The organism is Flavobacterium daemonense (assembly GCF_007341385.1).
Taxonomy (GTDB): domain Bacteria; phylum Bacteroidota; class Bacteroidia; order Flavobacteriales; family Flavobacteriaceae; genus Flavobacterium; species Flavobacterium daemonense.
On record NZ_VJYD01000002.1, the window covers coordinates 57,672 to 115,342 of the forward strand.

The 57,671-nt window shown below is 34.5% G+C and carries 50 protein-coding genes and 1 tRNA gene (2 of these 51 cut by a window edge); 26 read left to right on the top strand and 25 right to left on the bottom strand.

The features are described from left to right. A protein-coding gene (locus tag FND99_RS02580) for a Gfo/Idh/MocA family protein (protein ID WP_144336439.1) crosses the window boundary here: on the top strand, nt 1-551 show its 3' portion. The gene continues 445 nt to the left of window position 1, outside the view; 551 of the gene's 996 nt are visible here — the last part of the coding sequence; its start codon lies beyond the left edge, outside the window; it ends in the stop codon at nt 549-551. Nucleotides 552-733: 182 nt separating this feature from the next. Here the strand turns inward: FND99_RS02580 and FND99_RS02585 are convergent, their stop codons facing one another. Then, nucleotides 734-1,699, bottom strand: a complete 966-nt coding sequence (locus FND99_RS02585; protein ID WP_144336440.1) for an outer membrane beta-barrel protein — start codon at nt 1,697-1,699, stop codon at nt 734-736. A 177-nt stretch (nt 1,700-1,876) separates the two neighbouring features. Beyond that, nucleotides 1,877-6,415, bottom strand: coding sequence for a DNA polymerase III subunit alpha (gene dnaE, locus FND99_RS02590; RefSeq protein WP_144336441.1), 4,539 nt, complete (start codon nt 6,413-6,415; stop codon nt 1,877-1,879). 485 nt (nt 6,416-6,900) lie between these two features. On the opposite strand from dnaE, the gene FND99_RS02595 reads away from it, so the two are divergent. The 8 genes from FND99_RS02595 (at nt 6,901) to leuB (ending at nt 15,753) form a co-directional block, all read left to right on the top strand. Then, nucleotides 6,901-7,704: an SDR family oxidoreductase gene (locus tag FND99_RS02595; RefSeq protein ID WP_144336442.1), complete on the top strand. Its 804-nt coding sequence runs from the start codon at nt 6,901-6,903 to the stop codon at nt 7,702-7,704. A gap of 77 nt (nt 7,705-7,781) precedes the next feature. After that, nucleotides 7,782-8,702, top strand: a complete 921-nt coding sequence (locus FND99_RS02600) for a helix-turn-helix domain-containing protein (protein WP_144336443.1) — start codon at nt 7,782-7,784, stop codon at nt 8,700-8,702. A 174-nt stretch (nt 8,703-8,876) separates the two neighbouring features. Further along, the gene (locus FND99_RS02605) at nt 8,877-9,347 is read left to right on the top strand and encodes a hypothetical protein (protein WP_144336444.1); all 471 of its coding nucleotides are present in this window, start codon (nt 8,877-8,879) and stop codon (nt 9,345-9,347) included. 31 nt (nt 9,348-9,378) lie between these two features. After that, nucleotides 9,379-10,158, top strand: coding sequence for a hypothetical protein (locus tag FND99_RS02610; protein ID WP_144336445.1), 780 nt, complete (start codon nt 9,379-9,381; stop codon nt 10,156-10,158). Between the two features lie 530 nt (nt 10,159-10,688). Next, a complete protein-coding gene (leuC, locus tag FND99_RS02615; RefSeq protein ID WP_144336446.1) occupies nt 10,689-12,083 on the top strand; it encodes a 3-isopropylmalate dehydratase large subunit in 1,395 nt (464 codons plus the stop codon). Nucleotides 12,084-12,194: 111 nt separating this feature from the next. Then, the gene (gene leuD, locus FND99_RS02620) at nt 12,195-12,791 is read left to right on the top strand and encodes a 3-isopropylmalate dehydratase small subunit (RefSeq protein WP_144336447.1); all 597 of its coding nucleotides are present in this window, start codon (nt 12,195-12,197) and stop codon (nt 12,789-12,791) included. A gap of 227 nt (nt 12,792-13,018) precedes the next feature. After that, nucleotides 13,019-14,539, top strand: a complete 1,521-nt coding sequence (locus tag FND99_RS02625; protein WP_144336448.1) for an alpha-isopropylmalate synthase regulatory domain-containing protein — start codon at nt 13,019-13,021, stop codon at nt 14,537-14,539. A 158-nt stretch (nt 14,540-14,697) separates the two neighbouring features. Next, a complete protein-coding gene (gene leuB / locus FND99_RS02630) occupies nt 14,698-15,753 on the top strand; it encodes a 3-isopropylmalate dehydrogenase (RefSeq protein WP_144336449.1) in 1,056 nt (351 codons plus the stop codon). 123 nt (nt 15,754-15,876) lie between these two features. Here the strand turns inward: leuB and FND99_RS02635 are convergent, their stop codons facing one another. Continuing rightward, nucleotides 15,877-16,224 (bottom strand): RNA recognition motif domain-containing protein, encoded by a 348-nt coding sequence (locus FND99_RS02635; protein WP_144336450.1) that lies wholly within the window; start codon nt 16,222-16,224, stop codon nt 15,877-15,879. A gap of 133 nt (nt 16,225-16,357) precedes the next feature. Next, the gene (locus tag FND99_RS02640) at nt 16,358-16,843 is read right to left on the bottom strand and encodes a DUF6252 family protein (protein ID WP_144336451.1); all 486 of its coding nucleotides are present in this window, start codon (nt 16,841-16,843) and stop codon (nt 16,358-16,360) included. 195 nt (nt 16,844-17,038) lie between these two features. Here FND99_RS02640 and FND99_RS02645 point away from each other — a divergent pair, with 195 nt between their 5' ends. From FND99_RS02645 to FND99_RS02655, 3 genes are all read left to right on the top strand, one after another. Next, nucleotides 17,039-17,608 carry a 30S ribosomal protein S16 gene (locus tag FND99_RS02645; RefSeq protein ID WP_144336452.1) on the top strand — a complete coding sequence of 190 codons (570 nt, stop codon included), beginning with the start codon at nt 17,039-17,041 and terminating at the stop codon, nt 17,606-17,608. Nucleotides 17,609-17,623: 15 nt separating this feature from the next. Further along, a complete protein-coding gene (gene rimM, locus FND99_RS02650) occupies nt 17,624-18,148 on the top strand; it encodes a ribosome maturation factor RimM (protein WP_144336453.1) in 525 nt (174 codons plus the stop codon). Nucleotides 18,149-18,231: 83 nt separating this feature from the next. Then, nucleotides 18,232-18,939 carry a tRNA1(Val) (adenine(37)-N6)-methyltransferase gene (locus FND99_RS02655; RefSeq protein WP_144336454.1) on the top strand — a complete coding sequence of 236 codons (708 nt, stop codon included), beginning with the start codon at nt 18,232-18,234 and terminating at the stop codon, nt 18,937-18,939. A 50-nt stretch (nt 18,940-18,989) separates the two neighbouring features. Here FND99_RS02655 and FND99_RS02660 read toward each other — a convergent pair whose 3' ends face one another. From FND99_RS02660 to FND99_RS02685, 6 genes are all read right to left on the bottom strand, one after another. Continuing rightward, entirely contained in the window at nt 18,990-20,642 is a 1,653-nt protein-coding gene (locus tag FND99_RS02660; RefSeq protein ID WP_144336455.1) for a S41 family peptidase, read from the bottom strand. Nucleotides 20,643-20,685: 43 nt separating this feature from the next. Continuing rightward, the gene (locus FND99_RS02665) at nt 20,686-21,981 is read right to left on the bottom strand and encodes an HlyD family secretion protein (protein WP_144336456.1); all 1,296 of its coding nucleotides are present in this window, start codon (nt 21,979-21,981) and stop codon (nt 20,686-20,688) included. Nucleotides 21,982-21,983: 2 nt separating this feature from the next. After that, nucleotides 21,984-24,176 carry a peptidase domain-containing ABC transporter gene (locus tag FND99_RS02670; protein WP_144336457.1) on the bottom strand — a complete coding sequence of 731 codons (2,193 nt, stop codon included), beginning with the start codon at nt 24,174-24,176 and terminating at the stop codon, nt 21,984-21,986. 317 nt (nt 24,177-24,493) lie between these two features. Then, nucleotides 24,494-24,685, bottom strand: a complete 192-nt coding sequence (locus tag FND99_RS02675; protein WP_144336458.1) for a hypothetical protein — start codon at nt 24,683-24,685, stop codon at nt 24,494-24,496. Between the two features lie 55 nt (nt 24,686-24,740). Further along, the gene (locus FND99_RS02680; protein WP_144336459.1) at nt 24,741-24,938 is read right to left on the bottom strand and encodes a hypothetical protein; all 198 of its coding nucleotides are present in this window, start codon (nt 24,936-24,938) and stop codon (nt 24,741-24,743) included. A gap of 66 nt (nt 24,939-25,004) precedes the next feature. Further along, complete coding sequence (locus FND99_RS02685) at nt 25,005-26,564, bottom strand: vitamin K epoxide reductase family protein (protein ID WP_144336460.1); 1,560 nt, start codon at nt 26,562-26,564, stop codon at nt 25,005-25,007. A 260-nt stretch (nt 26,565-26,824) separates the two neighbouring features. On the opposite strand from FND99_RS02685, the gene FND99_RS02690 reads away from it, so the two are divergent. Genes FND99_RS02690 through FND99_RS02700 form a run of 3 tightly spaced genes read left to right on the top strand, consistent with a single transcriptional unit; the run spans nt 26,825 to nt 27,354 of the window. After that, nucleotides 26,825-27,010 (top strand): hypothetical protein, encoded by a 186-nt coding sequence (locus tag FND99_RS02690; RefSeq protein ID WP_144336461.1) that lies wholly within the window; start codon nt 26,825-26,827, stop codon nt 27,008-27,010. 16 nt (nt 27,011-27,026) lie between these two features. Next, nucleotides 27,027-27,173: an rSAM-modified peptide gene (locus FND99_RS02695; RefSeq protein WP_144336462.1), complete on the top strand. Its 147-nt coding sequence runs from the start codon at nt 27,027-27,029 to the stop codon at nt 27,171-27,173. Nucleotides 27,174-27,216: 43 nt separating this feature from the next. Continuing rightward, on the top strand, nt 27,217-27,354 hold the full coding sequence (locus FND99_RS02700) for an rSAM-modified peptide (RefSeq protein ID WP_144336463.1): 138 nt from the start codon (nt 27,217-27,219) through the stop codon (nt 27,352-27,354). A 101-nt stretch (nt 27,355-27,455) separates the two neighbouring features. Here the strand turns inward: FND99_RS02700 and FND99_RS20365 are convergent, their stop codons facing one another. Next, the gene (locus FND99_RS20365) at nt 27,456-27,713 is read right to left on the bottom strand and encodes a helix-turn-helix domain-containing protein (protein ID WP_371199621.1); all 258 of its coding nucleotides are present in this window, start codon (nt 27,711-27,713) and stop codon (nt 27,456-27,458) included. Nucleotides 27,714-29,369: 1,656 nt separating this feature from the next. Between FND99_RS20365 and FND99_RS02710 the strand changes: the two genes are divergently transcribed. The 5 genes from FND99_RS02710 to FND99_RS20340 all read left to right on the top strand — a co-directional run bounded on the left by FND99_RS02710 (nt 29,370) and on the right by FND99_RS20340 (nt 33,417). After that, nucleotides 29,370-30,551, top strand: coding sequence for an acyl-CoA dehydrogenase family protein (locus FND99_RS02710; RefSeq protein ID WP_144336465.1), 1,182 nt, complete (start codon nt 29,370-29,372; stop codon nt 30,549-30,551). A gap of 84 nt (nt 30,552-30,635) precedes the next feature. Then, nucleotides 30,636-31,418, top strand: a complete 783-nt coding sequence (locus tag FND99_RS02715; protein ID WP_144336466.1) for a DUF3050 domain-containing protein — start codon at nt 30,636-30,638, stop codon at nt 31,416-31,418. A 66-nt stretch (nt 31,419-31,484) separates the two neighbouring features. After that, a complete protein-coding gene (locus FND99_RS02720; protein ID WP_144336467.1) occupies nt 31,485-32,249 on the top strand; it encodes an SGNH/GDSL hydrolase family protein in 765 nt (254 codons plus the stop codon). Nucleotides 32,250-32,571: 322 nt separating this feature from the next. Then, nucleotides 32,572-33,198, top strand: coding sequence for a DNA damage-inducible protein D (dinD, locus tag FND99_RS02725; RefSeq protein ID WP_342777757.1), 627 nt, complete (start codon nt 32,572-32,574; stop codon nt 33,196-33,198). 30 nt (nt 33,199-33,228) lie between these two features. Next, nucleotides 33,229-33,417: a hypothetical protein gene (locus FND99_RS20340; protein ID WP_342777758.1), complete on the top strand. Its 189-nt coding sequence runs from the start codon at nt 33,229-33,231 to the stop codon at nt 33,415-33,417. A gap of 79 nt (nt 33,418-33,496) precedes the next feature. Here the strand turns inward: FND99_RS20340 and FND99_RS02730 are convergent. Beyond that, nucleotides 33,497-33,583: transfer RNA gene (locus FND99_RS02730), tRNA-Ser, on the bottom strand. A 60-nt stretch (nt 33,584-33,643) separates the two neighbouring features. Continuing rightward, on the bottom strand, nt 33,644-34,513 hold the full coding sequence (locus FND99_RS02735; protein WP_144336468.1) for a LysR substrate-binding domain-containing protein: 870 nt from the start codon (nt 34,511-34,513) through the stop codon (nt 33,644-33,646). A 90-nt stretch (nt 34,514-34,603) separates the two neighbouring features. Between FND99_RS02735 and FND99_RS02740 the strand changes: the two genes are divergently transcribed. Next, complete coding sequence (locus FND99_RS02740) at nt 34,604-35,845, top strand: MFS transporter (RefSeq protein ID WP_144336469.1); 1,242 nt, start codon at nt 34,604-34,606, stop codon at nt 35,843-35,845. A 163-nt stretch (nt 35,846-36,008) separates the two neighbouring features. On the opposite strand, the gene FND99_RS02745 is transcribed toward FND99_RS02740, so the two are convergent. The 5 genes from FND99_RS02745 to FND99_RS20250 all read right to left on the bottom strand — a co-directional run bounded on the left by FND99_RS02745 (nt 36,009) and on the right by FND99_RS20250 (nt 42,309). Continuing rightward, nucleotides 36,009-37,040 (bottom strand): asparaginase, encoded by a 1,032-nt coding sequence (locus FND99_RS02745; protein WP_144336470.1) that lies wholly within the window; start codon nt 37,038-37,040, stop codon nt 36,009-36,011. Beyond that, nucleotides 37,030-38,166, bottom strand: a complete 1,137-nt coding sequence (locus FND99_RS02750) for a 1-acyl-sn-glycerol-3-phosphate acyltransferase (protein WP_144336471.1) — start codon at nt 38,164-38,166, stop codon at nt 37,030-37,032. Before FND99_RS02750 ends, FND99_RS02745 begins: the two co-directional genes overlap by 11 nt. Nucleotides 38,167-38,229: 63 nt before the next feature. Continuing rightward, entirely contained in the window at nt 38,230-39,009 is a 780-nt protein-coding gene (locus FND99_RS02755) for a TatD family hydrolase (RefSeq protein WP_144336472.1), read from the bottom strand. Nucleotides 39,010-39,558: 549 nt separating this feature from the next. Beyond that, entirely contained in the window at nt 39,559-41,220 is a 1,662-nt protein-coding gene (locus FND99_RS02760) for a S41 family peptidase (protein ID WP_144336473.1), read from the bottom strand. Between the two features lie 129 nt (nt 41,221-41,349). Then, nucleotides 41,350-42,309, bottom strand: coding sequence for a sigma-70 RNA polymerase sigma factor region 4 domain-containing protein (locus FND99_RS20250; RefSeq protein WP_211356615.1), 960 nt, complete (start codon nt 42,307-42,309; stop codon nt 41,350-41,352). A 164-nt stretch (nt 42,310-42,473) separates the two neighbouring features. Here FND99_RS20250 and FND99_RS02770 point away from each other — a divergent pair, with 164 nt between their 5' ends. After that, nucleotides 42,474-42,911, top strand: a complete 438-nt coding sequence (locus FND99_RS02770) for a retropepsin-like aspartic protease (RefSeq protein WP_144336474.1) — start codon at nt 42,474-42,476, stop codon at nt 42,909-42,911. A 68-nt stretch (nt 42,912-42,979) separates the two neighbouring features. On the opposite strand, the gene FND99_RS02775 is transcribed toward FND99_RS02770, so the two are convergent. The 6 genes from FND99_RS02775 to FND99_RS02800 all read right to left on the bottom strand — a co-directional run bounded on the left by FND99_RS02775 (nt 42,980) and on the right by FND99_RS02800 (nt 51,436). After that, nucleotides 42,980-44,227 carry a TCR/Tet family MFS transporter gene (locus FND99_RS02775; protein WP_144336475.1) on the bottom strand — a complete coding sequence of 416 codons (1,248 nt, stop codon included), beginning with the start codon at nt 44,225-44,227 and terminating at the stop codon, nt 42,980-42,982. A 233-nt stretch (nt 44,228-44,460) separates the two neighbouring features. Further along, complete coding sequence (locus tag FND99_RS02780) at nt 44,461-47,637, bottom strand: efflux RND transporter permease subunit (protein WP_144336476.1); 3,177 nt, start codon at nt 47,635-47,637, stop codon at nt 44,461-44,463. Between the two features lie 143 nt (nt 47,638-47,780). Then, the gene (locus FND99_RS02785; protein ID WP_144336477.1) at nt 47,781-48,848 is read right to left on the bottom strand and encodes an efflux RND transporter periplasmic adaptor subunit; all 1,068 of its coding nucleotides are present in this window, start codon (nt 48,846-48,848) and stop codon (nt 47,781-47,783) included. A gap of 9 nt (nt 48,849-48,857) precedes the next feature. Further along, nucleotides 48,858-50,189 (bottom strand): TolC family protein, encoded by a 1,332-nt coding sequence (locus FND99_RS02790; RefSeq protein WP_144336478.1) that lies wholly within the window; start codon nt 50,187-50,189, stop codon nt 48,858-48,860. Between the two features lie 19 nt (nt 50,190-50,208). After that, nucleotides 50,209-50,808, bottom strand: a complete 600-nt coding sequence (locus tag FND99_RS02795; RefSeq protein WP_144336479.1) for a TetR/AcrR family transcriptional regulator — start codon at nt 50,806-50,808, stop codon at nt 50,209-50,211. Nucleotides 50,809-50,914: 106 nt separating this feature from the next. Beyond that, complete coding sequence (locus tag FND99_RS02800) at nt 50,915-51,436, bottom strand: YceI family protein (RefSeq protein WP_144336480.1); 522 nt, start codon at nt 51,434-51,436, stop codon at nt 50,915-50,917. A gap of 266 nt (nt 51,437-51,702) precedes the next feature. Here FND99_RS02800 and FND99_RS02805 point away from each other — a divergent pair, with 266 nt between their 5' ends. Continuing rightward, nucleotides 51,703-52,677, top strand: a complete 975-nt coding sequence (locus tag FND99_RS02805; RefSeq protein ID WP_144336481.1) for a polyprenyl synthetase family protein — start codon at nt 51,703-51,705, stop codon at nt 52,675-52,677. Nucleotides 52,678-52,731: 54 nt separating this feature from the next. Further along, a complete protein-coding gene (locus FND99_RS02810; protein WP_144336482.1) occupies nt 52,732-53,085 on the top strand; it encodes a hypothetical protein in 354 nt (117 codons plus the stop codon). A gap of 103 nt (nt 53,086-53,188) precedes the next feature. Here the strand turns inward: FND99_RS02810 and FND99_RS02815 are convergent, their stop codons facing one another. Continuing rightward, the gene (locus FND99_RS02815; protein ID WP_144336483.1) at nt 53,189-53,740 is read right to left on the bottom strand and encodes a hypothetical protein; all 552 of its coding nucleotides are present in this window, start codon (nt 53,738-53,740) and stop codon (nt 53,189-53,191) included. A gap of 116 nt (nt 53,741-53,856) precedes the next feature. Here FND99_RS02815 and FND99_RS02820 point away from each other — a divergent pair, with 116 nt between their 5' ends. Together FND99_RS02820 and odhB are read left to right on the top strand one after the other, a co-directional pair. Beyond that, nucleotides 53,857-56,631, top strand: coding sequence for a 2-oxoglutarate dehydrogenase E1 component (locus FND99_RS02820; RefSeq protein ID WP_144336484.1), 2,775 nt, complete (start codon nt 53,857-53,859; stop codon nt 56,629-56,631). 93 nt (nt 56,632-56,724) lie between these two features. After that, nucleotides 56,725-57,671 carry the 5' portion of a 2-oxoglutarate dehydrogenase complex dihydrolipoyllysine-residue succinyltransferase gene (gene odhB, locus FND99_RS02825; RefSeq protein ID WP_144336485.1) on the top strand. 295 nt of this gene lie beyond the right edge of the window, so the window shows 947 of its 1,242 coding nt (coding positions 1-947); the start codon lies at nt 56,725-56,727; its stop codon lies off the right edge, out of view.

Below are 57,671 nucleotides of genomic sequence, written 5' to 3' on the forward strand. Positions count from 1 at the left end.
ATGTAAATTGTGTTTTATATCATCCTTTTGAGGCGCGTTATGATGACGAAATCAATCTTCCTTGGACCGTTTTGCCACATATTTCTGGAGGTGGGATTTTTGTTGATTTGGCTTGTCATACTTTAGATTTTCTGGATTTTGTTTTAGGTCGGATAAAATCTGTTCGCGGACATGCGACTTCACAATTGAAAGCTTATCCGGCGGAAGATGCTGTTTCAATGTCTTTTTTATTTGAAAACGGAATTCACGGTTCTGGAATATGGAATTTCACCAGTTTTGAACGTTATGACAATACAGAAATTGTTGGAGATAAAGGAAAAATCTCTTTCTCAACTTTCGGAAACGATCCACTTCATATTCAATATCCAAATGGAGAAAAAGAAAGTATTTTAATCGAAAACCCGCTTCATATTCAGCAGCCGCTTGTCGAAACTATTGTCGCCGAGCTTTTAGGAAATGAAAATGCCTCTCCATCAAAAGGGATTTCTGGCGCAAGAACAACTTGGGTTATTGATGAAGTTTTGAAGGAATTTAGAGATTTGAATAAATAATAGAATTATGTTTTTGTCATTTCGACTGAAAGGAGAAATCACACTAGGAGATCGACAAAGATTGGCGATAATCGTTGTGGAATTACTAGTGTGATTTCTCCTTTCAGTCGAAATGACAAAAAAAAAGGATATTCTCGCGAATATCCTTTTCTTTAAAAAAACTATAAAACTTCTATAAAAAATTATAGACTGTATTTAAGACCTAATGTGATTCCTAAACCAGAAATACCAACGTAAGAACTGATATCATCAGTAGCTTTTGTGCTATCAAAACCTGCAGCATTTGTTACAGTGCTGTTAGAGTTAGTATCAATTGAGCTGTGGTAATTTGTGTGGTTTGCAGAGTAAGAAGCTGCTCTGAAGCTTGTTGAAGTATTTAATTTATCAACTCCGTTTTCTGTGTACTCTGTAGTTTCTTTAGTTTTACCGTGTACAGTAAAGTTACGGTACTCTAACTCAGCAAAAGCAGAAATGTGTTTTCCTAATTTATAAGAAGTACCTACAGCAGCCATAAATCCAATTGTAGCATTTGGTTTTACAACATCTTTAGAGTAAGCATCCGTTTGAGCAACTTGGTTAGCACCTACGAAAGTTGTGTATTGTCTATCTGTTTTAATATCTAAAGTACCGTGGATTGGCACAATAACTCCAACTTTAGTGTATGGTTCAAAACCGTGAGCTTCACCTAAGAACATTACAAGTGCAGGAGCTAAATCAAAAGCTTTAATTTGTCCTTCAGCAGTAAAATCTAAATAAGTTGCAGCACCGTTAGTTTGGTTTACACCAATAAGTCTGTCTGTTGTTTGAGCCATAGTCTTGCTATTGCTGATGTAGTAGTTTGCAGACATCTCAACTCCTAAACGAGCAGAGAAACGGTAACCAGCAGTAATTCCGCTTCTAAAACCTTGTCCAAAAGAACCTGTTACGCTTTCTCTTGAAACTAATTTATTATTTGCTAAAGTACCAGCATAAACATCTCTATTTGCAGCCTGTCCTCCAACTGTTGGAAACTCAGTAGAAGCAGTTTGGTTGAAATAAGATCCAGCTAATTTGAAATACCAGCTTTCTGGTTTATCTGCTTTTTCTGTTTGCGCCATTGTGGCCATAGAGCAAACTAATAATCCTAATAAAAATAGGTTCTTTTTCATAATTCTGATTTAATTAATTTATGCAAACATAAAATATTTTAACATATTCTTTTTGAGTGCAAGGTTAGACTTGGAACGAAATCGTTATATTTTCGGGCAATATTACTAAAAAAGTATTATGCACGCATATTTTTAACACTAAAATTTCACTTTATGCTAAATTTTAACTGTTAAAATTTAATTCAGCTTAAAATTGATCTGCATTTTTTCCAATTCCTGCAATAGCTCGGCAGAAATTTTAACTTTCAGTCTTCGGCTTGGCATAGTCAATTTTGTTACTACCCTAACTTCTTCTACTTCTTTCACTTCCTGCATTTTTGCTTCGCCAGAAATCGTTTCATTATCGTCATTGTCATCATCAAAAACGGCATCCTCATTGTCTTCAAATTCACTCGTTGTTTCAACCTCAACAAGACGCTTGACATTTTCAATTTCCATGATATCAAAACTCACTGTATTATCGCCTTTATTCTCATTAAATAAATGACTTAATTTATGAATAAACTCAGGCTGAAGGTCTTTGATATTTAATAATAGAATCAGTTTTTTAGCAAATGCTTCCAGAATATCCTGAAGTTGTCTGACCTCAACAAACTGCATTCTAGGTTCTGATTTTTTTCCTGTATCGTGATTTACCCAACCATCTTTTATCAAGATTTTTAGGTAAGCAAAATTATTTTGAATCAGGAAGTGACGGAATTTTAGATATTCTTCTCCAAATATCTTAAACTCAAAACTTTCATCATATCCTTCTAAATTAAATACCGCCCAGCCTTTTCCGTTTTTGGCTACACGGTGCTGTACATTATTAATAATTCCTGCAAAATTTAGATTTTTACCCACGTATTCATTCATACTTTTCAATGCTTCCAAACGAGCATTGCAGAAGTACTTCATTTCAAACCTAAAATCGTCTAAGGGATGACCAGAAATATAAATTCCGACAACCTCTTTTTCTTTGGCTAGTTTTTCCATCGTACTCCAGTCTTCACACGGAGGCACAACAGGTTCAGCGATTTGTACTTCGCTGGCTTCTCCAAACAAACTTACTTGCGACGAGTTTTCATTTTCCTGAAATTTCGATCCATAACGCATCGCCTTTTCATAGAAAGTAATTCCGTCGCCATCGTCGTGGAAATATTGCGCTCTAGTTGTTCCTTCAAAAGAATCAAAACCTCCGGCAAGTGCTAAATTTTCGATGGCTTTTTTGTTGGCCGCACGTAAATCAATTCGTTTTGCCAAATCAAAAATCGATTTATATCTTCCGTCTTTTCTATTTTCTACAATGGTTTCTACGGCTCCAGAACCAACACCTTTAATCGCTCCCATTCCGAAACGAACGGCGTAATCATCGTTTACCGTAAATTTATAGTACGATTCGTTTACGTCTGGACCCAAAACCTGCAATCCCATACGTTTACATTCTTCCATGAAGAAAGAAACCTGTTTGATATCGTTCATGTTGTTCGAAAGTACCGCTGCCATATATTCTGCAGGGTAATGCGCTTTCAAATAAGCAGTTTGATATGCAATCCACGCATAACAAGTCGAGTGCGATTTGTTGAAGGCGTAACTCGCAAAAGCCTCCCAGTCTTTCCAGATTTTTTCCAGAATTTTGGCATCATGACCTTTTTCTGAAGCTTGCTCGACGAACTTCGGCTTCATTTTATCTAGTACGTCTTTTTGTTTCTTACCCATCGCTTTACGCAAAACGTCGGCCTCACCCTTTGTAAAACCTGCCAAAGACTGAGACAAAAGCATTACCTGCTCTTGGTAAACTGTAATTCCGTAAGTTTCAGACAAATATTCGGCACAGGCATCTAAATCGTATTTAATTTCCTCATCGCCATTTTTTCTTCGAACGAAAGACGGAATATACTCCAAGGGTCCCGGGCGATACAATGCGTTCATGGCAATTAAATCTCCAAAAACCGTTGGCTTCAGATCTTTCATGTATTTCTGCATCCCAGGCGACTCATATTGGAAAATCCCAACCGTTTCACCTCTTTGGAAAAGCGCATACGTTTCTTCATCGTCAATCGGGAAAGTATCAGGATCAAGTTCGATTCCTGTTCTGTATTTTACCAGTTTTACGGTATCTTTTATCAGCGTTAGGGTCTTCAGACCCAAGAAGTCCATTTTCAGCAATCCGGCACTTTCTGCAACCGAGTTGTCAAACTGTGTTACGTATAAATCCGAATCTTTTGCTGTTGTAACCGGAACGTAATTCGTAATATCCGACGGCGTAATGATTACCCCGCAGGCATGAATTCCCGTGTTACGCATCGATCCTTCAAGAATTTTTGCCTGCTGAATGGTTTCTCCTGCCAAATCATCTTCATTGGCAATCGCGATTAATTCTTTTACATTGTCAAATTCATCCGAACGAAGGGCTTTTTTAACTTCTTCTTCACTCTCCGAAATAAAACGCGCCAAATTCCATTTTGACGGCATCATTCCCGGAATCAGTTTCGCAATTCTATCGGCTTCAAATAATGGTAAATCCAAAACACGAGCCGTATCACGAATCGCTGATTTGGTCGCCATTTTACCATACGTGATAATCTGTGCAACCTGTTTTTGACCATATTTGTTGATTACATAATCCATTACACGTCCACGACCCTCGTCATCAAAGTCGATATCAATATCGGGCATCGATACACGGTCAGGGTTTAGGAAACGCTCAAAAAGCAAGTCGTATTTAATCGGGTCAATATTCGTAATTCCGAGACAATAGGCAACGGCCGAACCCGCTGCAGATCCACGCCCAGGACCTACTGATACGTCCATTTTTCTTGCTTCGGCGATGAAATCCTGTACAATCAAAAAGTAACCCGGATAACCAGAGTTCGAAATCGTCATTAACTCAAAATCCAAACGTTCTTGAATCGATTCGGTAATTTCGCCATAACGTCTTTTGGCACCTTCCATCGTAAGGTGTCGCAAGTATTTATTTTCCCCTCTTACACCGCCATCTTCTTCATCTTCGGGAACCATAAATTCATCAGGAATTTCGAATTTAGGAAGCAATACATCTCGATAAAGCGAGTATCCTTCAACTTTATCAATAATTTCCTGAATGTTGATAATGGCTTCAGGCAAATCAGCGAAGAGTTTTTTCATCTCTGCTTCCGACTTGAAATAATATTCCTGATTTGGAAGTCCGTAGCGATAACCACGTCCACGTCCAATAGGTGTTGCCTGCTTTTCACCATCTTTTACGCAAAGTAAAATATCGTGTGCATTGGCATCTTCTTTGTTTAAATAATAGGTATTATTGGTCGCAATTAATTTGACATTGTGCTTTTGCGAAAATTCAATCAGGGTTTTGTTGACACGATTTTCATCTTCCTGATTGTGGCGCATAACTTCGAGATAGAAATCTTCGCCAAATTGTTCTTTCCACCAAATCAACGCTTCTTCGGCTTGGTTTTCACCGATGTTCAAGATTTTACTCGGAATCTCTCCGTATAAATTCCCAGACAAAACCATGATATCGCCTTTGTATTGCTCGACAATCTTTCTGTCAATTCTAGGAACATAATAAAATCCATCCGTATAGGCAATCGAAGCCATTTTGGCCAAATTGTGATAACCGGCTTTATTTTTAGCCATCAAAACAACCTGATAACCGTTGTCTTTTTTGCTTTTATCTAAGTGATTTTCGCAGATATTAAATTCACAGCCTACAATTGGTTTTACTTCGGTTTCTGTTGGTTCTTCTCCAGCTTCAACTAGAGCTTTATTTTTTCCAGAAGCCGCTTTATTGTGATTCATAACGGCGCTCACAAAGTGAAAAGCTCCCATCATGTTTCCAGTATCCGTCATGGCAACAGCTGGCATTCCGTTTTTGGTTGCAGCTGCAACAATATTCCCAATTCCGATAGTCGATTGAAGTACCGAAAACTGCGTGTGATTGTGTAAATGCGCGAATTTTGCAGCTTTAAAATCGGCTTTATCTTCTTCTGAAACAACATTTTGCTGTCCTTCTCCAGCTAAAGCTTTAAGCTGCTCTCTGATTTTATCAGAAGCTGCTTTTAAATTGATATGTTTTAAACCAATTAACTTAAATGGCTCTGGATTTTGTTCTTGAAAATCTTTGAAATATTCCTTCGGAACGTCTAATTCTTCTTTTGTAAAAACTTCTCTTCTTACCAATTCCAAGAAACAACGCGTAGTCGCCTCAACGTCGGCAGTTGCGTTGTGCGCTTCCGCGAATGGCTGATCGAAAAGATAGCTGTGTAATTCGGTCAAAGTTGGAAGTTTGAATTTCCCTCCACGACCTCCAGGAAGCTGTAATAACGAAGCCGTAACTTCGGTACAAGTATCCAAAACCGGCATTGAACTCATTTGAGACTCCACTCCCATTCTATGGAATTCGGCGCCCATAATATTAACGTCGAAACCTAAATTCTGACCAACTATGAATTTGGTTTTGCTTAAAGCGATATTGAATTTCTCCAAAACTTCGACCAGCGAGATTCCATCGGCTTCAGCCAATTCGGTCGAAATTCCGTGAATACGCTCGGCGTCATACGGAATGTTAAACCCTTCTGGTTTTACCAAGTAATCCTGATGCTCAATAAGCTGTCCCATTTCGTCATGAAGCTGCCAAGCAATTTGTATACAGCGAGGCCAGTTATCAGAATCGGTAATTGGGGCGTCCCAGCGTTTTGGTAATCCGGTTGTTTCGGTATCGAATATTAAATACATAGAATTATAAAAAGTCAAATTTTAAAGCTTCAAATTTCATATCTTTCATATTGTAAATTATTGACAACATGAAACATAGCGAATTGCATAATGAAAAATGGAAGGAATTCAAATTTACGCTTTTTTTAGAGAAATAAAGAAGCGAAAGTTGTTAACAAAAACGCTAATTAAAACTCGTCAATTGCAGATTGCAATACTTAAAATTTTAAACACATAGAAACATAGATTTTAGTTTTCTAAAAAGATAATTAAAAAAATCTAGATTTTTACACATAGCTATGTGTTTTTAAAATAAGTGAAACGCCTCTTTAGACAAAGAAAACTATGTATCTATGTGTTTAAAACAAATTACACTCAAAGTTTTTAATCCAAAAAACTTCGATTATTCATTTTGGATACTCATTACACCAAAATGAACACTTTTAAACTGCAGTGTATCCTGAACTTTGCTTCATCAAATTATAACAATTAAAAAAATAATAATCATGAAAACAATTTTTATCACAGGCGCATCATCAGGTCTAGGAAAAGCAACAGCAAAATTATTCCACGAACAAGGTTGGAATGTAATTGCAACAATGAGAAATCCCGAAAAAGAAACAGAACTTTCTCAATTAAAAAACATTACGCTTTTGCCATTAGACGTTACCAATTACGAGCAAATACAAGCAACAGTTCAAAAAGCAATTGAAATTTGCGATATTGATGTCGTTTTCAATAACGCAGGTTATGGCTTGATTGGGCCTTTGGAAAGTCTTACTGACGATCAAATTACCAAACAGTTAAATACTAATTTATTGGGCGTAATTCGTGTTACAAATGCTTTTATCCCTTATTTTAGAGAAAGAAAAAGTGGCTCATTTATTTCGACAACATCTATTGGTGGATTAATTGCTTTTCCTTTAGGATCAATTTATCACGCAACAAAATGGGGATTGGAAGGCTGGAGCGAAAGTATGGCCTACGAATTAAATCCGTTTGGAATAAACATTAAAACAGTTTCTCCAGGAGCAATTAAAACTGAGTTTTTGCACGGTTCGCTTGACACAAGCACTTTGCCAGAATACGAAGCGATGACTAATAAAATGTTCGGAAATGTTGACGTTATGTTTGAAATGGCATCAACTCCCGAACAAATTGCCGATGTAGTTTATGAAGCCGCTACAGATGGAAAAAACCAATTAAGATATGTTGCCGGCGAAGATGCAAAAGCACTTTACAAACAAAGACTAGAAGTTGGAGACGAAGTTTTTCGTTCTGAATTTGGCAAACAATTCTTTGGAGAATAAATCATTTCAAACTAATACCGCCTAGTTTCTTGAAGTCTGAGCGGTATTAGTTTTTTAAATTTTCTTATTTTTATATCATGGAAAGAAAAAACAATAATCCGGCAAAAATCTCTTCTATATCGCAGTTTCATGACCTGCTTCGACTGCCAAAACCGCTTCATCCTATGGTGAGTTTGATCGATAATACGCAGCTGGTCATCAATGAAGATATAGCAAACATCTCTTTTTTACTTGATTTTTATAAGATCTCTTATAAGTTTTCTACCAAAGGAAAAATGGGCTACGGCCAGGGTTATTATGATTTCACTGAAGGCGGACTTATGTTCGCTTCTCCCAGCCAACTAATTTTTACTGAAAATGAAGAAGGCGTTGAATATGGCGGCTACACACTTTTGTTCCATCCTGATTTTATTCGAAATTATCCTTTGGGAAAAAGCATCAAAAAATATGGTTTCTTTTCGTACGACACCAATGAAGCTTTGCATCTTTCAGACAGTGAAAAAACAATTATTATAGGATTACTTACCAGTATTGACAATGAACTTCATACTGCAATTGACGAAATGAGCCAGGATGTAATTGTTTCTTATATTGATGTTTTAGTGAATTATAGTAATCGTTTTTACAAACGTCAATTCATCACTCGAAAAACAATCAGCAACGATTTATTGCTACAAGTAGAAGAAACTTTAGAGAACTATTTGAATGACGCAGAAACCTTAAAAAGAGGTTTGCCGACAGTAGAATTTCTTGCTTCGCAAATTAAAGTGTCTAGTCATTATTTAAGTGATATGCTTCGAAATTTAACCGGACAAAATGCACAACAACATATTCATTCTAAGCTTATTGAAAAATCAAAAGATTTTCTGATTACTACCAATCTCTCAGTTGCAGAAATTGCCTATCAATTGGGTTTTGAATATCCGCAATCGTTTAGTAAATTATTCAAAAAGAAAACAAGTCTTACTCCATTGGAGTTTAAAAATTCATTGAATTAATAGTCAATTCTTTTCTGTTAAATAAACATCTTTTCATTCTTCAAAATCATAAAAATGAAAGTTGTCAACTAAAACAAAGAATTTTGATAAAATAATATTAGATTTAATGTTTTAGTAATCCTATTTTGGCAAAATTTAATATTATAATGAACTCAATAAAATGAATCAAGTCCTATGAAAATATACTATTTCTTTTTTGCTATACTACTTTTAACCGCCTGTTCCAGAAAAAATCCTATTGAAAAAGCACTAGAAACAAAGTCAAATGAATATTGGCGTTTTTATTATAATTATGATAATATGACCCATTCAACCTATTATAAGTTTAAGGACGACAAATTATCTTACAATTTCACCATTGATGAAGACGGAAAATTTACTGACAAACCAGAAGATCCATACTATCCCAACGAACCTCGAAAATGGTCCGTAACTTCAGACAGCATTATGACTTTGGGAGGTTTTTCATACGACGTTATAAGTTATAACGACAAAGCAATTGTACTTACCTACCCAACAAAAGAAAAACCTTATCAGAATTATGTATTTTTAATAAAAGAAAAAGAAAGTGATCTTAAAAGATATGCTGACGATTATAATGAGAAAAGGCTTTACAATCCAGAAAAATATAAATCAAACAAATAAAATTTAACGTTTCTATTGATCAACAAAATATATGAAAAAGATGCTAAATATATCAGCAAAAAACTTTAAGTTGCGATATGCTTTATTATTATTTGCAATCTTTTTTATTGCGAGTTGCAATCAAAGTCTCGATCCTAAAATCAATGATTCTATTCAAAATTTAATTGAAAAATATCCTCAGCTTACTGCCGACAAAAAAGACATTAAAAGCCGTGAGTTCAAATTTACCAGAAGCATTCGCGAAGGAAAATTTAACTTTGAAATCCAGCTATATTCACAAGAAGAAGGATACAAAAACAGAAATCACATTTTGGTTTTCATCAATAGTAAAAAAGAAGTGTATGCATTGCCTCTTTTTAATAATAAATATAGAGATTATTGGGAATTTCCTTTTGACAAGCCTTTAAAAGAAGTCACAAAAATCAATACTACTTTTTCTAAGGAATTTAATATTGCAATAGATACATTAATAAAGAACAGCGACCGAAGAAAATCGATTAAAAGAGCAATATTAATCGATGAGACATTAAATTCTGTATTAAGCTGCAAAAAAATCAAAGAAAAAGATAGCGTAATGATTTATAAAACTTTGAGAGGAAGTTTTGATATTCCTGATGAAAATATTGATTCCGTTTATATAAGACTCCGCAAAAATTATGAATTGATGAAACGTCAGTGGCAACCCTATTTTGATACTAACTGCTTTTTCGACGAAAAAAACAGTCGAGTTTATCAAGTTGAATATCACGGCAACAAAATTAAAATTAAAGCCTACCGAATGGATTATGGAATGCATTATATGTATCTTTAAGAATACACGAATTTCCTAAAATTACATTCTTTTTATTAATAAGTTTTTATCTTCAAAATCATAAAAAATCATAAAAATACACTTCTTGGATGTCGTAGTATTTCGCCTCTTTATTGAATCTAAATAATAGCCAAAAAACTCCTTTAAAAGCGCTTAAAAACCCAAAAAGCATTCTTTTTGCAAAAAAATCAAAACTGACAATTATTACTATTTTTACTCAATTTGTTACATTTTTTCAACTAAATTCTTATATTCTGTATTGATTTTAAGATAAATTTGCAAACTATTAAAACAAAAAACAATCAAAAGAAATTAAAGCTGAAAAAGAAAAACAAAATCAGTTTCTAATTCATTTTTCTTTCAAAACTGAAATTCTAAAAGCGGTTTCGCAATTTGTAAATTAGTTTGGGTATCGTATATAATGAAATAACGAAATTGACGCTTTTGTATCTTTTTTTACTTTTGTTTTGCTATTATAATGAACAGGAAATTGCTGTGGTTATAGAAATTACAATTAAAAAAAATAAAAAATGAGTAAGACATTATTTGACAAAGTATGGGATTCACATGTAGTGCGTAAAATTGAAGATGGACCAGATGTGTTTTTTATTGACCGCCATTTCATTCATGAAGTTACGAGTCCTGTTGCTTTTTTAGGATTAAAATCAAGAGGCGTTAACGTTTTATACCCACAACGTACTTTTGCAACTGCCGACCACAATACACCAACCATAAACCAACATTTACCAGTTCAAGATCCGCTTTCTGCAAATCAGCTTCAGGCTCTTGAAGACAATGCTAACGAATACGGAATTTCGCACTGGGGATTAGGACACCAAAAAAATGGTATTGTACACGTAGTAGGTCCTGAAAACGGAATTACTTTGCCAGGTGCTACTATTGTTTGTGGAGATTCTCACACGTCCACTCACGGTGCTTTTGGAGCTATTGCTTTTGGTATCGGAACATCTGAGGTTGAAATGGTGCTTTCTACACAATGTATTATGCAGCCAAAACCAAAGAAAATGCGTATTAACGTAAATGGTAAATTAAGCAAAGGTGTTGGTCCAAAAGACGTTGCACTTTATATTATTGCTCAATTGACTACTTCTGGAGGAACTGGTTATTTTGTCGAATATGCTGGTGATGTTTTCGAAAACATGACTATGGAAGGCCGTATGACAGTTTGTAACTTAAGTATCGAAATGGGTGCTCGTGGAGGAATGATCGCTCCTGACCAAACTACTTTCGATTTCCTTGAAGGAAGACTTTACGCTCCAAAAGGAGAAGCTTGGACAAAAGCCGTTGAATATTGGAAAACTTTAAAAACGGATGCTGATGCTGTGTTTGATGCTGAATTAAACATCAAAGCTGAAGACATCGAACCAATGATTACTTATGGTACAAACCCAGGAATGGGAATTGGTATCACAAAACATATCCCAAGTGCAAAAGAAGTTGAAGGCGGTGAGGAAACTTACAAAAAATCTTTGGCTTATATGGGCTTCAACGAAGATGATGTAATGATTGGAAAACAAATCGATTACGTTTTCTTAGGAAGTTGTACAAACGGACGTATTGAAGATTTTAGAGCTTTCGCCGAAATTGTAAAAGGAAGAAAAAAAGCAGATAATGTTACGGCTTGGTTAGTTCCGGGTTCTCACGTTGTTGAAGCGCAGATTAAAGAAGAAGGTATTTTAGACATTTTGACTGAAGCTGGTTTCGTATTACGTCAGCCGGGTTGTTCTGCTTGTTTAGCAATGAATGATGATAAAGTTCCTGCTGGAAAATATGCAGTAAGTACTTCAAACAGAAACTTTGAAGGTCGTCAAGGTCCTGGTTCAAGAACGCTTTTAGCAAGCCCTATTATGGCTGCCGCTGCTGCTGTAACAGGAAAACTAACAGACCCGAGAGAATTATTTTAATTCTCGCTGTAAGCTTTAAGCAATAGGCTTTAAGCTAAAAATTCAATACAAAAACAATGCTGTAGAAAAAAGCTTATAGCTTATAGCCTACAGCCTAAAGCAACAAAAAAAATGGCATACGATAAATTTAATATACTTACTAGCAGCGCAGTGCCGTTGCCAATTGAGAACGTCGATACAGATCAAATCATTCCAGCTCGTTTCTTGAAAGCTACAAAACGTGAAGGTTTTGGAGATAATCTTTTTAGAGACTGGAGATACAATGGAGACGATACTCCAAAAGCAGATTTCGTTTTAAACAACTCAACTTATTCTGGAAAAATCCTTGTTGGAGGGAAAAACTTCGGTTCAGGATCTTCAAGAGAGCACGCTGCGTGGGCAGTTTACGATTACGGTTTTAGAGCTGTAGTTTCTAGTTTCTTTGCTGATATCTTCAAAGGAAACTGCTTGAATATTGGTGTTTTGCCAGTTCAAATCAGCCCTGAGTTTTTAGAAAATATTTTCAAAGCGATCGAAGCTGATCCTAAAACAGAATTAGAAATCAATCTTCCAAACCAAACGATCACTTTATTGTCAACTGGCGAGCAAGAATCTTTTGCTATTAACGGATACAAAAAGAATAACATGATTAATGGTTTTGACGACATTGATTATTTACAAGATATGAAAGAGGATATTAAAGCTTTTGCTGATAAACTTCCTTACTAAATAGAAATCTCATTCAGGATATTAGACCCGACAGGTTTCAAAAACCAGTCGGGTCTTTCTAAATTAAATGAGAAAACATAGAACGCAGATAAAACAGATTTGCTATCGCAAAAACGCGGAAAAAAAACTGATTTTATTTTAGCTTAAAAATCCATACTAATTCGCGTCTTCGCAAAGCGAATCAGTAAAATCAGCGTCAAATTACATCAGAATTATAGATCATCAATATGGAAAAAAGAAAAATTGAAATAATGGATACGACGCTTCGTGATGGTGAACAAACCTCAGGAGTATCTTTTTCTGCTGCAGAAAAACTGACCATTGCGCAATTGTTGTTGGAGGAATTAAATATTGATAGAATCGAAATTGCTTCGGCGCGCGTAAGCGAAGGAGAATTTCAAGCTGTAAAAGGCATCACTTCTTGGGCTGAAGAAAGAGGTTACATTGACCGAATTGAAGTACTTTCATTTGTTGACGGAGGTGTTTCGATCGAATGGATGAAAAAAGCCGGTGCAAAAGTGCAGAATTTATTGACCAAAGGTTCAATGAATCACTTGACACATCAATTGAAAAAAACTCCTGAACAGCATTTTTCTGAAATCACCCAAATTATTGCATTAGCAAAAGAAAACAATATTGAAACCAATGTTTACTTGGAAGACTGGAGCAACGGAATGCGAAATTCTCCAGATTATGTTTTTCAATTTCTTGCTTTCTTATCAACTCAGCCAATAAAAAGAATTTTACTTCCTGATACATTAGGCGTTTTAATTCCGTCTCAAGCTTTTGAATTTATTTCAAAAATAAGAGCAAAATATCCAACTATTCATTTTGATTTTCACGCACATAACGATTACGATTTAAGTGTTGCTAATGTTATGGAAGCTATAAAAGCCGGTATAAACGGACTTCACGTTACCGTAAACGGAATGGGAGAACGCGCTGGAAATGCACCTCTGGAAAGTACGGTTGCGGTGATAAATGATTATTTGCCAGAAGTGAGCATCAATATAAAAGAAACTTCTTTGTATTCTGTAAGCAAACTGGTTGAAACTTTTACTGGGTATAGAATTCCAGCAAATAAACCAATTGTTGGCGATAACGTTTTTACACAAACAGCTGGAATCCACGCTGACGGAGACAACAAAAACAATTTGTATTTTAATGATTTGCTTCCGGAGCGTTTTGGAAGAAAAAGGAAATACGCTTTAGGAAAAACTTCAGGAAAAGCTAATATTGAAAAGAATCTGCAGGAATTAGGATTAAAACTAAATCAAGCCGATTTGAAATTGGTTACCCAAAGAATCATTGAACTAGGCGACAAAAAAGAAACTGTTACGAAAGAAGATCTTCCATACATTATTTCAGATGTTTTGGACAGTCATACATACGAAGAAAAAATAAAAATCGAGTCCTATATATTAGTACACTCAAAAGGAATGCGTCCGTCGACAACTTTGTGTTTAAAATTTGGAGATGAAATCATCGAAGAAAATGCCCAAGGTGACGGTCAGTTTGATGCTTTTATGAATGCTTTGTCAAAGATTTACAAAAGCAAAAAACTTACACTTCCAAAACTAATTGATTACGCTGTAAGAATTCCTCCTGGAAGTAGTTCTGATGCGTTGTGCGAAACCATCATCACTTGGGTCAACAACGAAAAAGAATTCAAAACCCGCGGATTAGATTCAGATCAAACTGTTGCTGCGATTATTGCAACGCAGAAAATGTTAAACGTAATAGCCTAAGATGCTAAGTTGCTAAGATTCTAAGTCTCTAAGATTTTTCTTTGACCTTAAAACCTTAGCAACTCAGAATCTTAAAAAAAACACAACTAAGCCACTAAGAATAAAAACCTTAGAGCCTTAGAATCTCAGAACCTTAGAACCTTTTTAAAAAATAAAAAATGAAATTAAACATAGCCCTTTTAGCCGGAGACGGAATCGGACCAGAAGTAATAAATGAAGCAGTAAAAGTATCTGATGCTATTGCAAAAAAGTTCGGACACGAAATTACATGGAAACCCGCTTTAACGGGAGCTGCTGCAATTGATGCCGTAGGTGAACCTTATCCAGATTCAACACACGAAGTTTGTAAAAATGCCGATGCCGTTCTTTTTGGAGCAATCGGTCACCCTAAATATGATAATGATCCTTCTGCACCTGTAAGACCAGAACAAGGTTTGCTAAAAATGCGTAAAGCTTTAGGTTTGTTCGCAAATGTAAGACCAACTTTTACTTTCCCATCTTTATTAGATAAATCGCCACTAAAAAGAGAAAGAATTGAAGGAACTGACCTAGTTTTCTTAAGAGAATTAACAGGCGGAATTTACTTTGGTGAAAAAGGAAGAAAAGATAACGGAGATACCGCTTATGACAACTGTGTTTACACAAGAGCCGAAGTACAGCGTTTAGCTAAAAAAGGTTTTGAATTAGCTATGACACGTTCTAAAAAATTATGCTGCGTTGATAAAGCAAACGTTTTGGAAACTTCACGTTTGTGGAGAGAAACTGTTCAGGCAATGGAAAAAGATTATCCAGAAGTTACGGTTTCTTATGAATTTGTTGATGCTGTTGCCATGCGTTTGGTTCAATGGCCAAATTCTTATGACGTATTAATTACTGAAAACTTATTTGGAGACATCTTAACAGACGAAGCTTCTGTAATTTCAGGTTCAATGGGATTAATGCCTTCTGCATCTATGGGAGCTGAAGTATCTTTATTCGAACCTATTCACGGATCTTATCCACAAGCTACCGGATTGAACATTGCTAACCCAATGGCTACTATTTTATCTGCTGCCATGATGTTCGAAAATTTCGGATTGATGGAAGAAGGAAAAGCGATGAGAGATGCTGTGAATAAAGCTTTAGAAGCTGGAGTAGTTACAGAAGATTTAGCTAATGGCGGAAAAGCATACGGCACCAAAGAAGTTGGTGACTGGTTAGCTGCGAATGTGTAATTTGTTAATTTTTGTTTCAAGTTTCAGGTTTCAGGTTGTTGGAACGTGAAACTTGAAACCTGAAACAACATAAAAAAAGGGATCAACTTTCGTTGATCCCTTTTATATTTTAGAAAAAAAATATTAATATCCTCCTCTGTTTCCGCGGTCATTTCCACCACGGTTGTTTCCGTAACCACCACGAGAATCACCTCCACGGTTGTTGTTGAAACTTCTTCTTTCACCTTCCGGTTTTGGTTCAGATTTATTTACAACAATTGAACGACCTTGAACAGTAGCTCCGTTCAATTCATCAATTGCTTTTTGAGCTTCCGCATCGTTTGGCATCTCTACGAAACCAAAGCCTTTGCTTCTTCCAGTAAATTTATCAGTAATGATTTTAACTGAATCTACTGCTCCATAAGCCTCGAAAGACTCTCTTAAATCTGCTTCCTCAATACTGAATGGAAGGCTTCCAACAAAAATGTTCATATGTACTTATTTATAATATGTAGCAAATGTAGTCTTATTTTTCTGTAATCTACTATATATTAGTTTATTTATGTTTTTATTTAGATTTACAAATGATCTGCTTAATAAAAACAATTAGGCACAAAGGATAAATTTAATATTCTAGTGTTGACGTAATGGGAATTTTATAGAACACACCTTCTGTAAAAGTAACTTTAGGATTTTCAGTATCTGTTGCATCATTATTTATGGCAGTAAACTTAAATGTTCCGGAGATCGTGTTTTCGTCTCCAATATTCGTAATTACAATCTGTCCGCTGCCTTTATTTTCGCCTGTACTAAACTCTGCCGATTTACCAGGAAACGTATTTAAATAAGACGCTATGGTTACATTATCAATTCCAAGTACCATAGTCTTGCCTGGGCCTTCGTCATAAGGTAGTCGCAATATTACTTTTTCAAAACCTAATGCTCCTTCAATCACTATATCTCCAGTTGTTGTCCTACTCGCTTTATAAGTAGCTGCACGCCAAAAAACATTATCTTTCAAGCCTTGAAATGCAGGATTATTAAATTTTATATCTTCAGTGCATGATACAGCAACAAAAAGAAGTAATAAAAAATAAATGTGTTTTTTCATGTTTCGTGGATTTAATGCAAAAGTATTGCATTTGAAATAAATATCTAAAATTTCGTCTCAAAAACAATTAAAAAACAGCCAAAATCTTCATAAGCAATATTTAATCTTTTTTGGAATGCATATTTCATAAAAAAATTATATCTTTGCGCCCTTAATTAACAGAGGTCGAGTACCTCAAAATTTAATCATACGATTATGTCAGTAAAAATTAGATTACAAAGACACGGTAAAAAAGGAAAACCTTTTTACTGGGTTGTAGCTGCAGATGCACGCTCAAAAAGAGATGGTAAATACTTAGAGAAAATCGGTACTTACAATCCAAACACAAACCCAGCAACTGTTGAGTTAAACCTTGACAGCGCAGTTAAATGGTTGCACAATGGTGCTCAACCAACTGATACTGCTAGAGCTATCCTTTCTTACAAAGGTGCTTTATTGAAACACCACCTTGATGGAGGTATCCGTAAAGGAGCTTTAACTCAAGAGCAAGCAGACGCTAAATTAGCAGCTTGGTTAGAGGCTAAAGCTGGAAAAGTTGATGCTAAAAAAGACGGTTTATCAAAAGCACAAGCTGATGCTAAAGCTAAAGCTTTAAAAGCTGAACAAGAAATCAATGCTAAGCGTTTAGCTGCTGCAGCTCAGGCTGAAGCTGATGCTATCGCTGCTGCACAAGCTGCTGAGGCTACTGAAGAAGTTGCTGAAGTTGAAGCTGCTGCTGAAGAAGCACCAGCTGCTGAAGAGAATAACGAAACAACTGAAGCATAATTTTACTTAGCGATAATGCGTAAAGAAGATTGTTTTTATTTAGGTAAAATCGCTAAAAAATTTAGTTTCAAAGGTGAAGTTCTGATCTATTTAGACACAGACGAACCTGAGTTATACGAAAATCTGGAATCAGTGTTTGTTGAACACAACAAACACTTGGTTCCTTTTTTTATTGAAACAAGTTCTTTACATAAAGGCGACTTTTTAAGAGTTCGCTTTGAAGATGTAAACACCGAAGAAGATGCAGATGCCTTAGTTGGAAATGCAATTTATCTTCCTTTAACAATGCTGCCAAAACTTTCTGGCAACAAATTCTACTTCCACGAAGTTATTGGTTTTGAAATCGAAGACAAACGTTTAGGTGTTTTCGGAAAAATCACTTCTATTAATGACTCTTCTGCACAGCCTCTTTTTGAAGTTTTAAATGGCGAAGTAGAAATTTTAATCCCAATGATTGATCATTTCTTGGTGAAAGTTGACCGAGAAAACAAAAAAGTGATCATGGATCTTCCTGAAGGTCTTGTCGAAATGTATTTGTAAAGTTTATTTGTTTAATCGGTTAATTGTTTAATCGAAAAACGAACTTTATTATTAAAATCTTTCTTTAATAAATTATAAATCAAATGTTTCAGTTCAAGCAATTTTCTGTTAAACAAGACAAAACCGCAATGAAAGTTGGTACTGATGGCGTTTTGCTTGGTTCTTGGGCTCCAATAAATCATAATCCGTTTAGTGTTTTGGATATTGGTGCAGGAACAGGAATTATTGCGTTGATGCTTGCGCAGAGAACAAGTGCCGAACAAATTGACGCACTTGAAATTGACGAAGACGCTTACGAACAAGCTGTAGAAAATTTTGAAAATTCACCTTGGGGCGATCGCTTATTTTGTTTTCACGCTGGTTTAGATGAATTTATAGAAGAACCAGAAGACGAATATGATTTAATTGTTTCTAATCCTCCTTTTTATGCGGAAGATTATAAAACTGAAAACGAACAAAGAGATTTAGCACGTTTCCAAGATGCAATGCCTTTTGAAGAAATTGTCGAAGCTGCTGATTTATTACTTTCTGAAAATGGAATATTGGCTATAATTATTCCTTTTAAAGAAGAAGCAAAATTTATTGCTTTAGCAAAAGAAGTCGAATTATTTCCAATAAAAATTACTCGCGTTAAAGGAACTCCAAAATCAGAAATCAAACGCAGTTTATTGGCTTTTAGCCGAAATGAAGTTTCTGAAATTGAAACTGATGAATTAATTATCGAAATTGATCGTCATGTTTACACTCCAGAATATATTGAATTGACAAAGGATTTTTATTTGAAGATGTAAAAAAAACATCTTTGTCAAAGCCTAACGCTTTGACAAAGATTTATAATTTACTACTTCCCATTTTTAGCAAAAAGAATCGCTCGATCCAGAATTTCATCTTTACCTTGCTGAATACCTAAAATTGTTGGGTTTATTTCGACATCAGGAACAATCCCGATACGTTGTACTTCTTTTTTGTTTGGATAAAAAACGCCGTAACAAGTAAATGACGAAGAAAATCCTTTAATGATCAAAAATCTGGTATTTGCGCCATCTGCGCCACCTGTTTGAGAACCAATAACAGTCGCTTTAGGGACAGTCTGTAGCGCCATTGCAGTATGTTCAGCATGACTAACTGCATTTTCATCAATTAGAACAATTACTTTGCCTTTATAATTATCCGGATTAACCTTTCCTATTTTTTCTTCTTCTTTTCTCCAAACATAACGACCTGGATAATTAACATCTGGATCAACATACTTCACGTATTCTACAGGTACAGGATTAAGCCAATCTGCAAGCGGATATATAACATCATGAGGTCTTTTCCTGTCATCAAAAATTATAGCATCTGTGTTCTTAAGTGCTGCAATCAAATTTGGAACATCTTTTTCTTCAACTTCTCCAAAATTTACATATCCAATATTTCCTTCTAAAATTTTCCATTTTTCCTGATCAGGAAATTGAATTTTTAAATCTTGGTATTTATATCTATTTATTGTTTTTACTGCTGTTTTTCCGTCTCGGATGAATTCAATCTCGAAACTTGGTGTTTTTCCATTAAAGATTGTCCAATAGGCATTTTTTAAAACCGAAGGCTCGTTTGACCCTTCAACATATTTTGAATTTTCTTTTAAAAGCTGAGCAATCGTTTTTCCTTCTACTTTTGTAATTACATCTCCAATTTTAAGATCACTGATTTTTGCTAAAGAATCATTTTTCAAACCTATAACAACGGCTTTTTGATCAATAATTTTAACATCAACTGGAACAAATTTATCGCCAAAATATTCAGACATCTGCGTCATTTGAGTAGATGCGTGAGTGTCATTTATTTTTATAGAAATTTCGCGCATTGCCAAAGCAAAATCTTTTTCTGATTCTGGCGCAATAATTCGAGGAAGAAATTCATTTAATGACTTATCCCAATTTTGATCCATCTGATATTTGTAAGGAAAAAAATATTCAATGTAATTCCAATATCTGAATAACGCCAAAAGACGAAGATTTTTGTCTGTCCATTTAAAATCTGCATATTTTGGTTCATTTTTAAATTGCAATGGAGGACCATTACTGTCGAATTCATAAGCAACATAATACTGTTTTCCCTGAAATCTGTTTTCTTCAATAAATTTCAATTTTTTCGAAAGTGATTTCGAGAACAATTCTTTATTATTAAACCACGACAAATCGAAGTTTTTATCAAAATATTCTTTTTTAACAGCAGGTTTTAAAGTTTCCTGTTTTTTAATTTCGCCCAAAGAATCAACCCAATTTTCGATTACAAGAGAAAAAGCTTCAGAAGTTTGAGCCTCTTCTACTTTTGGCAGAATTTGAAATAATTGTTCATCCCAATTTTTACTGCCATCGGCAACATTTGGATGGTAATATTTTAAAAAGCCCCAAACTTTGCAGGTTGCAGCAAGTTTTTGAGTTTCGGAAATAGGTTTTGAAAAAGAGTTTTGAAATAATAAAACAACAACAATTAAGAAGATTTTCTTCATTTTGGTTAATTTGCTTAGGTTAGTTTATGGATTTATGTGGTTTTTAAACTTGTTCAAAAATACTTTTGAACTGATATAATATTCTTTCGATTAATCGTAAATCTTCGGTCACGATTTCAGCTCTTCCTTTCATTTCCTGCTGAAATACAATTTGCTTATTATAGGAAGTTTGCAGTCCGTTTGGCAATGCGACATCGAGCAACAAATTCCCGTCCTTGTCTGGCACAAGCGAAATGTTTTTAATTTGACCTCTTAAAACCCCGAATTCTCGATCTGGATAATTTGACAAACGAATATTTACACGCTGCCCAACTTTTATTTTACCCGAGTTTAAAGACGGCGCTTTTACTTTTCCTATAAAGCCATTTTTTGCATCAGGAATAATCGAAAATACATTATCGCCAACATTTATGGTCTGATTCTCATTCCAAACCTGCAAAAAAGTAACCACTCCGCTAATCGATGATTTGAGCGTATAGGTCAACTCCCAGTCTTTTATCACTTTTTTGAGCTGAAAAAAAGACTGCGCCATATTTCGACCTAAATTAACTTCTTCTTTTGTACTGCTTATATGTGAATTCTGACTCAATTTTGTATTGTCTATTAAAGCCGATTTCAATTGCGAAATCGAAGTTAAAAGACTTTTATAACTCTTTTGCGCCTGAAGATATCCAAGTTTCTTGGCTTCCATTTCTTGTGCCGAAATAATTCCTTTATTAAATAAAGTTTCAAAACGAGCTATTTCATTTTTTTGAAGCTGAAGTTCACTTTCGTTTAATGTCTTTTGCTGCTGCAGAATTTCCAATCGTTCTTTTATCTGCACTTTTTCAGAAATTGTTGCTCTATTTTCGACTTCATAAGGCTGAAGATCTTCGTTCAATTTTTCGGCCTCATAATCTTTCTGAAATACTGCATAAGCACTTTCAATTTCGCCTAATTGTGAATTTTTCAATAACGCAAAAGGAAATGCTTTTTTCGAATCATTGACATTGTATTTTTCCACAATGCTTTTCAGCAAAAAAACATCTTTATAATTCGCCGTATTTTCAATTATGGCAAGTGTCGTATTTTTTAAAACTGTAGTCTTGTCTTTAACCAAAATAGCTTCGATTCGTCCTGATGATTTCGAGACAATTTTTTCTGGCGGAATATTAGTCGTGATAACAATTTCAGTATTTACAACGTCTGGATATTTTACAAACCAAGAAACGAAAAACAGTATCATGATAATAACAAAAATCAAAACAGTTCCCCACCTGATCATCCAGTGCGGTACTTTGGTGAGAATGTCCTGAACCTCCTCGCTTCTTAATTCTAAAGTATTATGATCTTCAGCCATTTTTAATTCCCTAATTGCAATTGATTTTTAACAAGTTCGAAATAATTTCCCTTTTGCTCAACAAGCGCAGAATGATTTCCAATTTCGATGATTTTCCCTTTATCCAAAACCACAATCTGATCGGCGTTCATAACTGTACTCAATCGATGTGCGATTACAATAACTGTTTTGTTTTTAAAGAAAACATCCAGTTTCTGCATAATTTCTTTTTCATTATTGGCATCTAATGCGGAAGTTGCTTCATCAAAAAACAAAATTTCTGGGTTTTTATAAACTGCTCTTGCAATCAATAATCGCTGTTTTTGTCCGGTACTCATTCCAGTTCCTTCAGCACCAACTTTTGTATTATAACCTAACGGAAGTTCGCTAATATAATCTTTAATATTAGCGACATCAGCAGCATAAACGAGCCTTTTCTTGTCAATTTTATCAACGCCAAAAGCTATGTTATTCGCAATTGTGTCACTAAAAATAAAACCTTCCTGCATAACCGCGCCAATATTTGATCGCCAAGCTTTTTGCGAAATATTTCTAAGCTGTGCATTTCCTATTGAAATTTCACCTTTTTCGGGTTCATAAAATTTCAAAAGCAACTTCATCAAAGTCGTTTTTCCGCTCCCACTTGTACCCACAATTGCAGTTACTTTATTTGCCGGAATAACCAAATTCAAATCTTTTAAAACTGGAATATCGGATCCTAAATAACGATAACTTACATTTTTGATTTCGATATTGGCATCATACGGCACTTCATTTGACTGATGATCTTCCTGTTGGGTTTCGTCTTCTTTTTCATGAATTTCAGATAATCGTGCCAATGATATTTTTGCGTCTTGCAGCTCTCTGACAAACTCTATAAGTTGAGTAATAGGTCCGTTTAAACTCCCCACAATTGTACTGATTGCCAACATTACTCCAAGTGTGATTGAACCATCGATTACTAATTTTGCAGAAAGAAAAATGATGAAAATATTCTTCAATTCATTAATTACCGATGAACCAATTGTCTGACTTTGCTCTAAAACCAATCCTTTAATTGAAACCCTGAAAAGTCTCGCCTGCACATATTCCCATCCCCAACGTTTTTGCTTTTCCGCATTATGAAGCTTGATTTCCTGCATTCCGTTGATGAGTTCGATTACTTTGCTCTGCTCTTGCGAAACCTCAGCAAATCGCTTGTAATCCAAAACTTCGCGGCGTTTTAAAAAAAGCGTTATCCATCCGAAATACAACAAACTGCCGGCAAAAAAAACTAAAAAAATCTTCCAGTTAAAATAAGCCAGAACCGCTCCTAAAACGAACATATTGATAACGGAAAACAAAACACTCAAAGAAGATGTTGTGAGGATTTTTTCAATTCGGCGATGATCATTTATACGCTGCAGAATATCTCCCGTCATTCGAACATCAAAAAAGGAAATAGGCAGATTCATCAATTTGATAAAAAAATCTGAAATAAGTGAAATATTGATTCGTGTTGAAAGATGCAGTAAAATCCAACTTCTGATGAGCTCTAAACCTGTTCTTCCAGCGAAAAGAAATAATTGTGCAAAAAGAATGAGATAAATAAAATGAAGGTTTTGATTCTGGATTCCGACATCGACAATACTTTGCGTCAAAAATGGTGCAATGGCCATAATCAAACTGCTGGCAAACAAGCCAATGCTTAATTGTGCTAAATATGATTTATATCGCAAAACATATTGGGCCAATAAGCCAAATCCTATTCCTTTATTATCTTCTTTATCAAAATCTGACTGGAAGAATTTTGGGGTTGCTTCCATCAATAACGCAACGCCTTCTTTAGTATGCTCATCGGCATTATTTCCAATCCAAAATTTTAAAAAATCCTTCTTATTGTATTCAAGTAAACCAAAACCTGGGTCCGAAATATAAAAAGTCTCCTTTTTTATTTTGTAAAGAACTACATAATGGTTTTTATTCCAATGGAGTATACACGGCAGTGGAGCTTCTTCTAATCGTTCAACGCTTAATTTTACACCCAGCGTTCTAAAGCCCATTTTTTCGGCAGCATCACTCAAAAAAAGCAAATTGCTTCCTTCACGAGTTGTTTCGCTAGTATCGCGCAACTCCTGAATATTGATTGTTTTTCCGTAATGCTTAGCAATAATTTTTAAACAAGTTGGGCCACAATCTTTAAAGTCTGCTTGCTTATAATGCGTGAATTTTTTCAATTTACATTAGTGGTTAATTACGTAGCAATTTAACATAATATTTCTTTAAACAATAAAAAAAACAGAGAAGAAATAAATTCAACTCTGCTTATAAAAAAATGAAATTTCGATAAAATTAATTTCTCTAGGATCTGCCACTGGTCAACCTAACCAAAATAAAATCAACACAGCGGCCTTCTTCCTGAGAATCCCAACACCAATCATCAATATTGGGATATTTGCTCAATGTTCCACGATCGAGCGCCTATAAATTCAAAAAAAAACATGACTAAATTTTTGATAAGGCTTTATATTGTTTTACTCTTATAATTTATTATTTAGCAGCACAAACGTCCACTGCTGCAAATTCCTGGCGTTGTGTCCATCGGACAAATTCCGCCGGCTGGTATTAAAATGCAACCCGCTTCAATCGCCTGTATCCAGCATTCAGGAATTCCTCCTTTTATTGTTTTTTGCTCATTTTTACTTATTTTCTGAGCATGATCCAGATTTAAAAGTTTTTTTATCATAATCATTAACATTTATTTCCAGATTAAAAAATCGCTGATTTAAGGCTTTAAAATATTATCCGGCCACCAAAGTGTCGGCATAATTCATTTCTAGCGCAAAATACTCTGTACAATCTTCATACGACATTGATGACACGTAATCCCATGCATTGCATCTTGAAGCTGTCTCCTTTACATGATTACCCATGATCATTTTTTGCTCGCTTACAGATACTTCCTGTACACCTTCTAGATTTAAAATATTTTTTAACATAACGTTGATTTTTTCGTTTTGGGGTATTTATTCTCTTATTTTAAGACTATGTCTATTTTTTAAATTCTATGCTGTTTTTTCAAGAACTTCAACTTCTTCAGCAAAATCATTCAAGAAATATTTTAATTCGCTCAGCTCATATTCGTTTGGAAATAATTTTTCATTTACGATTTTAACTGGTGTATAATTAAAATTATTCTTTGAGCACCATTCATATTGTTTATTGATTTCTTGGCTTATCATGATACTCACAGGTTCAACATGCCATTTTTTAAGCCATTTTTTTAGGCTCATTTTCTTAATATGCCAGTCAGAAATTGCTTCTACAGTTTTTCCTGGCGTAGCTCTGTTTATTGTCAATATTCTTTCAACAATAATTTTATATGGATTTTCAGTGTTTTCTGGATTTATATTGAACAAAACATTCAAATAAATTTTGTCCGGATATCTTAAAACAAGGTCAAAAGCTTCATGAAATGTTTTATGGCAGTGTTCACAACTTGGACTGATAATTACTGATAATTTGATAACTGCATTACGGTTTCCAAAATTCAAACCTCTCAATTCCTCCAAACCATCTATATATGGGACCTTTTTTGCCAAGAAATTCAACAATGAGTAATTTCTCTTGAATTTTTTCAGCTCTTTAAGTGAATTTTCACTGCTTAATACATTTTTGATCATAGGTTTTACTGCCAACCAAATTGGGATAAGAAATGCCAATGAAAAAACGAATGGAAATATACTCTCAAAACTAAAAGTCAGCGTAAACAAATCTGATGAAAACCAGATACTGCTTTGTATTAGTATTAAAGATGAAATCACAAGACACATGACGCACCATTTTTGAAGTTCAAATTTTTGAATCCAAATTGATGAAACCACGATTGGAATAGCCAGAAGACTTAAAAACCCAATAAAAATTGCCGAATCTAAAGGCTGAATTAATATTGCGATAAAACTTGCTGTAAAAAACAATAATGGCAAATCAGAAAAACTGAACAACTTGTTTTCTGCTCCTTCAACAGAAGAATTTATAACAGAATTGCAAGACGAATTTGCGCTCAAATTGCAAAACTTAGCTATAATACTGTTTTTAAAGCCCAATTTTTGCTGCGCAATAAAAATGCTTACAATAAATCCTAGCGTCGATGTTATTAAAAAAACCGTGCTAAATAAATTATAGTTGTTATAAAAGAAAGACAGTCCTATTAAAAGAAAAAACGGCAAAGCATATTTTAACCAGTTGTATTCTACTTTTAAATTATCTCTTGCTATAACATTATTAGGTTCGATGGCAACAATAACCCCATTCCAGTCTAAAAGGAATTTTTCATAAGATATTTTTTGCGCTCCTTTTTTAATTGTAGTAATTCGAACATTGTTTTTAGCTTTTTCTACTAAAGCAAGTTCATCATTAAAGTAAGCTAAGAAATTTGAAGGCAAATCTACTATCTGTTCTTTTGGAACTCTGATGGCTGCATTTTCTACTGACAACAAATCCAACGAATCTGTTATCGCAAACAAACTTGGATAATTCGGATGAGAAAGAAACAAGTCTTTAAACTCATTTTTTATATCCGAGTATCTGTTTATTTGAAGAAATTTTTGGACTAGCTTTAACATCTTTTTTGATTGCTTTAAATCATAATTACAGTACAAAGATTGGGGTTTTTATCGAGAAAAAACGACCGTTAGTAGACATTTTATCAATTATACTACATACAATTTATAAATTATAATAGTCATAGATTATATTGTAATTAATTGAAAATCAAATATTTGCAATGATTTTTTTTATCCTAAAATTGTCAAAACCCAAATCTCGACCAAGCGTTTTCCTTTTTCTCTAGCTTTGACATATCAATAACTTAATTATTAGAAACATGGCAAATAAGACATTAAAATTCGAAGATTTTGAAACTGAAAAATTATCAAAGAAGGCACAAAAAGTAGTACGTGGCGGCGACGGTGAAATTGACCCACATGATCCAGGTAAAGGAAGTGGAGGAAACGGAATCGAAGCGCAAGCTCAAGCGCAAAGAATTTCACAGCCAACAATATCACTATAACCTTAATATATAATATATGAAAACTATAAAAACAAAATTCGAAGATTTTGAAACTGAAAAATTATCAAAGAAAGCACAAAAAGTAGTACGTGGCGGTGACGGTCCAATTGATCCTCATGATCCAGGAAAATGGAGCAGTGGAAACGGGATTGAAGGACAATAAAAAATTTACAATAATATTACTATAAACCTAAATAAATTCAATTATGAAAACTATAAAAACAAATTTTAAAGATTTTGAAGCTGATAAATTATCAGTAAAACAACAAAAAGCAGTACGCGGTGGTGATGATGAAATCAATCCACCTAACGATCCAGGAAAAGGAAGAGGAGGAAATGGATAAAACCTTTCTCTGAACTGATTTATAAAGCAAAAAAGACTGGAATAATTCCAGTCTTTTTTGTTTTGAGTTTATAAAATGTAGTATTTGAAAATATATTTATCCTAAATGTTGCTAGCAAATTGAGCCGGAGAAACACCAGTCCGTTTACGAAATGATTTTGCAAATGAAACTGCATTTTTAAAACCAACACTTTCTGCGATTGCCTGTGTTGAATATTTTCGGTACATATGATTGGTAATCATTTCATTGATTACATAATTAATTTTCAACTCATTTGAATATTCTCCAAATGATTTGCCAAATCGCTTATTTACAACATAAGATAAATAAGTTGTATTGGTTTTGATTTTCTTGGCCACATAAGGCAAAGTAAAATCCGCATTGAGATATTCGAGTTTGTTTTCTAGTGCTAATAATTTTTCTACGATTTTGTTTTCCTTCGCTTCGTCAATACTTAAATTAGCATTTTCCTTTTTAAAATGAATTTCTTCAGTTTCTAAATTCTCAATGGCTTCAACTGCAATGGGAGGGTTTTCTTTTTTCTCCAAATTAGCTTTAAACTCCTCAATTAAGGCATTCATTTTTTTATGCGCCTTGTTTTTATCTCGAATATTCTTGATGAGAAAAAATACAATTCCCAATACGAGCAGTACATAAAAAACTTTTAATGCTTTATTTATTAAAACGTCATATTTATATTTTTCCTGAATAGTTAGCATTTCTGCACTCAAATCTTCTACTCCTAATTTATAATTGACTTCCTGCGCCTCGTCTCTTAGTTTTGCCTCAGATTTTTCATACGTATTCAAATAGATTTTTGAATGCGAATAGGCGTCATCTGGTTTGTTCATTGCACTATAAATCTTAGCTTGAAGATAATTTGACTTCAAATAACTCGCATTCAGAGATTTATTTTTTAAAGAAATAGAATCAACTTTCTTTAAGCAAACCAAAGCCTTATCGTATTTTTTACTGTAAAAATATAAATCTCCTAAATTGTAATTGGCAATCTGATACAGTTCGTCCGAATTATTTTGCTTTGCTAAAAATAAGATATCATAATACGTTTTTTCAGCGTTTTCATAATCATTTTTCATCAGATAAATATTCCCTAAACTCATTTTTGCCACAATTTTATTACGAACAAAATTTTGAGAATACGTAACTGCTTTTTTGTAAAAATATTCCGCCGAGTCAAGCAAATACTTCTTGTCACGGTCTTTCATATAATATCCTTCGTAAGAACCTCCTAAATCTAAATTAATGTTGCTTTTGCTGTTTTGAAACTGCTCTTTCGGATATACACTTTCGTTTTTATCAATAAAATCATTATTTTGCCTCAAATTCTTTATTGAAAGCTGATAGTTCCCAACTTCCTCATTAATAAGCGCTATATTGCTTTTAAATTTAACTATTTGAATAATATCCTTAACTTCGATAGAAAACTTGATCCCTTTTTGATAATTTTCAAGCGCCGCACTCAAATTACCTCTTCTCCATTCCGTCATACCTCGATAATTATAAAGATAAGCCGCGAGCTTGGTTTTTTCTGAAGACTCAGGCATTTTACTTAAATATTGAAATCCTTTTTTAGAAGTTTCCTCAGACTTGGCAAGGTTGCCTTTCATTTGATACAAATAAGAAGCGGCACCATTAGCAAAAGCTAGGTGCTTATTATTGTTCGATTTCATCAATTCCTTAGCATATACAAGACCTTGGTCGACATTGTCATTAAAACTAAATCGAATTTTATCTTGCAGGTCTAAGTATTCCTGTTCGCTAATTTGAGTTTGCTGGGCAAAACTCGCATTAAAAACAAGAAAAAATAAAAAAGAGATGATTAGCCTCATTAATTTGTTTTTGGATACCAAAAATAACGTATAAATTTTCAATATACTAAAATTTATTTGCTATAGTCTTGTTAATTTTACAACAAAATTAAAAAAATGTAACAATTTATCTTTGTTTTGTTATATTTTTATTACGTAAATTTGTTTCTGTAAAACACATCAAAAATGAAACCAGATTTATTTCAAGCTCCAGATTATTACAATCTTGACGATTTACTAACTGACGAACATAAATTAGTTCGTGAGTCTGCGCGTGCGTGGGTCAAAAGAGAAGTTTCCCCAATTATTGAAGAATATGCACAAAGAGCAGAATTTCCAAAACAAATTATAAAAGGGCTTGGAGAAATTGGCGGTTTTGGACCATATATTCCTGTAGAATACGGTGGAGCTGGTTTAGACCAAATTTCATACGGTTTAATCATGCAGGAAATCGAAAGAGGAGATTCTGGTGTACGATCAACCTCATCTGTACAATCTTCGTTAGTAATGTACCCAATTTGGAAATATGGAAACGAAGAACAACGCATGAAATATTTGCCAAAATTAGCAACAGGAGAATTCATGGGCTGTTTTGGATTAACAGAACCTGATCATGGATCTGATCCTGGAAGCATGATTACCAATTTTAAAGATATGGGCAATCATTATCTTTTAAATGGTGCTAAAATGTGGATTTCAAACGCTCCATTTGCAGATATTGCTGTAGTTTGGGCTAAAAATGAAGAAGGAAGAATTCACGGCTTAATTGTAGAACGCGGCATGGAAGGTTTTACAACGCCAGAAACTCACAATAAATGGTCGCTTCGTGCATCATCTACCGGAGAATTGATTTTTGACAATGTAAAAGTTCCTAAAGAAAATCTTTTGCCAAACAAATCTGGATTAGGCGCACCGCTTGGTTGTTTAGATTCGGCTAGATATGGAATCGCTTGGGGTGCAATTGGTGCCGCAATGGACTGTTATGATACTGCTTTGAGATATGCTAAAGAAAGAATTCAGTTTGGAAAACCAATTGGAGGAACGCAATTGCAACAGAAAAAATTAGCCGAAATGATTACCGAAATCACAAAAGCGCAGTTGTTAACTTGGCGTTTAGGCGTTTTAAGAAACGAAGGAAAAGCGACAACAGCTCAAATTTCGATGGCAAAACGAAATAATGTCGATATGGCGATTCACATTGCACGCGAAGCCAGACAAATGTTGGGCGGAATGGGAATCACAGGCGAATACTCTATTATGCGCCACATGATGAACCTTGAAAGCGTGATTACTTATGAGGGAACACACGACATTCATTTATTGATTACCGGAATGGATGTGACTGGAATTCCAGCATTTAAATCATAAACAACTATTAAATTATATACAAAATCAATTTAAAAAGCTTCTTCTAAACAAGAAGCTTTTTATCTTTGCACAAAATTTACATAAATGAATATTGAAACGATTAACAATAGCATACAACCTCAAAAAGACCAGCTTTTAAACCATTCTTTATACAGCAAAATTCAAAATATTGACGACTTACACAGTTTTTTAGAAAATCATGTTTTTGCTGTTTGGGATTTTATGTCATTGCTAAAAGCTTTACAAGCCAAACTCACTTGTACAACAACGCCTTGGTTTGCAACAAAAAATCCAGAAACAAGATATTTGATCAATGAAATTGTTCTTGCTGAAGAAACTGATTTAACGATTGACGGAAGAAGACAAAGCCACTACGAAATGTACCTTGAAGCAATGGAAGATTGTGGCGCAGATACAACTGGAATCAATACATTTTTAGCCGAAGTAAACTCGCTTCACAATATTTTTGTTGCTATCAAACAGAGCTCTCTTCATCCTGATGTAAAAGCTTTTTTAGACTTTACGTTTAGAGTTATTGAAGAAGGAAAACCACATCAAATTGCGGCTGCTTTTACTTTTGGAAGAGAAGACTTGATTCCGAGCATGTTTACCGAAATCCTGAAAAACTTTCAAAAGAATCTTCCAGAAGTCGATTTGGCAAAACTGCTTTATTACTTTGAAAGACATATCGAGCTTGATGCTGACGAACACGGACCAATGGCCATGCAAATGATCACAGATTTGTGCGAAGACGATGCTCAAAAATGGAAAGAAGTTGAAGAAGTTTCGATCCTAGCACTAGAAAAACGTATCGGACTTTGGAATGCCATCGAAGAAGAAATTCTGATGAAAACAGAAATGGTTTAAAACCGAAGCCAAATATTTAACGTAACTATTTGTTTAAAATGTTCTCAACTCAAATTTGCCAAAATTATGAAAACGCATTTCAAACAAATAGTTATTGTTATCCTCTCCATATTCTTATTGAGTTGTAGTTCTGAGTCATCAGATTCTGAAAATGCTTCAGCACCGCCAGCTAATTTGCCACCAACAACAGATGTTCCAACAACTCCAATTGCAACATCCATAAATTATCTTGCTTTAGGCGACAGCTATACTATTGGTCAAAGTGTCTGCGAAACCTGCCGTTATCCAGAACAGCTTAAATCCAGCCTCAAAACAATTTATCCCGAAACAACTTTTTCATTAAAAATAATTGCCCAAACGGGCTGGACAACCAGCGACTTAATTTTGGCAATAAACAATCAAAATCCCGATTCCAATTATGATCTCGTGACTCTTTTAATTGGTGTCAACAATCAATACCAACATCAGGATTTCTCATTTTATGAAAAAGAATTTCCGCAGTTATTAGACAAAGCAATTTCATTAGCAAAAGGCGACAAAAAAAATGTAATTGTACTTTCGATTCCAGATTACACCTACACACCTTTTACTAAAAACTATACGGATGAGAACCGAATGAAAATCTCTGGTGAAATAAATCAGTACAACACTTTTGCCGAGAATTACTGTATATCAAAAAATGTAGTTTTCGTTTCTATAACCGACATTACAAAACAAGGCTTAAACAACCCTAGTTTAGTCGCCTCAGATGGTCTTCATCCTTCTGAAAAAGCATATAAAATGTTTGTGGAGCAAATGTTACCGAAGGTGAAAATGGTTTTGCAGGATTGAAAATAAAAAAACTTCGAAAACAAATTTCCAGCATAAAAAACTTTTTTATAAAATCAATCAACAAAGTTTAAAATCATAATTAAATTCTTACATTTGAAGTGTAAAATCAAATATCTTCGAATCTCTTTGTTTCAACCTTAGTTCACAAAAATATTTGGACCCAGAAGATAATGTCATCGTATAAAAAGTAAAAAATATGACAAGTATTTCCCTAATACATGCACCCAAAAAATATTCGTATTATCTTCATATATTTAAAAATACCTAAGTACCTAGTTAATCATTTGGATTAATGCTTCAATCTGAAATTTAAAACATCATCATGAATAATGAAATCATACATACTCTAACCAATAATTTTGAATCTCATTCCAATCAAACCGAGGAGGGAATAGAGTTTTGGTTAGCAAGAGATTTACAACACCTTTTAGGATATACCAAATGGGATAATTTCATTGGGGTAATATCTAAAGCTAAAACTGCTTGTGAAATTTCCGGAGAGAATATTGAAGATCATTTTGCCGACGCCGGGAAAACGATAAAAATGCCTAAGGGTGCCGAAAAAGAAATACAAGATATCATGCTTACTAGATATGCGTGCTATCTTATCGCACAAAATGGCGACCCGAGAAAGGAAACAATTGCTTTTGCTCAACGTTATTTTGCAATTCAAACCAGAAAAGCAGAATTAATCGAACAAAAAATATTGGAATATGAACGTGTTCAAGCCAGAAACAAACTTAAAGCAACTGAAAAAGAACTTTCTCAGGTGATTTTTGAACAAACTGGAGACAATCAAAACTTTGCCTTAATTAGAAGTAAAGGAGATACAGCCTTGTTCAACAAAACAACACAACAAATGAAAATAAAATGGGGACTAACTGCTACAAAACCCTTAGCTGACCATATGCCAACTATTTTATTAAAAGCAAAAGATTTTGCAACCTAAATAACAATTTTCAATGCAAAACAACATAAAATGAAAACTGAAAATCAAATTTCTAAAGAACATATCACTAATAATAAATCAGTTCGTGGTACATTGCTATCACGCGGCATCGTTCCTGAAAATTTATCACCAGAAGAAGATATAACAAAAATTGAAAGAAGGTTGGCTAGTGACGAAAAAAAAGCTTTAAAAAATCCAGACAAATTAAATGACAAGTAAAAACATATAACATTTTCTTATTAAGATGTCAACAAAAAATCCCGCAATCTCTTTTTAGAAATTGCGGGATTTTGTCTTGCAGAAAGGAAGGGATTCGAACCCTCGATACAGTTACCCATATACTAGCTTTCCAGGCTAGCTCCTTCAACCACTCGGACACCTTTCTTTGTTGGTCTGCAAAGAACACAAAAAAAATTGAGTTTCAAAAGCAAATTGTAAGATTACTTTAAATGCTCTTTCTAAATTCTTCCATGAAAAGTTTTACCGCCTTTTTCTGGTAACCGCCAATTGTCAGCATAAAAGCTTCTCTTTTAGTCGCAACGCCGGTAATTTGTATTGATTTAAGCTGATCCCAGCCTTTTAACGCCATTTCTGCCACAATTGTGGCCCAATCACTGTTTTCTACCATTTGTAATAAAGCGTGTATCGAATGCAGTTCTATGGAAATTTTAGGTTTCATGTTAAACTTTTGAAATAATTCTTCAACAAATTCCCTAGAATTGGATCCTTTTCCGGGCAAAACCAACGGAATTTCCTCTATTTTCTTAAAAGCAATTTTATCTAAATCAGCTAGCGGATGTGTTCTGGAAACCGCCAAAACCATGTGAGAAATAAACAAAGGAATTTTCTGAATAGGCAATTCAATTTCGTGTGACGAAATAACCAAAACTACATCTAACTGGTTATCAATAAGTTTTTGTTCTAAAGCTTCAGTGGTTCCGTATTCAACTACAATTTTAAGATTCTGATATTTTTTAGCAAATGTGTTGACAACTGGAAGAATCAGTAAACCAAAAATATAAGTAACACCAATTCGCAATTCTCCGCCAATCATTTCGTTTAAATCTTCGATGGCTTGTTTACCGTTTTCAACATTTTCTACTACTTTTTTGGCATGAATTAAAAAAACCGAACCCGCTTCTGTCAATTGTACTTTTTTGCCAATTCGCTTAAACAAAGGCAAACCGAGTTCTTCCTCCAGTTTTTTAATTTGCTGTGAAAGTCCGGATTGCGTTACAAAACACAATTCGGCGGCTTTTGTAAAATGCAATACCTCAGCCGTTTTTATAAAATATTCTAGTTGATACAATTCCATATTGATAAGTTTAACTACTTATTATAAGTAAAATTATTAATTTTTCTAATGTAATCATAATCCCGACCTTTGTAAAAAATATTTAAGGTTATGTTTAAGGCTCTAAGATCAAGAAATTTCAAGTTATTCTTTTACGGACAATCGGTTTCTGTAGTTGGGACGTGGCTTCAAAAAACTGCGGTTAGCTGGATGGTTTATAGCGTAACCGGATCTGTATTTTTACTTGGGCTGGCGACTTTTTTAAGTATGATTCCGTCATTATTTCTTGCTCCATTGGCCGGAAGTATTATTGGAAGATATGATAGACATAAAGCCATGATCTTTTTGCAATCGATGGCAATGCTTCAGGCTGGACTTTTAGCTTTATTGATTTATTTAAAAATTTACAATATCAATTTTATTCTGGCCTTGAGTCTTTTTCAGGGGATTATCAATGCATTTGACATGACCTGCAGACAAACCATGATGATTGATATTGTGAACGACAAAGAAGATTTGCCAAACGCAGTTGCCCTGAATTCTACTTTAAATAATTTTGCCCGAATTGCCGGTCCAGCGCTTGCCGGAATTATTCTGCACAACTATGGCGAAGACATTTGTTTCATTGGAAACTTCTTAAGTTATATTCCGGTTTTGATTTCTCTTTTAATGATGAAAATCACACCACACATTAAAGCCGAAGACAAATTTAAAATGCTTGACGATTTTCTTGAAGGCTTGGATTATGTAAAAAAAGAAACCGAAATGGCAAAAATGCTTTTAATGCTAATGTGCAGCAGTTTATTTGTTATTTCATTCAATACTTTGATGCCGGTTTTTGCCAAAGATATTTTTAGCGGAAACGCACAAACTTTCAGCTGGTTTGAAAGTGCTGCCGGAATTGGATCTATCGTTTCGGCAATTTATCTGGCTAATTTGAGAAGAGCCGACAATATGAACAAAATAATGATCGCTGCGAGCTTATTATTAGGTTTTAGCATTATTATACTCGCTTACTCAAATAGTTTGACTATCGCACTTATTTGCATGGCATTGAGCGGTGTTGGAATGATGGCACAAACTTCTGCGATAAATATTTTTGTTCAAACACAAAGTTCTGTAAATATGCGTTCAAGAAGCATCAGCTATTATTTAATGGCGTATCAAGGAATGATTCCTGTGGGAAGTTTGATTGTTGGTTATGTTTCACACATTATCGGAACTAGAAATACGGTTGCGATTCAGGGAATTATTTGTATTATTTCGGTGATTATTTACGTGTATTATAAAAATCGTAGTTCTCAGGAGGATTTAGAAACCTGTCCGGTTCATTATAGAGATTCTAAAAATTAAAATTCCAAATTCCAATTTTACGTAATCTTCTCATAAATAACAAACTTTGAAAGTATAGTAAACCCGACAGGTTTTTAAAACCTGTCGGGTTTGTTATGTAAACTTTATAAAAACGACAAAAGCTGAATTTAAATGAACTTATATCACTTATATGGTGAAACTTTTAAAGCGAAATCTCTCCACGAAGTGCAGTCTCAAAAATATCTTTAAACTCGTTTTGCGGAATATTATGGCCAAGCAAATACATCAATTTTGTAATTGCGGCTTCTGTCGTAATGTCTTTTCCAGAAATAACGCCAAGCGATTTTAATGCGGTACTGGTTTCGTATTGTCCCATATTTACGCTTCCGCCAGAACATTGCGTAACATTTACAATGTGCATTCCTGAGTTAATTGCTTTTTCGATTAGGTTCAAAAACCAATCTTCGGTTGGTGCGTTTCCTGAACCGTAAGTTTCCAGAATAATTCCCCTCAAACCTTTCGTTGCAAGGATTGAAGCCAAAACAATTTCGCTCATTCCTGGGAACATTTTTATAATTGCAACGTGATTGTCTAAATTCTTATGAACGATCAGTTTTGCATCTTTATTTACAGGAAGAAATAAATGCGAGTTTAATTTTAAGTGCACGCCAGATTCTACCAATTCAGGGTAATTTGGAGCTGTAAAGGCTTTAAAATGTTCGGCATTTACTTTTGAAGTTCGGTTTCCTCGGTACAATTTATATTCAAAATAAAGACAAACTTCATTGATAACCGGTTTTCCATTTTCCTGAAGCGAGGCAATTTGAATAGCCGTAATCAAGTTTTCTTTTGCATCGGTACGCAAGTCACCAATTGGCAATTGCGATCCTGTAAACACGACTGGTTTGGCTAAATTCTCCAACATAAAACTCAATGCTGAAGCCGAATAAGACATGGTATCTGAACCGTGCAAAACAACAAATCCGTCATATTTTGCATAATTATCCTCGATAATTGTGGCAATTTTTTTCCACATTTCAGGATTCATATTCGAAGAATCTATTGGATGCTCAAATGAAACCGTTTCGATTTCACAATCCAATTGCTTGATTTCGGGAATTTTTTGAAGCAGTTTTCCAAAATTGAACGCCTTAAGAGCGCCTGTTTCAAAATCCTTGCTCATACCGATGGTTCCACCGGTATAAATTAAAAGTATTTTTGCTTTAGATGACATCTTGGTATTTCAATTTATTGACAACTGGATTTGCATACATTGATAAAAATCCTTGTCTTGTAACCGGATTATCACTGCCAATTCTCATTTCCAAACGACGCTCAAAAAGTGATTTTTCGCTTTCTTTGTATTTGTCAGCAAATCTGTCTGTCTCGTTTAAAATATCGTACGCAATAAAGTTAGTTGGCCATAATTGATAGTTTTTCAAAATAACATCATCAATTGTCTGTGCCAAAGCTTGAACTTGTTTGTTCACATTATCATTTTCGGCAACAATCTGGTCGATTTCTGCATCGAGAACATCTCCAACAGAAATATGTATTCTTTTTTTAGTTCCCATAACACCACTCAAAATGGTCATGAAATCTTCATTTTTATCTTTAACGTAAACTTCGTTGTTTGCTTCTGCCATTAATTGTGGCATTTTCAAAACATCTGTCGGATCATATTCATACGAAATAGAAACCGGAACGATTTTTAATTTCTTGAAATAATCCATTAAGTTTTCTTCGTCAGAACCCATTCCGATCATTTTTAGAACACCTGGATTGGTTTCGTCGTTTCCGTCTTTTGTTCTTCCTTCGCGTTGCGCAATCCAAACCGAACGATTTTCGCGAAGCAATAATTGTCCCATATATTCGGACAATAATTTAGAACTCTGCAACATTTCACGCGGAGACAATCCTCTTAAAACCAAAAAGTTTCTGTTCAGTTTTGCTAAAGTCGACAGGAAAGCCTTTTTAACCAAATTGTCTCCAATTGCCGAAGCGGTCATTACTAAACCATGTTCGAATAAACAAACATTCAATAATGTAGTATCCAATAAAATATCTCTATGATTGGAGATAAATAGATAAGAAGTATTTGGTTCCAGTTTCTCAAAGCCAGAAGTTGTCAAGCCTTCAGAGCTTTTTTCTAGAACCTTCTGAATGGTATTGTAAATAAAATTGCACTGAAAATCACGAATAGAGTGTGTTTTCTTTAATTGTTCCTTCCAAACCTCATCTTCTACGTCCGGAAATGTAAAGTTCATCATGGTTTTCATCATAGGATGATTGACAACACCATGAAGTGCTTCATTTATTTCGGAATCATAAAACGGTCGAATGGCATCAAATCTCTGCATTATTTGTTTGGGTTTAAGTGGGCAAAAGAACAAAAAAAAAATTAAAGTTTTGTAAGGCTTTGGTTAAATCCCAAAAACGTCCTTTGAATTTTGTGTTGTAATTACTGCAATTTCTTCGGCAGAAACTCCGTAAATGTCGCTTAATTTAGCAATTACATTTACTAAATAACTGCTTTCGTTTCGTTTTCCTCTGTACGGAATTGGCGCTAAATAAGGCGAATCTGTTTCTAACACTATATGTTTTAAATCGATTTGGCTTAAAAACTGATCGATTTTTCCGTTCTTAAAAGTGACAACTCCTCCTATTCCTAATTTCATTTTATAGGAAATTGCGCGCTCCGCTTGTTCTAAAGTTCCGGAAAAACAATGAAAAATCCCAAATAAATCTTCAGATTTTTCTTCTTCCAAAACTTCAAAGATTTCGTCAAAGGCTTCTCTACAGTGAATTACAATGGGAAGTTTGTATTGTTTTGCCAATTGAATTTGTCTCTTAAAAGCAATTTGCTGTTCTTTTAAATGCGTTTTATCCCAATACAAATCGATTCCAATTTCGCCAACAGCATAGAATTTTCGTTTTGACAATTCGGTTTCCACATGCGCTAGTTCTTCCAGATAATTTTCTTTCACGTAAGTGGGATGCAAACCCATCATTAAAAAGATATTTTCAGGATAATTTTTCTCTAAATCGTACATGGATTGCGTTGCTGCGGCATCGATTGCAGGAATAAAAAATCGTGTGATTCCGGCGTCGATTGCGCGCTGAATCATTTCGTCACGATCCTGATCAAATTCTTCAGAATATAAATGCGTGTGGGTATCGGTAATAATGGGTGTCGAATTCAATTGTCTAATTTTTAAAGTTGTCAAAATTACGACAATATTAAAAGAATAGCAATTTTGAGGGGAAATGGCACACGGATGACGCTGATTCACTTCGTGAAAACGCAGATTCGCGCGGATTTTTTTTCTTAAAAATGAAAACTTCTGGCAAAGTTTTGGGCCTTGATAAAGTTATGTTTACAGCGAATTACAATTGTGGAGAAATGGCACACGGATGATGCGGATTCACTTCGTGAAAACGCAGATTCGCGCTGATTGACACGGATTTTTCAACCTTTATATTGTCAGGCTGAGCGAAGTCGAAGTCCCACAAAGAAAGTCGTCAATCTTTGTCGAGTTACTTGCGTGTCCTTCGACTTCGCTCAGGATGGCATATGTAACATAAAAAAGCCTTTGTCAAAGTTTTGAACTTTGACAAAGGCTTTTTTATTCTTTTTTTTTTATCATTCTGAGGAACGAAGGATCTCACAAGAAGCTTCGAGGAGAAAAACCCCCAATTTTTCTTTCGATCAGCTAGTGTGATCCCTCGTTCTTCAGGACGACAAACAATTTTTATTTCCCAGTTTTAGCAAATAACAAAGCACGCTCAAAAACTTCATCTTTGCCTTGCTGAACAGCTAAAAGAGTTGGTTTTACAGTAATATTGGGAACAATGCCAATACGTTGTGTTTCTTTTTTATTAGGATAAAAAACACCTGATGATGTAAAGCTAGAATCAAAACCCTTGATAATTTTAAAGAAATAGTTTGGCCCGTCTGCACCTGAAGTCTGAGTTCCAATGACTGTCGCATTTGGCGCTGTTTGAAGACTCATTGCAGTTTGTTCACCAAAACTAAAAGTTCCCGAATTTACCAGAACAATTACTTTTCCTTTGTAATAATCTGCATTGATTTTACCGCATTCTTGCATCTCATTATTAAAATAATAGCGTCCTGGATAACTCAAATCCTGATATAACAATCTCAAAATTGGTTTTGGCTCTGAATTTAAATAGTCACTAACTAAAAAATCCGTATAAGCTGGCCTAACCCTAACATCAAAAATAATACTTTGGGTATTTTTCAATTCTTCCATCATACGAGCAATATCTTCTTTTGGCACTTTATTCATTCTGACCACACCGATATTATTATCTAGAATTTCCCATTTTTTCGTAGGATTTTTTGATGGTGCACGTTTAATTTTTTCATTCGAATAACGATGTACTTTTTTTACGGAAGTAACATTATCTCTAATAAATTCAATTTCAAATTCATCATTGTTACCCGTAAACATTACAAAATTTGCATTACCGGCTACAACTGCTTCATTTGAACCTTGCATATATTTTGAAAAATCATCAACTTTTTCTTTAATACTTACACCGTCAAGTTTAGTAATAACATCACCAATTTTTAAATCGTCTATCTTGGCTAAAGAATCATTAGCCAAACTTGTGATTACAGATTTATTATCTACCAACTTGGTTGAGAAAGCCGGATATTTCTCGCCTCCCAAATATTTAAGCATTTCCATATTAGTTGTCGCAGCGTGCGAATCGTTAAGTTTTATTGAAATTTCACGCATGGCAAGCAAAAATTCCTTTTCTGACTTTGGATTGGCAATTTGTGGTATTATTTCAGCAAGCGCTTCATCCCAATTTTGATCCATTACATATTTATATGGAAAAAAATATTCAACATAATTCCAAAAACGGAAAAATGCTAGAATTCGTAAGTTTTTATCTGTCCATTGAAATTCAGGATATTCAAGTTCATTCGTAAATTGAAGTGGAACCCCTTGTTTCCCATCGCGGTTTACATAATAATTTACGCCTTGAAATCTATTATCATTAATAAATTTCAATTTGTTTGCGAGGCTTTTAGTAAACAATTTATTTTTTTGCGTCCACTCTAAATTTAAATTTTTATTGAAATAGTCTCTTTTAGGATCATCTGCAAGAGGCTTGCTAGCTGGAACTTCGCCTAATTCGTCTATCCATTTTTCGATTACTTCTGAATATTCTTCTTTAGTTGAAGCAATTTCTATTTTTGGCAAGACTATAAAAAGCTGCTCGTCCCAATTTACTTGACCGTTGGCAACTTTTGGATGATAATATTTTAAAAATCCCCAAACTTTGCAAGTTGCAGCAAGTTTTTCAGTTTCAGTGATTTTGGAAAAGCTAAAAATGGTTTGCGAAAAAACAAGAAGAAATAATAAGGTAATTTTTTTCATTTAGTTGTAGGTTATAATAAATAGTTTTGGGGCTATTTCTTTAAAAAAGAAAACCGAATTTAGAATTAAAATTCCAAATTCGGTTACGGCTTTACGTAAATAGATAAAAAAATTCTGAATAATTGAAACTTATTCTAGATCATCTAGAAGCAATTGTACATCATCATAATCGTCATAATCCTGTGAAATCGTCTGCAATATTTCCTTGCATGACTTATAATCTCTTTGTTTCAATTTTGATAATGCGAGATACCATGTCGCTTTTTCTTTATAAACTGAATTTCCTGCTCTCAATTCATTAAAAACAGCTTCAGCTTTTAAATAATGGCTTTCTTCCAAAAGAGAAATTCCGTAAAAATATTGAAGTTCTGGTGTAGTTCCTTTCGCTAAAACTTCTTCAAAATATGGAATTGCAAGTGAATATCTTTTCGCATTAAATTCTTTTTCCGCATTTTTTAATGGGCCATCTTCACTTCCTTTTTCAGCAAACGAAGCATGTACAGGACGATTATAATCCGTAAAAACTGGATTCTGATTGTAATTGAAAAAGAAAAGTCCGAACAAAACTGCAACCGATATAGCAACAGCAAAATACCAAGGTTTCAAACCAATTACTTTTGGTTTTTTATTGAAATGTTCTTCAGCTATCTGATTCAGATTTTCTTTGAAAGCTTCCCTTTCTTCATTAAATCCTAAGTTATTTTGAACTTGTTGTTGTTTATCAAATTCCTCGGTCTGAGCAATCAATTTCAACGCAGATTCATTGATAGATGCAACATCTTCGTGAATGACCACACCTTCACCGGATATTTTTTTGAATTCGTTGAGCCATTTTCTTTTGCATAATAAAAAAAAGTAAGATTCGAACGGACAGGTCAATTTTAATGCCCCAGCTTTTGCTTGATTGTAAAGCAAAAGCATGACTTCCTGAACAATATTCTGTGCTTGATCTCTGTCTCCTGAATTGTTCAAGACAAAAAAAACGACTTTAGGAACGAACTTTTTGTAAATCGATTCTATTATCTCCGAATCATTTGCGGCAAGTCCGTCAATGTACATTTGGTCACGATGAATTTTAATTTTCTCCATAAAAAAGCTTTTTATAAGCTAAAGTTAAAAAAGAATCTTAAATAATTGAAAATATAGGGTAACAATTACAAAATCAATTGAATATAATCTTGAAAATTATATTTATTATGTAATTAGTTTATTGATTGCAATTGACTTATTTTTGATATTCAATCGGTATGTAAATGGAAAATCTTCACGAATATCTCAAAAAAGAGAACTACAAAAAAATAAAATTCAAGGTTACCAAAACCCAGCACCTTGCTATAAAAGCAAAAATCAACGGTATTGCTGGAAATTTCATTTTAGATACTGGCGCGTCTAATTCCTGTGTTGGTTTTGAATGTATTGAGCGATTTGAATTGGCGGCAAAAAAATCAAAAACAAAAGCGTCTGGCGCAGGCGGAACCGGAATGAAAACACAGCTTTCATCTGAAAATAAACTGCAATTAGGAAGTTGGAAAAACAAAAATTTCAGTATTGTTATTTTTGATTTATCGCACGTTAATGAAGCTTTGGAATCTCATAAAGCAAAACCTGTCGACGGGATTATTGGTGCAGATGTTTTGCTCGAAGGAAAAGCAATTATTGATTATTATAATAATTATTTGTACTTAAGGTAGATGTTTCAGGTTTCAGGTTTGCAATAAAAAAGCCTTCATTTTTGATATTGAAGGCTTTTCGATTTTCTTTAAATTTCTTGTTTATCTATTTCTGTTTTAGGAACTGAATGTTTTTTCAACGAAAAATAAGCAACCACCGTACTCAGCAACATTAAAAATCCGCCTAAAATAAAAGGTGCTCCGGCAAATTTAAAAGGTGCATCGCTGTGCGTAAAAAAGTAAAATGTGTTAGCCATCATTGGTGGACCAATAATCGAAGATGCACTCATTAAACTGGTCAATGTTCCTTGAATTTCTCCTTGTTCACTTGGTGAAACTTTGCTTGCAACAACAGATTGTAAAGCTGGACCTGCAATTCCGCCAAGGCAATACGGAATCAAAAACACAAACATCATCCAGCTTTCTGTAGCAAAAGCAAACAATAACATTCCGATAGTGTATAATCCTAAACCGACGTAAATACTTTTTTCGTTTCCTAATTTTGGATTAATATAACGAATCAATCCGCCTTGAACAACGCCAACCAAAAGTCCAATTATTCCTAATGAAATTCCGATCATCCTTTCATCCCAATTGAATTGGTAAATCGTGAAGAAACTCCAATTGCTTTGAACGGCGTGTGAACCAACATATAATAGAAATATTGCTGAAATAAGTCCGATTAATGTTGGATGTTTTTTTAGTCCCAAAATTGCACCAATTGGATTTGCTCGTTTCCAATCAAAAGGTCGGCGGTTTTCTTTTTTAAGTGATTCCGGTAAAATGAAAAATCCGTAAAGGAAATTCACCATACACAAAATTGCTGCTGCATAAAAAGGAACTCGTGATCCGTATTGACCTAACAAACCGCCAATTACGGGCCCAATGATAAATCCTAATCCGAAAGCGGCACCAATTAAACCAAAGTTTTTTGCTCTGTTTTCTGGTGTACTTACATCGGCAATATAAGCAGAAGCTGTTGTAATACTTGCTCCAGTAACTCCGGCAATTATTCTTCCAATAAACAGCCAAAGAATCGTTGGTGAAAAAGCCAATAAAATATAATCTAATGAAAATCCGAAAAGGGAAATCAAGATAATAGGTCTTCTTCCAAATTTATCACTCAAATTTCCAATTACAGGAGCAAATACGAATTGAGTTATCGCATACGCGAAAGTCAGCCAGCCACCAATTTTAGCGGCTTCACTGATGTCACCATGAATCAATTCTTCAATTAATTTTGGAACAACCGGAATAATAATTCCCCATCCGGTAATGTCAATTAACATGGTTATGAAAATAAAACCAATCGCCGCAGATTTATCTTTTTGTAGCATAATATTTTTGTAAGATGATGCAAATAAACATATTTTTCGATTAACAATAATGAAAACTGTGTATAGTTTTTCACGCAGATTTAGCAGATCAAATTAGAAGAGATCTGCGCTTATCTGCTTAAATCTTTTATTAAATCTGCGTGAAATATTTTTATTCTCTATTATGACGAAACAAAAAAAATCCCAAACTCCGTAATGGAATTTGGGACTTTTCGTCTAAAATTAAATCAAAATTAATGGGTATGTTTTGGATTAAAACCGTCTTCGCTTAATTCTGTTGGCGTATAATCAGCCACCATTTCAGCTTCGTAATCGATTTTTTCTCCTTTAGAGAATTTCTGAATCAATTTCTCCATGATATTATAAATTACAGGAACCACAATCAAGGTTAAGAATAAAGAAGAAATCAATCCTCCAATAATTACCCAAGCCAAACCGTTTTTCCACTCCGCTCCTGCTCCTTTTGCCAACGCAATTGGGAACATACCAAATACCATCGCAATTGTTGTCATCAAGATCGGACGCAAACGAGCGTGGTTTGCCTGAATCAATGCGTTTCTGATTGATTCTCCAGCCGCTCTTCTTTGGTTCGTATAATCGACAAGCATGATCGCATTCTTACACACCAGACCAATCAACATGATGATACCTAAAATGGTAAAGATGTTTAATGAGTTGTTTGTCAACGCCAGTGCCAGCATCGCCCCGATAAACGAAAGCGGAATAGCAAACAATACTACGAATGGGTGCGCGAAACTGTCATACAAACTCACCATTACAAGGTAAACTAAAATAATAGCGGCTAATAACGCAATTCCTAAAGTACCAAATCCCTCAGACTGGTTCTCTTGCTGACCGCCCCAGATATAATTTACACCTGCAGGTTTTTTCAATTTTTCTAATTTTGGTTCCCACTGCGTAACCACTGTACCGGCTGGAACCCCAACATTTTGTCCTTGAACAGTAACCGAAGCCGATTTATCTCTACGCTCCAACTGGCTAGGTCCAGAACCTTCAGTAATATCAGCAAACTGGTTTAATTTAATTTGCTGTCCAGCGTTGTTGATGAAAATCAGATTACTTACGTCAGTAATACTTTTTCTGTCGAATGCATTATATTTGATATTGATATCGTACTCATATTCTCCAGCTCTGTATTTACCATCTGTATTTCCGCTAAAAGCAGTCTGCATAGTTAAACCAACTGTTTGAAGCGTCAAACCTAAAGCAGCCATTTTATCACGATCTACTTTTACGTTGATCTCAGGGTTTCCATCTTCAACTGTTAATTTGATCTCAGTTGTTCCGGGAATAGTACGCAATTCTGCTTCAGCTTGTTTAGCAAATGCCATAGCAGCTTCTGTAGAAGGACCAGTTACAACCAAAGCAATAGGAGCTTCCTCAGCTGTTCCTAAAATACCAACCGGAACCGTTTTAACTTTCGCTCCAACTAATACTTTTTCTAACTTAAGTTTCATTTTTGCTGCATAAACAGAAGCATCATCAGTACGGTCTTTTTGATCGATCATTTTAACATCAATCTCGGCTTTATATGCTGTAGCTTGTGTTCCGCTGAAACCTTCAGAAGTTTGTCCCACAGTTGTAATTTGACTGTGAACATATTCTTGTGTTTTTAAGAACGCCTCAGCTTTTTGCGTCATGAAGTTCGTCTGTTCTAACGAAGCATCTTTTGGCATTTCAATTTGTACCAAGAACTCTCCACTATCAGAAGAAGCAAAGAACTCTCCTCCAATGAAGCCTCCCGCCATTAATCCAATAGTTGAAGCAAAGAACAATACAATTACAACAACAAAAGTTTTAATATAATGATCTAAACACCAAGTCAGTAAATGAGAAATCCAATCCGTAAAACGTGTCAAATAGTTTTCGAAACCAAGAATGATTCTTCCAAATAAATTCTTTCCTTCAATATGCTCTAATTTCCCGAAACGAGAAGACAACCAAGGAATAATGGTGAATGAAGCCAACAATGACAACATCGTTGAAATAATTACCGTAACACAGAATTGTGTAATGATGTTAGAAACCAATCCAGAACTCATTGCAATAGGCAAGAATACTACAACAATTACTAATGTAATTGAAGTTACGGTTCCACCAATTTCAGCTGTTCCATCATAAGAGGCACGGATTCGGCTTTTACCCATTTCCATGTGCCTGTAAATATTCTCCAATACCACAATCGCGTCATCCACAAGAATACCAACAACAAGAGATAAACCAAGTAAACTCATTAAGTTCAAAGTATATCCCATTAAGTAAATCCCGATGAAAGTTGCAATCAACGACGCAGGAATCGAAACCATTACGATTAATGAGTTTCTAATACTGTGAAGGAAAAACAACATTACAAATGCAACCAGAATTACCGCAATCAATAAATCGTGTACTACAGAATCTGCTGCTTCAAGTGTAAAAACTGTACTGTCTTTTGCCACTTCTAGTTTAAGTTGGTTTTCTTTGTAATCTTTTTCAAGAACGGCAATTGTTTTTAATAATTGCTCACTTACCGCAACCGCATTTGCATCAGATTGTTTAATGATTTGCAATACGATCGCACTTTTTTGATCTACACGTGATATTTTTTCAGCGATTTTTTGAGTATCCTGAACATCGGCAATATCACTTAAACGAATTTGAATTCCGTTTTGAGAAGAAACCACAAGATTTCTTAATTCTTCAACACTTTTATATTTACCCGCTAAACGAATCAATATTTTTTGATTTCTAGTTTGGATGTTTCCTGTTGGGAAATCTAAGTTTGAAGTCAAAATATTTTGCTGTACCTGAGGAACAGAAAGTCCGTAACCTTGCATTTTTACAGCGTCAAGATTCACCTGAATTTCACGCTCAGAACCACCAATAATGTTTACCTGCGCCACACCTTGTACACGAGATAAAATTGGTGCTACTTTTTTGTCAATTAAGTCATAAAAGGCAGCTTCATCCATTTTTCCATTGGCACCAAGCGTCATAATTGGCAAATCACTCAGCGAGAATTTAGTCAATGCTGGCGTTTTTACGTCGTCTGGCAAATCACTGATAATCGCGTTGATTTTTCGCTGTGCATCATTCAAAGAGAAATCGACTTTTGCGTTTGATGTCAGCGTGATCGAAACGATCGACAAACTTTCATACGACTTTGAGTCAATCTTTTTTACGTTCTCTAAAGACGCAATCGCATCTTCTATTTTTTTGGTTACCGTATTTTCTACCTCACTTGGAGAAGCTCCAGGATAAACAGTAGAAATTGTAATAACGTTTTGTTCAAATTTTGGGATCAGCTCATAGCCCAATTGGCTGTAGCTGAACAATCCACCAAGAGTCAGAATTGTAAACAATACAATTACCAGCGACGGACGTTTTATGGATATTTCGGCTAATTTCATACTTTTTAATGCTATAGGCTTTAGGCTGTAGGCTTTAAGCTTTAAGGTTTAATTTCATCTTTTTTAATGCTATAGGCAGTAAGCTATAGGCTTTAGGCTTTTTTAAAATGCTTATAGCTTATTGCCTAAAGCTTAAAAAAAGCTTATTTAATAATTTCTACTGTATTTCCGTCTTGTAGGTTGATTTGACCTGTAGTGATAACCTTTTCTCCGTCAGATAATCCGCTTAAGATTTCTACTTGATCTCCTAAGATTCTTCCTGCAGTTACTTTTTTCAATTTTGCAACTCCATTTTCGGCTACAAAAATTTCATTACTGCTAACACTTCCAACAAATGCATTTCTTGGTACAACCATTAAGTTTTGTTTTTGTTGTTTAGATGCAAAATTTGCAGTTCCGTACATACCTGCTTTCAAGTCGTTGTTAGAATTATTTGTAATTTCAATTTCAACTGGGAAGTTCAAACTAGCATCTGCTTTTGCAGCGATAAAAGTGATTTTTCCTGGGAAAGTTTTATCTGGATAAACACTCGCCGTAACATTGATATTATCATGTAATTTCAAGCTTGCTACTTGGTTTTCGTTTACCGTAACAGTCAATTTTAATTTTGAAGTATTAACGATATCAAATAATGCAGTTGCAGGCATTCCTGTTAAGATAGAACCTGGCTCAATGTATTTTTTATTGATAAATCCGTTGATTGGCGCTTTTACTTTTGTGTCACCAACATTGATGTTTGCTTGAGTCAAGTTTGACTGCGCATTTGTCAAAGCTAATTTTGCTTGATCTAATTGCTGTTTTGTAACTCCGCCAGTTTTAAAAGCGTTTTCATATCTCGCATAATCAGATTTTGCATTATTATAAACTGCTTGAGCTTGTTGTGCATTTACATTAATGATGTCGCCTCTTACTGTCAACAAAGTCTGACCAACACGTACGTAGTCACCTTCTTTAGCTAAAACACTAATTACTTTTCCAGATTTTTCAGCAGAGAAAGTCAATTCCTGAGTTGGAGCAAAGTTTCCGTTAGCAACAAAATCCAATGAAACTACTTCTGTTTTTACCGGAGTCACTTTAACTGAAACGGCAGCATTTTTCTCAGCTACGATATCTGTTTTTTCCTTATTCTTTTTCTTATTGTTATTTAAAACATATCCAATCACACCCAAAGCTGCGATTATGATTACGATTGTTATAATAGTTTTCTTCATTGTAATTAGTTATTTAATAAGAGTTTTTAGTTCGCCTTTTGATTTGATTAATGCCACTTCGGCAATTTTATAATTTAAAACAGCTCTAGTGTAATTGTTTTGAGCTTCTTGATGTGCATTTTCAGCATCTAATAAATCGGTTAAAGATGCTAAACCTTGCAGATAATTATTTTTTGTATTGCTCAAAATTTCACGAGCTAAACGCATATTTTCTTGTTGGTTTTGGATCGTCACCATATTGTTCTCGATTTGCGCCATTGCATTTCTGTAATCCAAATCAAGAGAAAGTTTAGTGTCTTTGATGTCTTCTTGAAGCGATCTGATTTCGATATCGGCTTGTCTTACTTTAGCACGAGTTCCAAATCCTGTAAAAATCGGAACGTGTAAATTTAATCCGATTGCAGAGTAATCTGACCAATAAACCCCATCAGAAGGTTTTGCAAACCAAGGCATTTGCGGCCCCTGACCAATATAATTGTAACCAGCAACTAAAGAAAGTGTTGGATAATAACCGGCCTCGACAGCTTTTTTATTGAATACTAAAAGCTCTTCTTGTTTTTTCAAAAGCAGATATTCTGTTCTGTTTTCTACATTTGGAACTTCTGTTAATGATGCAGGAACAGCCTCAAATTCTTCTTTTGGGATAATGATTTGAGTTTCAATTGGCATACCCATATAAAACTTCAAAGCATTTTCTTGCAATTCAATTTGATTTTTAACTTGCTGACGATCAGTATCAATGTTTGACAATTTTACAATAATACGGTCTAAATCAATTTTCTTAGCTAAACCATTATCAAATTGTCCTTTTACAACATCGTGAACTTTTGTAGTATTAAAATAAGTACTGTCAAGCAATTTTAATCTTTCGCGCTGTACGTAAACAGAATAATAGTTATTTGCTACTCTTTCAATAACTTGTTCTTCTGTTAATTGATCATTGATTTGATAAAATTCACGAGTAGATTTTGCAGCTCTCAAACCTGTAAATACAGATTGATCAAATATCGCCTGGCTTAATGTAATTCCAGCGTTTGAAGTCCATTTTTGACCAAATGCCGCCTGAATCGTAGTTCCTGGCTGACCAAAACCTGCTCCATCAATAACTGTTGTCTGGATTATTGGATTATGAGTCAAGTTTCCGTTTGCAGAAATCTGAGGAAGTGCTCTCGAGCGAATCTCCTGAATTTTGTATTCGCTGTTTTCAACCTCTAATTTTGCCTTTTTGGCTTCGGCTTTATTTTGAAGCGCATAAACAAGCGCGTCTTTCAAGGTTAAGGTTACTTGCGCATGGGCTGAAAGGCCTAGACTGCACAAAAGTATTACAATTATTTTTTTCATAAATTATATATATTGGCGATTAAGCGGTGATTTTTTTAAGTTGTTTCTCTAATTCTTCAATTCCTTTTTCTGTTGCCATTGCTCGAGTATGATATTCCAAAGCTTCTAATTCAATTTTTTGTGCTTCTCTTTCAGAAACTGTGGTTTCATTAATATGGAAAATCAAAGTGTAATAAAATTTTACATACAGATCAATGTTCAGATCATTTCGATATAAACCTTCTCGAATTCCTTTTAAAATATTATCTTTAAAATAATGATTGCATTGGTCGATTTCATGCGTCATTACATTTTGATAAATTTCTGGGTAATGTTTTTTAAGCTGATATAGAGGAGAAGTATCGGTAGCATTTTTAAACATATCACGAAACATTTCTCTGATTTCAAAATTTTCATGAATAGCATTGTATTTTCTTGCCACAATGGTATCAATAACTTCATGTACTTGTTTATGAACCATTGATGTACTCTCTTCAATTAAAACTTCCTTATTACAGAAGTATTTGTAAATCGTTTTTTTCGAAATACACATTTCGCCTGCAATATCATCCATCGTAACACTTTTAAAACCAAGTTTTAAAAACAGTTCACTAGCTTTTGATATGATTTTCTCTTTCATTTTGACTCTCAATTGTACTACAAATATAATCAGGAAACTAAAGTCAGAAAAACAGTTTCCATTATATTTGTAATAATTTTACATTAATTTATTCATTATGTAAGATTTATATGCTAAATTCTAGATTTGCAATAAGTTTTATATCTTTTCCAAGCGCTTCGCCGTTTTGATGATTAAACGAGTTATAATCCAATCCAAAGTCTTGGCGTTTGATATCTCCTTTAATTTCAAAGGCTACTTTTTTCTCTCCATTATACGTATTTACACCAATAAATTCTGCATCAAGCTCAACAACTCGAGTCACGTCTTTTATTGTTAAATCGCCTTTAAAAAAATTGATGTTATTGTTTATTTTTTGAAAAGAAGTCGATTTGAAACTGATGATCGGATGTTCATCTTCTTCAAAAAAATCATGCAGCTGCAAATGTGAATCCACTTGCTGAAAGCTTTCAGTTTTATTATTAATGTCTAATGAAAACTCTACCGATGCATCTTCAATTTCATTATCCTCGATACTCACATAACCGCCAAATTTATTTGTAAGACCTCCTAAATAAGAAATTTTAGAGTGTCTCATTTTTATTAAAACATCTGATTGTGTCGAATCTAAAGTCCAAGTTGTTTTCATAAATATCTGATTTATATTATTTTGTAGAACACTTAAAATTATTAAGGAAACTTTTTCAGTGTTCTGAGTTTCCAATTTCGGATGCAAATATAGATAGGAAACTCTGAATACCAAAAAAGTTTCCGTGTTTTTTTTATTTATTTTAACTTTTCGTTTTATTTTCTTTGAAAAGCAAACTTTCAATCTTTCGCAGCATTTTGTTTTTACGGCATAATAATTCATAATTGAATTGTATCTTTGAGCCTCGTAAATCAGAATTTCATTTTATGCACGATATAAGTCAGTACCAAGATTTTTTTATTAGTTACCTAAAAAACCAAAGCATACAAAAAGAACCCAAAAATCTTTATGAGCCTATTGAATATATTTTAGGGCTTGGCGGAAAAAGAATGCGTCCGGTACTGACATTAATGGCTTCAGAAGTTTTTGACACCAGTTACAAAATCGCTTTGCCAGCCGCAATGGCCGTTGAAGTTTTTCATAATTTCTCGCTAGTTCACGATGATATTATGGACGATGCTCCGCTACGACGAGGAGAAGAAACAGTTCACGAAAAATGGAATATCAACACCGGAATTTTGTCTGGTGACGCCATGCTGATTCTGGCTTATCAATATTTCGAGCAATACGAACCAGCCGTTTTTAGGGACTTGGCAAAACTATTCAGCAAAACAGCTCTTGAAGTTTGCGAAGGCCAGCAGTGGGATGTTGATTTTGAAGAAAGAAACGATGTTACGATTCCGGAATACCTAAAAATGATCGAATACAAAACTGCTGTTCTGGTTGCGGCCGCTATGAAAATGGGAGCAATTGTTGCCAAAACTTCAGAAAAAGAAGCCGATTTGATTTATGATTTCGGACTTAATTTAGGTTTGGCATTTCAATTACAAGACGATTATTTGGATGCATTTGGAGATCCGAAAACATTCGGAAAACAAGTTGGAGGCGATATTATTGAAAACAAAAAAACGTATTTATATTTAAAAGCATTGGAATTTTCATCTGAAGAAAAGGCTTCAGAATTAGAAAAATTATTCCGCTTGCAGTTAGAAGACAATTCAGAAAAAATTAAAACTGCCAAAGCTATTTTCAACGAATCTGGAGCTTCAAAAGCAACGCAAGATGCAATCGAAATGTACACTTTTAAAGCCTTCGAAACTTTAGAAAAAATGGACATCAATTCTGAAAAGAAAAATATCCTAAGAACATTCGGTGAAAATTTAATGGGGAGAAAAGTATAGTATTCAGTTTATCAGTGATTAAGTGTTCAAAAAAAATCTAAAATCTAAAAACAAATGTTTGCAGCACCAATAAATACAGAATCTTTGTTAGCACAGGCGCAAGCAGAAACTTTATATTTAAATCTGATTGAACAAATAAACAAAGATTTCAATTTGGCCAATGAAGGAATTGATTTTCCATTGAGCATTTCTCCCGATGAATTAAAAATCCAGCTACACGAAAAAATCTACCGAATGATTCAGTATAAATTTGCTGAATATTTGAACCTGCTTTATATTATCGATGTTCCCGAAAACGAGATCAAACAACTCGATGGCTCAGATTTAGTTATTCTTGCAGAACAAGTTGCTTTTTTAATTTTAAAAAGAGAATGGCAGAAAGTTTGGTTTCGAAAAAATTTTAGATAAAATTTTAGGGGCAAAGTCGCAAAGTTGCAAAGCAACAGAGGTTTCTCTCTTTGCGATCAACTTTAAAACCTTTGAACCTTTGCCACTATGAGCCTTTGAACCTCTAAAAATAAACCCTCACAAAAGGCATAAATCCAGACCCATAAAGGCTTTTATTCGGATTATATAAAACATCATAACGCCCGCCAATTGTCACGTTTCCTGTTCGGTAACCAGCTCCAAGATATAGGGCAGTATTCCAGTAAGAATCAGAATAGCTCGGCTGATTATAATATTGTTCATATTGAGTATCTACTCTAACCTGCTCTAGTTCGGCAGATAATTGAACTTGCGGAATAGGGTTTACAAGTACAATCGCGCTTCCACCCCAAACAAAAGATTCGTAATAATTTTTTTGATATAAATAACCAAATTGCAATCCAGCACCTACAGAAACTATTGGATTAATGTTATAAATAGCACTCGGCATGACCGAAATATTGGTGTAACCAGATCCGAAACCTAATCCTAATCCGCCTCCAAACTGTACTTTATCCCAAAAATGATTGCTGTTGTCAATGACATAATTTTGTTGTGCCTTTCCGGAGTTTGAAAATAATACCGCCAAAATCACAAAAAAAGATTTGAAAACGATTGAAATTTGATTTTTCTTCATAGTTAACGTTTATTTTAACAAATTTTTACGTAAAAGTACGTAAAAAAAAGATCTAAATAAATGTGATTGTTGTACTTTTGCGATTCTATTTAACAAAAAGTATATTCACTAATATTATGGATAGGTTTTCATTTTTAAATGCAGCGCATACAGAGTTTTTTGCACAATTATACGATCAATATTTAGTAAACCCAGACAGCGTTGAGCCTAGCTGGAGAAGTTTTTTTCAAGGTTTTGACTTTGGACAAACCGTTTATAATGACGAAAATCCAGTGCAGACGGTAGTTGAGTATGTGACTAGCCCAAACACAGATTACAGTCAGGTTTCAGAAAAACTAAAAAAAGAATTTAATGTTCTTAAATTAATTGACGGATACCGCACGCGCGGGCATTTGTTTACAAAAACAAACCCAGTTCGTGACCGCAGACAGTCTTCTCCAACTTTAGATATTGAAAATTTCGGATTATCAGCTGCAGATCTTTCTACTGTTTTTGATGCTGCTCAGACAATTGGAATGGTGCCTTCATCTTTAGAAGATATTGTAAATCGACTTAAGGCTATTTACTGCCAGCATATTGGTATTGAATATATGTACATCAGGAATCCTGGTGTTGTAAAATGGATTCAGGATAAATTATCTGTAAATGTTAATCAGCCTAATTTCTCTACAGAAGAAAAGAAAACGATCTTAAATAAATTAAACGAAGCGGTTTCTTTTGAGAACTTCCTTCATACTAAATATGTTGGACAAAAACGTTTCTCATTAGAAGGTGGAGAATCTATCATCCCAGCTTTAGATGCTTTAATCGAGCAAGCTGCTGAAAAAGGTGTTGAACAATTCGTAATGGGAATGGCACACCGTGGTCGTTTGAACGTTTTGGCAAACATCTTCGGAAAATCTACTCAAGATATTTTTGGTGAGTTTGACGGAAAAGATTACGATCAGGAATATTTTGACGGTGACGTAAAATACCACTTAGGTCTTACTGCAGACAAGAAAACAAGATCTGGAAAAAGCATCAACATCAATTTAGCACCAAACCCTTCTCACTTAGAGACCGTTGGAGCTGTAATTGAAGGAATCACAAGAGCAAAACAAGATAAATATTACGCTGACGATTTCTCTAAAGTATTACCTATCGCCGTTCACGGAGATGCTGCAATTGCAGGTCAAGGTATTTTATACGAAATCATTCAGATGGCACAACTTGATGGTTACAAAACTGGAGGAACAATCCACATTGTGATCAACAACCAAGTTGGATTTACAACTAACTATTTAGACGCTCGTTCATCTACTTATTGTACAGACGTTGCTAAAGTAACTTTATCTCCAGTATTACACGTAAATGCTGATGATGCTGAGGCTGTTGTACACGCTGTATCTTTTGCATTAGACTACAGAATGCAGTTTGGACGTGACGTATTTATCGATTTATTAGGATACAGAAAATATGGTCACAACGAAGGTGATGAACCTCGTTTCACGCAACCAGTTTTATATAAAATCATTGCTAAACATAAAAACCCAAGAGACATTTACGCAGAAAAATTACTTTCTGACGGCGTAATTGATGCTTCTTATGTTAATGCTTTAGAAAAAGAATACAAATCAGCTTTAGAACAAAATCTTGAAGCTTCGCGTAAAAAAGATTTGACGATCATTACTCCATTCATGAAAAACGAATGGGAAGGATTTGTTCAGGTAACTGACAAACAAATGCTTGAGAAAGTTGACACTACTTTTGACAAAAAAGGATTGGATTCTATCATCAACACAATCTCAACTTTACCTTCAGACAAGAAATTCATCAATAAAATAACAAAAATTGTTACGGATAGAAAACTTGGATACGATAACAATACACTGGATTGGGGAACTGCAGAAGCACTTGCTTACGGTTCACTTTTAACAGAAGGATTTGATGTTCGTATTTCTGGTCAGGATGTTGAAAGAGGAACTTTCTCTCACCGTCATGCGGTTGTGAAAGTAGAAGATTCTGAAGAAGAAGTAATTTTATTAAACGGAATCGAAAACAAAAAAGGAAAATTCGGTGTATTCAATTCACTTTTATCTGAATACGGAGTTCTTGGTTTTGATTACGGATATGCATTAGCAAACCCAAAAGCGTTAACAATCTGGGAAGCACAATTTGGAGATTTCTCTAACGGTGCTCAAATCATGATTGACCAATATATTTCATGTGGAGAAGATAAATGGAACAACCAAAACGGTATCGTTTTATTATTGCCTCACGGATATGAAGGACAAGGTGCTGAACACTCTTCTGCAAGAATGGAACGTTACTTACAACTTTGTGCAAGACAAAATATGTATGTTGCTGACTGTACAACTCCAGCTAACTTTTTCCACTTGTTGAGAAGACAAATGAAAACAAATTTCCGTAAGCCATTGGTAGTTTTCTCTCCAAAAAGTTTATTGCGTGATCCAAGATGTGTATCAACAGTTGAGGAATTAGCAACAGGAAGTTTCCAAGAAACAATTGACGATAATACAGTAGATAAAAAGAAAGTAAAAACTTTAGTATTCTGTACAGGTAAATTCTACTACGATATTGTTGCAGAAAGAGAAAACAACGGAAGAAATGACGTTGCAGTTGTTCGTATCGAGCAATTATTCCCTTTCCCAGCAGAACAGCTTAAAGAAATCATTGCTAAATATCCAAACGCTGATGATTATGTTTGGGCTCAGGAAGAACCTAAAAACATGGGAGCTTACAGCTTTATGTTAATGAACTTCGATCTTGTAAAATGGAGATTGGCTTCATTAAAAGCTTATGCTGCTCCAGCATCTGGAAGTTATACACGTGCAAAACGTCGTCATGCAGATGCAATTAGAATGGTATTCGATAAAAATTTATTCAGATAAAAAAAATGTTTCAAGTTTCAAGTTTTAAGTTTCAAGTTTAACAACCTGAAACCTGAAACTTGAAACCATAAAAACCTTAAACAAAGAAATAAGATGATTTTAGAAATGAAAGTCCCATCACCAGGGGAATCAATAAAAGAAGTTGAAATTGCAACTTGGTTAGTAAAAGACGGAGATTATGTAGAAAAAGATCAAGCTATTGCTGAAGTTGATTCAGATAAAGCTACTCTTGAATTACCTGCTGAAATGAGCGGTGTAATTACACTAAAAGCTGAAGAAGGTGATACAGTAGCAGTAGGCGCTGTAGTTTGTTTAATTGATACAGATGCTGCAAAACCTGCAGGAAGCGCTCCAGCAGCACCAGCAGCTGAGGCACCGAAAGCGGAAGCACCAAAAGCAGAAGTAAAAGCTGAGGCTCCAAAAGCAGCTCCGGCACCAGCAGCGGCACCAAGTTATGCAGCTGGAACTCCATCTCCTGCAGCAAGAAAAATATTAGATGAAAAAAATATTGCTCCAGCAACAGTTTCAGGAACTGGAAAAGGAGGAAGAATTACTAAAGATGATGCTGTAAACGCTGTGCCTTCTATGGGAACTCCAACTGGAGGAAGCCGTGGAACTGAGCGCACAAAATTATCTATGTTGCGTCGTAAAGTAGCAGAAAGATTAGTTTCGGCTAAAAACGAAACAGCTATGCTTACTACTTTCAACGAAGTAAACATGACGCCAATCAACCAAATTCGTAATGAATACAAAGATGCTTTCAAAGCTAAACATGGTGGTTTAGGTTTAGGTTTCATGTCATTCTTTACAAAAGCAGTTACAAGAGCTTTACAATTATATCCAGATGTTAACTCAATGATGGATGGTGACTACAAAATCGCTTACGATTTTGCTGATATCTCAATCGCAGTTTCTGGACCAAAAGGATTAATGGTTCCTGTTGTTCGTAATGCTGAATTATTAACTTTCCGTGGAATTGAGGCTGAAATCAAAAGATTAGCTTTAAGAGCTCGTGATGGTCAAATTACAGTTGACGATAT

Excerpts from the sequence above, each read along its gene's own strand:
- FND99_RS02585 (WP_144336440.1), bottom strand. The coding sequence starts at position 1,699 with ATGAAAAAGAACCTATTTTTATTAGGATTATTAGTTTGCTCTATGGCC.
- dnaE (WP_144336441.1), bottom strand. The coding sequence starts at position 6,415 with ATGTATTTAATATTCGATACCGAAACAACCGGATTACCAAAACGCTGG.
- FND99_RS02595 (WP_144336442.1), top strand. The coding sequence starts at position 6,901 with ATGAAAACAATTTTTATCACAGGCGCATCATCAGGTCTAGGAAAAGCA.
- FND99_RS02600 (WP_144336443.1), top strand. The coding sequence starts at position 7,782 with ATGGAAAGAAAAAACAATAATCCGGCAAAAATCTCTTCTATATCGCAG.
- FND99_RS02605 (WP_144336444.1), top strand. The coding sequence starts at position 8,877 with ATGAAAATATACTATTTCTTTTTTGCTATACTACTTTTAACCGCCTGT.
- FND99_RS02610 (WP_144336445.1), top strand. The coding sequence starts at position 9,379 with ATGAAAAAGATGCTAAATATATCAGCAAAAAACTTTAAGTTGCGATAT.
- leuC (WP_144336446.1), top strand. The coding sequence starts at position 10,689 with ATGAGTAAGACATTATTTGACAAAGTATGGGATTCACATGTAGTGCGT.
- leuD (WP_144336447.1), top strand. The coding sequence starts at position 12,195 with ATGGCATACGATAAATTTAATATACTTACTAGCAGCGCAGTGCCGTTG.
- FND99_RS02625 (WP_144336448.1), top strand. The coding sequence starts at position 13,019 with ATGGAAAAAAGAAAAATTGAAATAATGGATACGACGCTTCGTGATGGT.
- leuB (WP_144336449.1), top strand. The coding sequence starts at position 14,698 with ATGAAATTAAACATAGCCCTTTTAGCCGGAGACGGAATCGGACCAGAA.
- FND99_RS02635 (WP_144336450.1), bottom strand. The coding sequence starts at position 16,224 with ATGAACATTTTTGTTGGAAGCCTTCCATTCAGTATTGAGGAAGCAGAT.
- FND99_RS02640 (WP_144336451.1), bottom strand. The coding sequence starts at position 16,843 with ATGAAAAAACACATTTATTTTTTATTACTTCTTTTTGTTGCTGTATCA.
- FND99_RS02645 (WP_144336452.1), top strand. The coding sequence starts at position 17,039 with ATGTCAGTAAAAATTAGATTACAAAGACACGGTAAAAAAGGAAAACCT.
- rimM (WP_144336453.1), top strand. The coding sequence starts at position 17,624 with ATGCGTAAAGAAGATTGTTTTTATTTAGGTAAAATCGCTAAAAAATTT.
- FND99_RS02655 (WP_144336454.1), top strand. The coding sequence starts at position 18,232 with ATGTTTCAGTTCAAGCAATTTTCTGTTAAACAAGACAAAACCGCAATG.
- FND99_RS02660 (WP_144336455.1), bottom strand. The coding sequence starts at position 20,642 with ATGAAGAAAATCTTCTTAATTGTTGTTGTTTTATTATTTCAAAACTCT.
- FND99_RS02665 (WP_144336456.1), bottom strand. The coding sequence starts at position 21,981 with ATGGCTGAAGATCATAATACTTTAGAATTAAGAAGCGAGGAGGTTCAG.
- FND99_RS02675 (WP_144336458.1), bottom strand. The coding sequence starts at position 24,685 with ATGATAAAAAAACTTTTAAATCTGGATCATGCTCAGAAAATAAGTAAA.
- FND99_RS02680 (WP_144336459.1), bottom strand. The coding sequence starts at position 24,938 with ATGTTAAAAAATATTTTAAATCTAGAAGGTGTACAGGAAGTATCTGTA.
- FND99_RS02685 (WP_144336460.1), bottom strand. The coding sequence starts at position 26,564 with ATGTTAAAGCTAGTCCAAAAATTTCTTCAAATAAACAGATACTCGGAT.
- FND99_RS02690 (WP_144336461.1), top strand. The coding sequence starts at position 26,825 with ATGGCAAATAAGACATTAAAATTCGAAGATTTTGAAACTGAAAAATTA.
- FND99_RS02695 (WP_144336462.1), top strand. The coding sequence starts at position 27,027 with ATGAAAACTATAAAAACAAAATTCGAAGATTTTGAAACTGAAAAATTA.
- FND99_RS02700 (WP_144336463.1), top strand. The coding sequence starts at position 27,217 with ATGAAAACTATAAAAACAAATTTTAAAGATTTTGAAGCTGATAAATTA.
- FND99_RS02710 (WP_144336465.1), top strand. The coding sequence starts at position 29,370 with ATGAAACCAGATTTATTTCAAGCTCCAGATTATTACAATCTTGACGAT.
- FND99_RS02715 (WP_144336466.1), top strand. The coding sequence starts at position 30,636 with ATGAATATTGAAACGATTAACAATAGCATACAACCTCAAAAAGACCAG.
- FND99_RS02720 (WP_144336467.1), top strand. The coding sequence starts at position 31,485 with ATGAAAACGCATTTCAAACAAATAGTTATTGTTATCCTCTCCATATTC.
- dinD (WP_342777757.1), top strand. The coding sequence starts at position 32,572 with ATGAATAATGAAATCATACATACTCTAACCAATAATTTTGAATCTCAT.
- FND99_RS20340 (WP_342777758.1), top strand. The coding sequence starts at position 33,229 with ATGAAAACTGAAAATCAAATTTCTAAAGAACATATCACTAATAATAAA.
- FND99_RS02735 (WP_144336468.1), bottom strand. The coding sequence starts at position 34,513 with ATGGAATTGTATCAACTAGAATATTTTATAAAAACGGCTGAGGTATTG.
- FND99_RS02740 (WP_144336469.1), top strand. The coding sequence starts at position 34,604 with ATGTTTAAGGCTCTAAGATCAAGAAATTTCAAGTTATTCTTTTACGGA.
- FND99_RS02745 (WP_144336470.1), bottom strand. The coding sequence starts at position 37,040 with ATGTCATCTAAAGCAAAAATACTTTTAATTTATACCGGTGGAACCATC.
- FND99_RS02750 (WP_144336471.1), bottom strand. The coding sequence starts at position 38,166 with ATGCAGAGATTTGATGCCATTCGACCGTTTTATGATTCCGAAATAAAT.
- FND99_RS02760 (WP_144336473.1), bottom strand. The coding sequence starts at position 41,220 with ATGAAAAAAATTACCTTATTATTTCTTCTTGTTTTTTCGCAAACCATT.
- FND99_RS20250 (WP_211356615.1), bottom strand. The coding sequence starts at position 42,309 with ATGGAGAAAATTAAAATTCATCGTGACCAAATGTACATTGACGGACTT.
- FND99_RS02770 (WP_144336474.1), top strand. The coding sequence starts at position 42,474 with ATGGAAAATCTTCACGAATATCTCAAAAAAGAGAACTACAAAAAAATA.
- FND99_RS02775 (WP_144336475.1), bottom strand. The coding sequence starts at position 44,227 with ATGCTACAAAAAGATAAATCTGCGGCGATTGGTTTTATTTTCATAACC.
- FND99_RS02780 (WP_144336476.1), bottom strand. The coding sequence starts at position 47,637 with ATGAAATTAGCCGAAATATCCATAAAACGTCCGTCGCTGGTAATTGTA.
- FND99_RS02785 (WP_144336477.1), bottom strand. The coding sequence starts at position 48,848 with ATGAAGAAAACTATTATAACAATCGTAATCATAATCGCAGCTTTGGGT.
- FND99_RS02790 (WP_144336478.1), bottom strand. The coding sequence starts at position 50,189 with ATGAAAAAAATAATTGTAATACTTTTGTGCAGTCTAGGCCTTTCAGCC.
- FND99_RS02795 (WP_144336479.1), bottom strand. The coding sequence starts at position 50,808 with ATGAAAGAGAAAATCATATCAAAAGCTAGTGAACTGTTTTTAAAACTT.
- FND99_RS02800 (WP_144336480.1), bottom strand. The coding sequence starts at position 51,436 with ATGAAAACAACTTGGACTTTAGATTCGACACAATCAGATGTTTTAATA.
- FND99_RS02805 (WP_144336481.1), top strand. The coding sequence starts at position 51,703 with ATGCACGATATAAGTCAGTACCAAGATTTTTTTATTAGTTACCTAAAA.
- FND99_RS02810 (WP_144336482.1), top strand. The coding sequence starts at position 52,732 with ATGTTTGCAGCACCAATAAATACAGAATCTTTGTTAGCACAGGCGCAA.
- FND99_RS02815 (WP_144336483.1), bottom strand. The coding sequence starts at position 53,740 with ATGAAGAAAAATCAAATTTCAATCGTTTTCAAATCTTTTTTTGTGATT.
- FND99_RS02820 (WP_144336484.1), top strand. The coding sequence starts at position 53,857 with ATGGATAGGTTTTCATTTTTAAATGCAGCGCATACAGAGTTTTTTGCA.